At 60.5% G+C, this 57,671-nt stretch carries 42 protein-coding genes, 1 tRNA gene and 2 pseudogenes (1 of these 45 only partly in view); 24 read left to right on the top strand and 21 right to left on the bottom strand.

Annotation, left to right across the window (positions count from 1 at the left end):
* Together ACR9ZQ_RS29030 and gltB are read right to left on the bottom strand one after the other, a co-directional pair.
* Positions 1-995, bottom strand: partial view of a glutamate synthase subunit beta gene (locus ACR9ZQ_RS29030; protein WP_310383629.1) — the 5' portion only. The gene continues 460 nt to the left of window position 1, outside the view; 995 of the gene's 1,455 nt are visible here — the first part of the coding sequence; it begins with the start codon at positions 993-995; its stop codon lies off the left edge, out of view.
* A 223-nt stretch (positions 996-1,218) separates the two neighbouring features.
* Complete coding sequence (gltB, locus tag ACR9ZQ_RS29025) at positions 1,219-5,943, bottom strand: glutamate synthase large subunit (protein ID WP_113320932.1); 4,725 nt, start codon at positions 5,941-5,943, stop codon at positions 1,219-1,221.
* 544 nt (positions 5,944-6,487) lie between these two features.
* Between gltB and ACR9ZQ_RS29020 the strand changes: the two genes are divergently transcribed.
* Together ACR9ZQ_RS29020 and ACR9ZQ_RS29015 are read left to right on the top strand one after the other, a co-directional pair.
* Positions 6,488-7,540, top strand: a complete 1,053-nt coding sequence (locus tag ACR9ZQ_RS29020) for a threonine aldolase family protein (protein ID WP_481429197.1) — start codon at positions 6,488-6,490, stop codon at positions 7,538-7,540.
* Positions 7,541-7,676: 136 nt separating this feature from the next.
* Positions 7,677-8,105, top strand: coding sequence for a BA14K family protein (locus ACR9ZQ_RS29015; RefSeq protein ID WP_481429196.1), 429 nt, complete (start codon positions 7,677-7,679; stop codon positions 8,103-8,105).
* Positions 8,106-8,165: 60 nt separating this feature from the next.
* Here the strand turns inward: ACR9ZQ_RS29015 and ACR9ZQ_RS29010 are convergent, their stop codons facing one another.
* Positions 8,166-9,020 (bottom strand): LysR family transcriptional regulator, encoded by an 855-nt coding sequence (locus ACR9ZQ_RS29010; RefSeq protein ID WP_481429195.1) that lies wholly within the window; start codon positions 9,018-9,020, stop codon positions 8,166-8,168.
* Positions 9,021-9,071: 51 nt separating this feature from the next.
* On the opposite strand from ACR9ZQ_RS29010, the pseudogene ACR9ZQ_RS29005 reads away from it, so the two are divergent.
* A pseudogene (locus ACR9ZQ_RS29005) lies at positions 9,072-10,119 on the top strand (bile acid:sodium symporter family protein).
* 71 nt (positions 10,120-10,190) lie between these two features.
* Here the strand turns inward: ACR9ZQ_RS29005 and ACR9ZQ_RS29000 are convergent.
* Both ACR9ZQ_RS29000 and ACR9ZQ_RS28995 read right to left on the bottom strand, forming a co-directional pair.
* On the bottom strand, positions 10,191-10,661 hold the full coding sequence (locus tag ACR9ZQ_RS29000) for an Hsp20 family protein (RefSeq protein ID WP_007822816.1): 471 nt from the start codon (positions 10,659-10,661) through the stop codon (positions 10,191-10,193).
* 327 nt (positions 10,662-10,988) lie between these two features.
* On the bottom strand, positions 10,989-11,513 hold the full coding sequence (locus ACR9ZQ_RS28995) for a hypothetical protein (RefSeq protein WP_481429194.1): 525 nt from the start codon (positions 11,511-11,513) through the stop codon (positions 10,989-10,991).
* A 237-nt stretch (positions 11,514-11,750) separates the two neighbouring features.
* Between ACR9ZQ_RS28995 and ACR9ZQ_RS28990 the strand changes: the two genes are divergently transcribed.
* Entirely contained in the window at positions 11,751-12,722 is a 972-nt protein-coding gene (locus ACR9ZQ_RS28990; protein WP_481429193.1) for an alpha/beta fold hydrolase, read from the top strand.
* A gap of 106 nt (positions 12,723-12,828) precedes the next feature.
* Here ACR9ZQ_RS28990 and hisN read toward each other — a convergent pair whose 3' ends face one another.
* Together hisN and ACR9ZQ_RS28980 are read right to left on the bottom strand one after the other, a co-directional pair.
* On the bottom strand, positions 12,829-13,602 hold the full coding sequence (gene hisN / locus ACR9ZQ_RS28985) for a histidinol-phosphatase (RefSeq protein ID WP_481429192.1): 774 nt from the start codon (positions 13,600-13,602) through the stop codon (positions 12,829-12,831).
* Positions 13,603-13,852: 250 nt separating this feature from the next.
* Positions 13,853-14,734 carry an N-formylglutamate amidohydrolase gene (locus ACR9ZQ_RS28980; RefSeq protein WP_481429191.1) on the bottom strand — a complete coding sequence of 294 codons (882 nt, stop codon included), beginning with the start codon at positions 14,732-14,734 and terminating at the stop codon, positions 13,853-13,855.
* A gap of 190 nt (positions 14,735-14,924) precedes the next feature.
* Here ACR9ZQ_RS28980 and cpdR1 point away from each other — a divergent pair, with 190 nt between their 5' ends.
* The 3 genes from cpdR1 (at position 14,925) to ACR9ZQ_RS28965 (ending at position 16,148) form a co-directional block, all read left to right on the top strand.
* A complete protein-coding gene (gene cpdR1 / locus ACR9ZQ_RS28975) occupies positions 14,925-15,287 on the top strand; it encodes a response regulator CpdR1 (RefSeq protein ID WP_003542883.1) in 363 nt (120 codons plus the stop codon).
* 84 nt (positions 15,288-15,371) lie between these two features.
* A tRNA-Val gene (locus ACR9ZQ_RS28970) sits at positions 15,372-15,446 on the top strand.
* 225 nt (positions 15,447-15,671) lie between these two features.
* Entirely contained in the window at positions 15,672-16,148 is a 477-nt protein-coding gene (locus ACR9ZQ_RS28965; RefSeq protein ID WP_007822806.1) for a hypothetical protein, read from the top strand.
* Positions 16,149-16,182: 34 nt separating this feature from the next.
* Here ACR9ZQ_RS28965 and ACR9ZQ_RS28960 read toward each other — a convergent pair whose 3' ends face one another.
* The 3 genes from ACR9ZQ_RS28960 to ACR9ZQ_RS28950 all read right to left on the bottom strand — a co-directional run bounded on the left by ACR9ZQ_RS28960 (position 16,183) and on the right by ACR9ZQ_RS28950 (position 17,508).
* Positions 16,183-16,896, bottom strand: coding sequence for a hypothetical protein (locus tag ACR9ZQ_RS28960; protein WP_310383650.1), 714 nt, complete (start codon positions 16,894-16,896; stop codon positions 16,183-16,185).
* 157 nt (positions 16,897-17,053) lie between these two features.
* Positions 17,054-17,230, bottom strand: a complete 177-nt coding sequence (locus ACR9ZQ_RS28955) for a hypothetical protein (protein WP_310383652.1) — start codon at positions 17,228-17,230, stop codon at positions 17,054-17,056.
* Positions 17,231-17,268: 38 nt separating this feature from the next.
* The gene (locus ACR9ZQ_RS28950) at positions 17,269-17,508 is read right to left on the bottom strand and encodes a hypothetical protein (RefSeq protein WP_037103557.1); all 240 of its coding nucleotides are present in this window, start codon (positions 17,506-17,508) and stop codon (positions 17,269-17,271) included.
* Between the two features lie 372 nt (positions 17,509-17,880).
* On the opposite strand from ACR9ZQ_RS28950, the gene ACR9ZQ_RS28945 reads away from it, so the two are divergent.
* The gene (locus ACR9ZQ_RS28945) at positions 17,881-18,975 is read left to right on the top strand and encodes a DUF475 domain-containing protein (RefSeq protein ID WP_481429190.1); all 1,095 of its coding nucleotides are present in this window, start codon (positions 17,881-17,883) and stop codon (positions 18,973-18,975) included.
* 126 nt (positions 18,976-19,101) lie between these two features.
* On the opposite strand, the gene ACR9ZQ_RS28940 is transcribed toward ACR9ZQ_RS28945, so the two are convergent.
* From ACR9ZQ_RS28940 to ACR9ZQ_RS28925, 4 genes are all read right to left on the bottom strand, one after another.
* Positions 19,102-19,272, bottom strand: a complete 171-nt coding sequence (locus ACR9ZQ_RS28940) for a hypothetical protein (RefSeq protein ID WP_439016566.1) — start codon at positions 19,270-19,272, stop codon at positions 19,102-19,104.
* Between the two features lie 293 nt (positions 19,273-19,565).
* The gene (locus tag ACR9ZQ_RS28935) at positions 19,566-21,083 is read right to left on the bottom strand and encodes a tripartite tricarboxylate transporter permease (protein WP_310383657.1); all 1,518 of its coding nucleotides are present in this window, start codon (positions 21,081-21,083) and stop codon (positions 19,566-19,568) included.
* Between the two features lie 92 nt (positions 21,084-21,175).
* Complete coding sequence (locus tag ACR9ZQ_RS28930; RefSeq protein ID WP_481429189.1) at positions 21,176-21,667, bottom strand: tripartite tricarboxylate transporter TctB family protein; 492 nt, start codon at positions 21,665-21,667, stop codon at positions 21,176-21,178.
* Complete coding sequence (locus ACR9ZQ_RS28925; RefSeq protein WP_481429188.1) at positions 21,664-22,608, bottom strand: Bug family tripartite tricarboxylate transporter substrate binding protein; 945 nt, start codon at positions 22,606-22,608, stop codon at positions 21,664-21,666. The genes ACR9ZQ_RS28930 and ACR9ZQ_RS28925 overlap by 4 nt, the downstream gene beginning before the upstream one ends.
* Positions 22,609-22,936: 328 nt before the next feature.
* Here ACR9ZQ_RS28925 and ACR9ZQ_RS28920 point away from each other — a divergent pair, with 328 nt between their 5' ends.
* Positions 22,937-23,617 (top strand): winged helix-turn-helix transcriptional regulator, encoded by a 681-nt coding sequence (locus ACR9ZQ_RS28920; RefSeq protein ID WP_310383662.1) that lies wholly within the window; start codon positions 22,937-22,939, stop codon positions 23,615-23,617.
* 193 nt (positions 23,618-23,810) lie between these two features.
* The gene (locus ACR9ZQ_RS28915) at positions 23,811-24,644 is read left to right on the top strand and encodes a class I SAM-dependent methyltransferase (RefSeq protein ID WP_481429187.1); all 834 of its coding nucleotides are present in this window, start codon (positions 23,811-23,813) and stop codon (positions 24,642-24,644) included.
* 179 nt (positions 24,645-24,823) lie between these two features.
* On the opposite strand, the gene ACR9ZQ_RS28910 is transcribed toward ACR9ZQ_RS28915, so the two are convergent.
* Both ACR9ZQ_RS28910 and ACR9ZQ_RS28905 read right to left on the bottom strand, forming a co-directional pair.
* Entirely contained in the window at positions 24,824-25,888 is a 1,065-nt protein-coding gene (locus ACR9ZQ_RS28910) for an ABC transporter substrate-binding protein (RefSeq protein ID WP_481429186.1), read from the bottom strand.
* 68 nt (positions 25,889-25,956) lie between these two features.
* A complete protein-coding gene (locus tag ACR9ZQ_RS28905) occupies positions 25,957-26,469 on the bottom strand; it encodes a GNAT family N-acetyltransferase (RefSeq protein ID WP_481429185.1) in 513 nt (170 codons plus the stop codon).
* 233 nt (positions 26,470-26,702) lie between these two features.
* Between ACR9ZQ_RS28905 and ACR9ZQ_RS28900 the strand changes: the two genes are divergently transcribed.
* From ACR9ZQ_RS28900 to ACR9ZQ_RS28840, 13 genes and pseudogenes are all read left to right on the top strand, one after another.
* Complete coding sequence (locus ACR9ZQ_RS28900) at positions 26,703-27,380, top strand: response regulator (protein WP_310383669.1); 678 nt, start codon at positions 26,703-26,705, stop codon at positions 27,378-27,380.
* A pseudogene (locus ACR9ZQ_RS28895) lies at positions 27,377-28,758 on the top strand (sensor histidine kinase). Before ACR9ZQ_RS28900 ends, ACR9ZQ_RS28895 begins: the two are co-directional and overlap by 4 nt.
* A 107-nt stretch (positions 28,759-28,865) precedes the next feature.
* Positions 28,866-32,192 (top strand): transglutaminase family protein, encoded by a 3,327-nt coding sequence (locus ACR9ZQ_RS28890; RefSeq protein ID WP_481429184.1) that lies wholly within the window; start codon positions 28,866-28,868, stop codon positions 32,190-32,192.
* 14 nt (positions 32,193-32,206) lie between these two features.
* A complete protein-coding gene (locus tag ACR9ZQ_RS28885; RefSeq protein WP_481429183.1) occupies positions 32,207-34,624 on the top strand; it encodes a circularly permuted type 2 ATP-grasp protein in 2,418 nt (805 codons plus the stop codon).
* Positions 34,621-35,508, top strand: a complete 888-nt coding sequence (locus ACR9ZQ_RS28880; protein ID WP_481429182.1) for a transglutaminase family protein — start codon at positions 34,621-34,623, stop codon at positions 35,506-35,508. Before ACR9ZQ_RS28885 ends, ACR9ZQ_RS28880 begins: the two co-directional genes overlap by 4 nt.
* A 117-nt stretch (positions 35,509-35,625) precedes the next feature.
* The gene (locus tag ACR9ZQ_RS28875) at positions 35,626-36,831 is read left to right on the top strand and encodes a VWA domain-containing protein (protein ID WP_481429181.1); all 1,206 of its coding nucleotides are present in this window, start codon (positions 35,626-35,628) and stop codon (positions 36,829-36,831) included.
* Positions 36,832-37,106: 275 nt separating this feature from the next.
* The gene (locus ACR9ZQ_RS28870; RefSeq protein ID WP_113320952.1) at positions 37,107-39,566 is read left to right on the top strand and encodes a glycogen/starch/alpha-glucan phosphorylase; all 2,460 of its coding nucleotides are present in this window, start codon (positions 37,107-37,109) and stop codon (positions 39,564-39,566) included.
* A complete protein-coding gene (glgB, locus tag ACR9ZQ_RS28865; RefSeq protein WP_481429180.1) occupies positions 39,566-41,773 on the top strand; it encodes a 1,4-alpha-glucan branching protein GlgB in 2,208 nt (735 codons plus the stop codon). The genes ACR9ZQ_RS28870 and glgB overlap by 1 nt, the downstream gene beginning before the upstream one ends.
* A gap of 19 nt (positions 41,774-41,792) precedes the next feature.
* Positions 41,793-43,055, top strand: coding sequence for a glucose-1-phosphate adenylyltransferase (gene glgC / locus ACR9ZQ_RS28860; RefSeq protein WP_113320954.1), 1,263 nt, complete (start codon positions 41,793-41,795; stop codon positions 43,053-43,055).
* 3 nt (positions 43,056-43,058) lie between these two features.
* A complete protein-coding gene (gene glgA / locus ACR9ZQ_RS28855; protein ID WP_113320955.1) occupies positions 43,059-44,501 on the top strand; it encodes a glycogen synthase GlgA in 1,443 nt (480 codons plus the stop codon).
* Between the two features lie 6 nt (positions 44,502-44,507).
* On the top strand, positions 44,508-46,139 hold the full coding sequence (locus ACR9ZQ_RS28850; protein WP_481429179.1) for an alpha-D-glucose phosphate-specific phosphoglucomutase: 1,632 nt from the start codon (positions 44,508-44,510) through the stop codon (positions 46,137-46,139).
* A gap of 13 nt (positions 46,140-46,152) precedes the next feature.
* Positions 46,153-48,123 carry a glycogen debranching protein GlgX gene (glgX, locus tag ACR9ZQ_RS28845; protein WP_310383684.1) on the top strand — a complete coding sequence of 657 codons (1,971 nt, stop codon included), beginning with the start codon at positions 46,153-46,155 and terminating at the stop codon, positions 48,121-48,123.
* An 87-nt stretch (positions 48,124-48,210) separates the two neighbouring features.
* Positions 48,211-48,699, top strand: coding sequence for a MaoC family dehydratase (locus tag ACR9ZQ_RS28840; protein WP_113320958.1), 489 nt, complete (start codon positions 48,211-48,213; stop codon positions 48,697-48,699).
* A gap of 15 nt (positions 48,700-48,714) precedes the next feature.
* Here ACR9ZQ_RS28840 and ACR9ZQ_RS28835 read toward each other — a convergent pair whose 3' ends face one another.
* From ACR9ZQ_RS28835 to ACR9ZQ_RS28820, 4 genes are read right to left on the bottom strand one after another with little or no spacing between them, the layout of a single operon-like run.
* Positions 48,715-49,263: a sarcosine oxidase subunit gamma gene (locus ACR9ZQ_RS28835; protein WP_310383687.1), complete on the bottom strand. Its 549-nt coding sequence runs from the start codon at positions 49,261-49,263 to the stop codon at positions 48,715-48,717.
* Complete coding sequence (locus ACR9ZQ_RS28830) at positions 49,256-52,249, bottom strand: sarcosine oxidase subunit alpha (RefSeq protein ID WP_481429178.1); 2,994 nt, start codon at positions 52,247-52,249, stop codon at positions 49,256-49,258. Before ACR9ZQ_RS28830 ends, ACR9ZQ_RS28835 begins: the two co-directional genes overlap by 8 nt.
* On the bottom strand, positions 52,246-52,587 hold the full coding sequence (locus ACR9ZQ_RS28825) for a sarcosine oxidase subunit delta (RefSeq protein ID WP_007817381.1): 342 nt from the start codon (positions 52,585-52,587) through the stop codon (positions 52,246-52,248). Before ACR9ZQ_RS28825 ends, ACR9ZQ_RS28830 begins: the two co-directional genes overlap by 4 nt.
* A gap of 12 nt (positions 52,588-52,599) precedes the next feature.
* Complete coding sequence (locus ACR9ZQ_RS28820) at positions 52,600-53,853, bottom strand: sarcosine oxidase subunit beta family protein (RefSeq protein ID WP_113320962.1); 1,254 nt, start codon at positions 53,851-53,853, stop codon at positions 52,600-52,602.
* 241 nt (positions 53,854-54,094) lie between these two features.
* Between ACR9ZQ_RS28820 and ACR9ZQ_RS28815 the strand changes: the two genes are divergently transcribed.
* The gene (locus ACR9ZQ_RS28815) at positions 54,095-55,282 is read left to right on the top strand and encodes a FecR family protein (protein ID WP_481429177.1); all 1,188 of its coding nucleotides are present in this window, start codon (positions 54,095-54,097) and stop codon (positions 55,280-55,282) included.
* A gap of 4 nt (positions 55,283-55,286) precedes the next feature.
* Here ACR9ZQ_RS28815 and ACR9ZQ_RS28810 read toward each other — a convergent pair whose 3' ends face one another.
* Positions 55,287-57,458: a CHASE2 domain-containing protein gene (locus ACR9ZQ_RS28810; protein ID WP_310383694.1), complete on the bottom strand. Its 2,172-nt coding sequence runs from the start codon at positions 57,456-57,458 to the stop codon at positions 55,287-55,289.
* Positions 57,459-57,671: the final 213 nt, after the last annotated feature.

Here is a 57,671-nt window from a genome sequence, read left to right as displayed (position 1 = left end):
AGCTTGTCTTCCTTTTCCGGCGGCTGCGGACGAATGTCGAGCTGGGTCACCTTGACCGCACCCTGACGGAAGGCCGTGCCGACGCAGTCCGACGCCGTATCACCACCGCCGACAACGACGACATGCTTGGCGCCGGCCAGGATCGGATCGGACGGCCAACCGGTGCTGTCGATATTCTCGCGGCCGACGCGCTTGTTCTGCTGAACTAGATACGGCATTGCATCGTGAACACCGGCGAGATCGATGCCCGGAATGCCGGCAGCGCGCGGCGTCTCGGAGCCGCCGCAGTAAAGCACGGCATCATAATCCGCGAGCAGCTGCTCGACCTTGACGTCAACGCCGACATTGACGCCGCAATGGAACGTCACGCCCTCGCCTTTCATCTGCTCCACGCGGCGATCGATGAAGTTCTTCTCCATCTTGAAATCCGGAATGCCGTAACGCAGCAGGCCGCCGGGCTTCGTCTCACGCTCGTAGACATGCACGTCATGGCCGGCGCGACCGAGCTGCTGGGCGGCCGCCATGCCGGCAGGGCCGGAGCCAATGATCGCAACCTTCTTGCCGGTATGGATCGTTGCCGGCTGCGGACGGATGAAGCCGAGCTCGTAAGCCTTGTCGGCAATCGCCTGTTCGACCGTCTTGATGGCAACCGGCGTATCCTCGAGGTTCAGCGTGCAGGCCTCCTCGCAAGGCGCGGGGCAGACCCGGCCAGTGAACTCCGGGAAGTTGTTGGTTGAATGCAAGTTCTGGATCGCCGCTTCCCAGTTGTTGTTGTAGACGAGGTCGTTCCAGTCCGGAATCTGGTTATGCACGGGGCAGCCAGTCGGGCCGTGGCAATAGGGGATGCCACAGTCCATGCAGCGGGCTGCCTGTTTCTGCACTTCCGGGTCCGACATCGGGATCGTGAATTCGCGGAAATGACGGATACGATCCGACGCCGGCTGATACTTCGCTACCTGCCGGTCGATTTCCAGAAAACCTGTAACCTTACCCATATTTTCGTCCCTTACCCTCATGACCGCCTCGCCCGCGGCCAGTTGTCTGTTCAGCCTCGATCGCGGAGGCAGGTTGTTTGTCTTGACCGTCATTCGAACATATCCCCTGTCGCCATCCACGCAGTTGCACAAGCTTCAAGCTCGTGGCTCATCGTCGTGTGTCATTGAGATATTTCAGTCACCCGCCACGCGCTTTTCAGGCGTGGCGAATTGTTCGGTGCAATTACTCGGCAGCGATGCCCATCCGGCTGCGCTCCATTTCCTCAAGCGCGCGACGGTATTCAACCGGCATGACCTTGCGGAATTTCGGGCGGTAGTCAGCCCAGTGCTCAAGGATTTCCTTGGCGCGGGTGGAGCCCGTGTAGTGCAGGTGGTTTGAGATCAGCTGGTATAGGCGCTCCTCGTCGTGACGCGTCATGTCGCCGGAAACGTCGACACGTCCCTTGTGCATGAGGTCGCCGCCGTGATGGTGCAGCTTCTCCAGCATGTCATCCTCTTCCGGAACCGGCTCGAGCTCGACCATGGCCATGTTGCAGCGGCTGGCGAAATCGCCGGCCTCGTCGAGAACATAGGCCACGCCGCCCGACATGCCGGCCGCGAAGTTGCGGCCCGTTTCGCCGAGCACCACGACCACGCCGCCCGTCATATATTCGCAGCCGTGGTCGCCCACGCCTTCGACGATGGCGATCGCACCGGAGTTACGAACTGCGAAACGCTCACCCGCGACACCGCGGAAGTAGCACTCGCCCTCGGTCGCACCGTAGAGAACGGTATTGCCGACGATGATCGAGTTCTCAGCGACGATCCTCGAGTTTTCCGGCGGACGGATGATGATCTTGCCGCCTGAGAGGCCCTTGCCCACATAGTCGTTGCCGTCGCCGATCAGGTTGAAGGTCACGCCGCGTGCCAGGAAGGCGCCGAAGCTCTGGCCTGCTGTTCCTTTGAGGGTGACGTTGATCGTGTCTTCCTTCAGGCCGCGATGGTTATAACGCTTGGCCACCTCGCCCGAGAGCATCGCACCGGCCGAACGATCGACGTTCCTGATGTCGACTTCGAAGGCAACGGGCGTCTTCGATGCCAGCGCCGGCTCGGCCGCCGCAATCATCTTGCGGTCGAGAATGTCGTCGATCGGGTGCTTCTGGCGCGTCGTCCAGTAGGTCTCCTCCTTCGGTGCATCGACCTTGTGGAAGATCTTCGCGAAGTCGAGTCCCCTAGCCTTCCAGTGCGCCAGCATCTCGTCCTTCTCGAGCAGTTCCGAAGCGCCGATGATCTCATCGAGCCTGGTGAAGCCGAGGGAGGCCAGAATTTCGCGCACTTCGTTGGCGACGAAGAAGAAGTAGTTGATGACGTGCTCGGGCGTGCCCTTGAAGCGCTTGCGCAGGACGGGATCCTGCGTCGCCACGCCGACCGGACAGGTGTTGAGATGGCACTTGCGCATCATGATGCAGCCGGCAGCGATCAGCGGAGCCGTCGCGAAGCCGAATTCATCGGCACCAAGCAGCGCGCCGATGACGACGTCGCGGCCGGTCTTCAGACCACCGTCAACCTGCAGGGCAACGCGCGAGCGCAGACCGTTCAGCACCAGAGTCTGCTGGGTTTCGGCAAGGCCGATTTCCCAGGGAGAGCCGGCATGCTTCAGCGAGGTGAGCGGTGAAGCGCCCGTGCCGCCGTCGAAACCGGCAACCGTGATGTGGTCGGCGCGCGCCTTGGCAACACCGGCGGCAACCGTGCCGACGCCGACTTCCGAGACAAGCTTGACCGAGACATCCGAGGTCGGGTTGACATTCTTCAGGTCGTAGATCAGCTGCGCCAGATCTTCGATCGAATAGATGTCATGGTGCGGCGGCGGCGAAATCAGGCCGACGCCCGGCGTCGAATGACGGGTCTTGGCAACGACCGCATCGACCTTATGGCCGGGCAGCTGGCCGCCTTCGCCGGGCTTGGCGCCCTGCGCAACCTTGATCTGCAGCACGTCGGCATTGACGAGATATTCCGTCGTCACGCCGAAACGACCGGACGCGATCTGCTTGATGGCCGAGCGCTCGGGGTTCGACGAACCATTCGGCAGCGGCATGTAGCGATCGCTCTCTTCGCCGCCCTCACCGGTGTTCGACTTTCCGCCGATCCGGTTCATGGCGATCGCCAGCGTTGTATGCGCCTCGCGGCTGATCGAGCCGAAGGACATGGCGCCCGTGGAGAAGCGCTTGACGATATCGACCGCCGGCTCGACGCTGTCGACCGGCACCGGCTTGCGGCCGAGTGCCTCGGCGCTCTTGATCTTGAAGAGGCCGCGGATCGTGTTCATACGGAGCGCCGACGTGTTCACCATCTCGGCGAATTCGCGGTAGCGATCCTCGGCATTGCCGCGAACCGCATGCTGCAGGGCAGCCACGGCATCCGGCGTCCAGGCATGGCTTTCGCCACGCATGCGGTAGGCATATTCGCCGCCGATATCGAGCGTGCTGGCGAGCAGCGGATCGCGGCCGAAGGCTGACTTGTGGCGGATGACCGTCTCGCTGGCGATTTCCTCCAGGCCGACGCCTTCGATGGTCGTCGCCGTGCCGAAAAAGTACTTGTCGACGAATTCCGACTGCAGGCCGATCGCATCGAAGATCTGCGCACCACAATAGGACTGATAGGTCGAAATGCCCATCTTGGACATGACCTTCAGGATGCCCTTGCCGACAGCCTTGATGTAGCGATAGACGACTTCGCTGGCGTCGACTTCCTTCGGGAATTCGCCCTTGGCATGCATGTCAAGCAGCGTGTCGAAGGCGAGATAGGGGTTGATCGCTTCAGCACCATAACCAGCCAGCAGGCAGAAATGGTGCACTTCGCGCGGCTCGCCGGTTTCAACGACGAGACCGACCGAGGTGCGCAGCCCCTTGCGGATCAGGTGATGGTGCACGGCAGCGGTCGCAAGCAGCGCCGGGATCGCGATACGATCGGGGCCGATCTGGCGGTCGGAGAGCACGATGATGTTGTAACCGCCCTTGACGGCCGCTTCCGCCCGTTCGCAGAGGCGGTCGAGCATCTCGGGCATGCCTTCGGCGCCACGCTCCACATCATAGGTGAAATCAAGTGTCTTTGTGTCGAAACGGTCTTCCGTGTGACCGATCGAGCGGATCTTCTCGAGATCGCCATTGGTCAGGATCGGCTGGCGCACCTCGAGACGCTTGGCGTTTGCCATGCCTTCGTGGTCGAGAATGTTCGGACGCGGGCCGATGAAGGAGACGAGGCTCATGACGAGTTCTTCGCGGATCGGGTCGATCGGCGGGTTCGTCACCTGCGCAAAGTTCTGCTTGAAGTAGGTGTAGAGCAGCTTCGACTTCTCAGACATGGCCGAGATCGGCGTATCCGTGCCCATCGAGCCGATCGCTTCCTGACCCGTCGTCGCCATCGGCGACATCAGGATCTTGGTGTCCTCGGTCGTGTAGCCGAAGGCCTGCTGGCGATCGAGCAGCGAAACGTCGCGGCGAAGCGCACGCGGTTCGACCGGCTTCAGGTCTTCAAGGATAAGCTGCGTGCGGTTAAGCCAGCTGCGATAGGGATGCGCGTTCGCAAGCTGCGCCTTCACCTCGTCGTCGGAGATGATACGGCCTTCTTCCATGTCGATCAGCAGCATCTTGCCTGGCTGTAGGCGCCACTTCTGGATGATGCTCTCTTCGGCAACCGGCAGCGTGCCGGCTTCGGAGGCGAGGATAACGCGATCATCGTCTGTGACGAGATAACGAGCTGGACGCAGGCCGTTGCGGTCGAGCGTCGCGCCGATCTGCTTGCCGTCGGTGAAGGCAACGGCAGCCGGGCCATCCCAAGGTTCCATGAGAGCAGCATGATATTCGTAGAATGCCTTGCGCTCCGGCGACATGGACTGGTTACCAGCCCAGGCTTCCGGGATCAGCATCATGACCGCATGCGAAAGCGAATAGCCGCCGCGCAAGAGGAATTCGAGCGCGTTGTCGAAACAGGCCGTGTCCGACTGGCCTTCATAGGAGATCGGCCAGAGCTTGGAGATATCCTCGCCGAACAGCGGAGAGGAGACAGAGGCCTGGCGCGCCGCCATCCAGTTGACGTTGCCGCGCAGCGTGTTGATTTCGCCGTTATGGGCGACCATGCGGTACGGGTGCGCAAGCTTCCAGGACGGGAAGGTGTTGGTCGAGAACCGCTGGTGTACGAGTGCCACGGCGCTCTCGAAGCGCGGGTCCGCCAGGTCCTTATAATAGGCGCCGACCTGATAGGCCAGGAACATGCCCTTGTAGACGACGGTCGTGCTCGACAGCGACACCGGATAGAAGTGGCTCTCCTCGCCGTCGAACTCGTCATAGATGCGGTTGGAGATCACCTTGCGAAGCGTGAAGAGCCGGCGCTCGAATTCATCGTTCGTCGCGGCATCCTTGCCGGCACCGATGAAGACCTGCACGTGATGCGGCTCGGTCGCGGCAATTGCCGGCGCCTTGGAGAGCGAGGAATTGTCGACCGGAACGTCACGGAATCCGATGAGGACCTGGCCTTCTTCGGTGATGACGTCCTTGATCACCTTCTTGAAGTGCTCGATCTGCTTTTCGTCGCGCGGCATGAAGATATGGCCGACACCATATTCGCCGGCCTTCGGTAGGGTGATGCCCTGCAAGGCCATTTCCTCGCGGAAGAAGCGGTCGGGGATCTGCACGAGGATGCCCGCGCCGTCGCCCATCAGCGGATCGGCGCCGACGGCACCGCGATGCGTCAGGTTTTCAAGAATGAAGAGACCGTCTTTGACGATCTGATGCGACTTCTGGCCCTTCATATGCGCAACGAAGCCGACACCGCAGGCATCATGTTCATTGCGCGGATCGTAGAGCCCCTGTTTTTTCGGCAAGCCGGAGGCGAATTTACGCGTATTGGCCGTTGCGCGCACGTTTGCTGCTGCGAACTGGTCAATCTGCGTGGATGGCGTCTTCTTCGTCATCGTCTTCCTCCTGTCGAAGCCCGCGGGGCTGCGGGCGGCTTTTCGTCGCGCACCGCACCCTTTAAGATAGGTCCGGCGCGTGACAGCGCTGTTGCATCGTGAAGATCCGGTCGCAGACGTCTGCTTTTCAAGGAAAGCAAACCGTCGCGTTCCGCGCCTGCCATTCGCCTCCGCGCGCCGCCATGTGAAGGCTCAGCACTCGAAAGAACTATAGCGTGAAAGCCGCTCTGTTCCAGGGCTTTCGGCGCCTCTTCGGCCGGGAAGGCCAAAATAGGACAGCAACCCTGTCCTAGTTCATCAGTTCAATGACAGAAACAATTCCTCTTCGCAAGAGTGCGCTCTTAAAAAAACGTCAATTTGCGACGGAAGATTGCCAAATCAGCCAAAACCGCGACATAAAATTGCTCATCGAGAAAGTATTTTGTTTTTTGATTACGCGGTTCAATTTCTGTGATGGATCAGGACTTCCGCGCTTGATCCTGTGAAGCTTTGGCGTAATGTCCCTTTCCGAACTCCCGCCCCATCATTTTCAATGGTTTCTTCCATGTTTTTTGCTTCCGACAACTGGGCTGGCGCCCATAAATCCATTGCCGAGCGCCTGCTGGCTGAATCTGCCGATTTTGCCGCCGCCTACGGCAACAGCGACTACGATAAGAAGGTTGAAGCCCGCTTCTCCGAAATCTTCGAACGCGAGGTCTCGGTCTTCTTCGTCGCCACCGGCACCGCCGCCAACTCGCTTTCGCTCGCAAGCGTGCAACGCCCCGGCGGCATCGCCTTCTGCCATCAGGAAGCCCATGTCGCCCAGGACGAATGCGGCGCCCCCGAATTCTTCTCCGGTGCATCCCGCCTGATGCCGGTCGCCGGCGATTTCGGCAAGATCGATCCGGCAGAACTGTCCGCGAAGATTGCCGCCTTCCCTGAGGACGCGGTCCATCATGGTCGTGCAAGTGCGGTCACCATCACCCAGGCGACTGAAATCGGCACCGTCTATTCTCTACCGGAAATCGGCGAAATTTCCGCCATTGCCAAGAAGCGCAATCTGCCGCTGCATATGGACGGCGCCCGCTTCGCCAATGCGCTTGTCGCGCTCAACGCAACGCCTGCTGAAATGACCTGGAAACGCGGCGTCGACATCCTTTCCTTCGGCGGCACCAAGAATGGCTGCTGGTGCGCGGAGGCGATCATCTTCTTCAATCCTGAACAGGCGAAGGAAATGCCCTTCATCCGCAAGCGCGCCGCCCAGCTCTTCTCCAAGTCGCGCTTCATCTCCGCCCAGTTCGACGCCTATTTCGAAAATAGCCTCTGGCTCGATCTCGCCCGTCACTCCAACGGCATGGCCGAGCGTCTGCGCGCCGGCATCGGCGCCAGCAACTCGGCTCGGCTCGCCTGGCCGACCGCCTCAAACGAAGTTTTCGCAGTCATTCAGAAATCAGCGGCAAAAACGGCTGAGGGCAGAGGCGCAAAATTCTACGAGTGGCCGATCCCGGCCGGCATGCCGGACCTCGTTTCGGAGGGCGAAACGCTCGTCCGTCTCGTCACCAGCTTTGCAACGACCGAAGCCGATGTCGACGGCTTCCTGAAGTGCCTAGCTGCCTGATTTCGTAAATGCCGGAACGCCCGCTCGAAAGAGCCCCGTGTTCCGGCCATGCCGGAACCAAGTCCGCTTCTTCGGCATTTCTCCCTTAATTCATAGGCGGTCCGTGTCACCCCGTTTCCTATGAAGAGGTGAAGAAATGAAGAAGTTGGCAATCATCGTCCTGACCGTCGCGACGGCTTTTACGGGCATCGCACCGGCGCAGGCGTTTCCGACAATCGCAAAGCCTGATGTGCCGCAGGCCTCCAATGTCGAGCAGGTTCAGTATTATCGCCGGCACTGGAATCGCTATCGTTATGATGATGACAGGTGGCGCTATCGTTACGACGACGACGGATGGCGCTATCGCCGATATCACAGACACAATAACGCCGGCGCCATCATCGGCGGCCTTGCCGCAGGAGCCATCATCGGCGGCATCATAAGCTCGCAGCGCCAGCCGCGTTATTATTACTCCGGCGGCGGCTATCACACCCGCTGGTGCTATTCGCGCTACCGCTCTTATCGCGCCTACGACAACACCTATCAGCCCTATTACGGTCCGCGCCGCCAATGCGTCTCGCCGTAGAGTTCTGATTACAAAAGCGAAATCCCGCCTTCGCCGGGCGGGATTTTTGATTGAAACTATTCAAGCCGACCGCAGTCCCCTGACTTTCTTCAGAATATCATCCGAAAGTGCCGCCACGAGCGCCTGATCGGCCCCCTTTCGCGGCACCAGTACGAATTCGACATCCTCTAGCACCGGCAGCCTGGCCGGCGCGATTTCCTTCAGCCCCGAAGGCGCCATGCTGCGCGGCTGCACGAGCACCCCCATGCCGGCACGCGCCGCGGCCGTGAGCCCGCTCAAACTGCCGCAGGTGCAGACGATGCGCCAGGCCACGCCGTGCCGGCCGAGCGCTTCCAGCGCAATGGCGCGCGTCACACTCGGCGGCGGGAAAGCGATCAAGGGCAGTGGGCCTGATGCGAGCACATGCTCCGGATCCCGCGCCAGCCACACCAGCGGCTCCCGGTAGACGAGCTTTCCGTGCTCATCACCGAGCCTTCGCTTGGCAAGCACGAGATCGATCGCTCCTGCATCCTGCATTTCATAGAGCACACCGGAAAGCGCCACCGTCAGTTCCAAATCGACAGAAGGATGCGATCGCACGAAATCTTCCAGCACCGCCGGTAGCTGGCTCGTCACGAAATCCTCGGAAACGCCGAGCCGCAGGCGTCCGCGCAGGCTGCCGCTCTTGAACAGCGATTGCACGTGCCCCTCGATCGACAGCATCGCCCGCGCATGCGACAGCAAGGTCTCACCATCACCGGTCAGCACGACCTTGTGCGTATCGCGCTCCAGCAACCGGCGCCCGAGGGAAGTTTCCAGCCTTTGGATATGCTGGCTGACCGTAGATTGCCCGAGGCCCAGCCTCTCGGCGGCCAGCGTGAAGCTACCCATCTGCTCGACGGTGACGAAACTGCGTAGCTGTGAGAGGTCCAGCATGAGGAGAATCCAGATTCGCGATAACTGTTATTCCTTGCATCCTGGATCATAATGAGCGACAAAACAATGACTCATTTATCTCAGCGAGACCGCCATGCGCCGCTTCTTACCCGACACATTCACGATCCTGCTCGTCTGCACCGTCATCCTCGCCTCGATCTTCCCAGCAAGCGGCACCTTTGCCGGCTGGTTCGGTGTGGCGACTGATTTCGCCATTGCGCTGCTGTTCTTCCTGCACGGCGCGCGACTCTCTCGTGATGTTGTCATCGCTGGCCTGCTACACTGGCGGCTGCATCTCGTCATTCTGTTGACCACCTTCGGCCTCTTCCCGATCCTCGGCCTGGCGATAGGCTTCATCCCGGATTCGATCCTGCCGCAGCCGCTTTATCTTGGCATCCTCTTCCTCTGCGTGCTGCCGTCGACCGTGCAGTCCTCGATCGCCTTCACCTCAATGGCGGGTGGCAATGTGCCGGCAGCGATCTGCTCTGCTTCGGCTTCCAATATTTTCGGCATGTTCCTGACGCCGCTGCTCGTCGGCTTGCTCTTTTCGGTCGGCGGCCACGGCGGCTTCTCCTTCGACGCGCTCGAACAGATCCTGCTCCAACTCCTCGCCCCCTTCGTCGTCGGCCAGATCCTGCAGCCCTGGATCGGCGCATGGATCCGCTCCAAGAAGAAAATCCTGATGCCGGTCGACCGCGGCTCCATCCTGATGGTCGTCTACCTGGCTTTCTCCACGGCCGTCGTCGAAGGCTTGTGGCACACCTTCTCGATCGGCGACATCGCCGCCGTCATCATCGCCGACATGGTGCTACTGGCGCTCGTTCTCGTTATCACCATGTATGGCAGCCGCTGGCTGGGCTTCAACAGGGCCGATGAGATCACCATCACCTTCTGCGGGTCGAAGAAGAGCCTCGCAAGCGGCGTTCCGATGGCAAACGTCATCTTCGCCGGCCAGTCGATCGGCGCAATCGTCCTGCCGCTGATGCTCTTCCATCAGATCCAGTTGATGGTCTGCGCCGTCATCGCCCAGAAATATGCCGCCGCCGCAGCCCGCCGGGCCACCGAAAAGCAGCTTGAAGAAGCGGCAAGCCCAGCCTGATTGAACAGAATGACCGCAAACAAAAACGGCGCCCGCGAGGGCGCCGTTTCCGTCTGATCCGTCAAAGCGGATTAGTTGTTGACGACCTGTGCTTCGATCGCCTTCGGAGCCTCGACCGGCTCGGCAGCAATAGCGATCTTGCGGGGCTTAAGAGCCTCCGGGATGCTGCGCAGAAGGTCGATGTGCAGGAGGCCGTTCTTCAGCGAAGCGGCAGTCACTTCGACATGGTCGGCAAGCTGGAAGCGGCGCTCGAAGGCGCGCTTTGCGATGCCACGATATAGGAACTCGCTGCCATCAGCATTTTCTTCGCGCTTTTCACCTTTCACGATGAGCGCGTGGGCATGCGATTCGATGGAGAGTTCGGTTTCGTCGAAGCCGGCAACGGCCATGGTGATACGGTAGGTGTTCTCACCGGTCCGCTCGATGTTGTACGGCGGATAGCTCGGAACCTGCTCCGGCTGGGAGAGGCTGTCGAGCATGGTAAAGAGCCGGTCGAAACCGACGGTGGAACGATAAAGGGGAGAGAAGTCTACGTGACGCATGATGTCCTCCTAGGGAAGCGACGTGTTGCGATATCATGCCCCTGAAACCCCGTTCTTGGCGGCTTCGGGACGGTTGCGCGGACCCTTCTGGCGTCCGCAAAGTTCAGATGGGTATGGCTTTCTGAGACTTCAAGCCCCTTTTCAAAGCACCCGTAATGGCTGCGTGAACCCCGCATGAACGGCAGGTTCGGCGAAGGTTCAGGCGCCGCTGTCTAGAGATAGAGGCATCGGGTGACACTGGCCCGAAGGCTGAAGTGTATCGTCCCTTCTTCTTCAGCCTAAATTCGGCCGGCCAAGAGCTCCCTCAGCTCCGCCGGCCTTTTTTCTTCAGGCGTAAAGCTCTGCAAGCTGATCCTGCGTCGCATCCAGCCTATCAGCCGCGGCATCCTGATGGCTCAGCATGAGAGCGCTGACGATGCGCGACAGCGCAGCTAAATCACTGCTTGAAAATATCGACAAAGGACTGCTGTCCTCTTTGCCGCCGCTGTTTGAAGGCGGCACCTCGGCAACGATGGAACCGCCGCCCGGCAGCTTCGTGCTGATCGTGAAACCCTCCGCCGGAAAGGCGTCGCGATTGTCAACGATCATCTGCTCGAGCGCAAGGAACTGGCCGTTTTCCGGCGAAATGTCGGCATTCTGCGGCATTGCCATGACGGCAGCATATTCCCGCGCGAAAGCTGCCTGCGACTTCGAATTGTCGCTGAGCAGTTTCATGATCGCCGGATGCACATCCGGCGGATCGATATCGAGATAGTCCGACTGCAAATAATCGAGAATGGACTCCGGCCGCTGCGGACCGGTTGATTGGTGGACGCCGGAATTGACAGGCCCGACGGAAGAAACCGAACTCATGGCCAGCCTCCCGGCGCCCCAATCTTCAGTCATGAACGTGCGGATAACCGGCCTCATGCCGGGACAAATCTTTCGTTCGCACTAACCATAGCGTGTCTCCGCTTTCGCGAAGCTTGCCGTATAGAAAAATCTCAATGTATTATACTTCGCTTATATTAAACCACAATTTCGTCATTGATTTTCCCGGCCCCTGCGCTATCCCCTAGTATATCTCTCACGCGAAGAAACATTCTGCCTATGGAACAGGTTCTTTACTCGACCCCAGACAATCCGGCGCCAGAGAACCGGACCGAAGGTTTTTTCGAGACCTACGACGGCCATAGGTTGCGTTATGCCGTCTTCCGGTCGCAGACACCGGTCGCTCATGGAACAGTGGTCCTCCTGCACGGGCGCAGCGAATATATCGAAAAGTATTTCGAGACGATCCGCGATCTCACCGCCAAGGGCCTCTGGGTCGCGACTTTCGATCTGCGCGGCCAGGGTGGCTCGCCCCGGCTGCTCAAGAAGCGCAATCATGGCCACATCCGTCGCTTTTCCGATTACGAGCGCGATCTCGATGCCTTCCTCGAAAAGGTCGTGCTCCCGGATACCCGCCTGCCCTTCTATATGCTTGCTCATTCCACAGGCGCGCTGATTGCGCTTTCCGCCGCGCCCTATCTCTCGACGCGTATCGAGCGCATGGTGCTCTCTGCCCCTTTCCTCGGCCTCATCGGCCAGGCCGCCTCCCAAGGCGTCATCCGCACGGTGTCAGGCGCGCTCTGTGCTGTTGGCCTCGGCGGGATGCCGCTCGGCAAGATGAAGGAGCTGCAATTCCTTGATAACCCACTCACATCGGACGAAACGCGCTTCGAGCGCAATGCGGCTATAGCAAAAGCCCACCCGGAGCTTGCGCTGGGAGCGCCGACCGCGCGCTGGATGTATGAATGCATGAAGGCGATCGACCGGGTGACCCAGCCCTATCATCTCTTTTCGATCACCATTCCCTCTGTCGTCATCGCCCCGACACGCGACGGGCTGGTGCCTTATACGGTGCAGGAGAAGCTTTCGCGTTATTTCCGCGCCGGTCAACTCGTACCGATCAACGGCGCCCGCCACGAAATATTCCAGGAAAGGGATATGTATCGCACCGCCGCACTTGCCGCCTTCCACGCCTTCATTCCCGGCAGCGACGCCGAAGCGACGGATGACGTGACGGCAATCGGCGTCTGAACTTAAAAACCCGTCGCGATCTACAGGGTTCGCGCGCCACGCTTTAAGTTCTTATTTTAAGCATGTCGTTGTCGCAAAACCGCTGCACACTTTTGCACGATAGGCTCTAGCGCTGCAGGATGGCGATCGCCTCTTCGTAGACCGCCCTGCTGCCGGCAGCGATAATGGAGCCGCCGTTTTCCGGCCGTCCGCCGTCCCAGGTGGTCATGATGCCGCCGGCGCCCTCGATGACAGGAATGATCCCACCGACATCATAGGGTTTGAGGCTGTTCTCGATCACGAGATCGACATGGCCTGCCGCCAGCAGCGCATAGGCATAACAGTCACAGCCATAACGGAAGAGCCGCACCTGACTTTCGATCTCGCGATATTTCTCCATCTCCTCGCCGACGAAGAGATGCGGCGAGGTCGTGAAGAGGATGGCATTGGAAAGAGCGCCGCAGTCACGCACCTGCAGCCGGCGTTCGCCCTCAGGCCCGCTATAGGTCGAACCGTTTTCGTCGCCGAAGTAACGCTCGCCGGTGAAAGGCTGTTCGATCATGCCGGCAACCGCCCGGCCATTCTTCTGCAGGCCGATCAGCGTACCCCAGACCGGAACGCCGGAAATGAAGGCGCGCGTACCGTCGATCGGGTCGATCACCCAAACATGCTCGCGGTTGAGGCCGACATTGCCATGTTCTTCGCCCAGAATACCGTGCTCCGGGAAATGCGCTTCGATCAGCGCACGGATGGCTGTCTCCGCCGCCCTGTCGCCTTCAGTGACCGGATCGAAGCCGGACGACAGCTTGTTGGTGACATTGGTGCCCGAGCGAAAACGCGGCAGGGTTTCCGCCTTGGCAGCTTCGGCGAGACGGTTGAAGAACGAACGGTCAGGAAGCATGGAGAAATCCACATAGCTGGCGGGAAATGGCGTTTTTCATAGCGAAAAACCGGCGGAATGCAAACACAACAGGCAATTTCCGATTAGCTGCCTAAATATTTTGCATCGCAATATATTGCTTGACAATTGTGCAATGCAGCAGTAGTTTCTTACCTACAGTCTTCTGACTGTAAATACCCTCCTTGGGTGTTTCCTCCCTAGACTTAGCCGCGCTGACAAAGCGCGGTTTTTTTTGACCTGAAGGCAGAAATCACTCGGCCGCAAGCGCCCGGTCGCCGGAGAATTTCTCGACATACTCAGCCATCTGCCGCATGAACGACGTGACGGCGGTTGCAACGATGTCGAAATCGGGCCGCTTCTCCAGCGTGACCTCATCGACGTAGATCGAACGGTTGACCTCGATCTGCAGCGCATGCAGCCCGCGTGACGGGCGGCCATAATGTTCGGTGATGAAGCCACCGGCATAGGGCTTGTTGCGGATCGCTGCAAAACCCATTTCCTCGAGGATGCCGATTGCCGTACGCGAAAGCTCTGCCGAAGCGCTGGTGCCGTAACGATCGCCGATGATGAAATCGGGCCGCGCATTGCTGCCTGCAACGCGCACGTTGCCCGGCATGGAATGGCAGTCGATCAGGACGCCGAAGCCAAACTGTACATGGGTGCGTGCAATCAGCCGCCGCAACGTCGAGTGATAGGGCTTGTAGACGCTTTCGACACGTTCCAGCCCCTCCTGAACGGGCAGCCGGCGCGCATAGATTTCCATGTTCTCAGCCACGATGCGCGGAATGGTGCCAAGTCCACCGGCAACTCTCAGCGAGTTGATATTCGCATAGGGCGGCAACAGCCCGTCGAACATGCGCGGATCGAGCTCATAAGGCTCACGGTTGACGTCCAGGTAGGCGCGCGGGAAATTCGCAAGGAGGAGTGGCGCACCGAGGTCCACGGCTGCGCCGAACAGCTCATCGACATAATGGTCTTCGGACCGGCGTATCGAGATACCTTCCAGCCGCGACTGCGCGATGAATTCCGGTGGATAAATGCGACCGCTATGAGGGGAGTTGTAGACGAAAGGAATGGTCTGCGACACGGGCTCATGCACTTCAAAAAGCTCGTATTCGCGTATTTCCGGCACTTTCTGCCCTCTTTACCATGTCATCAAGTGGCTGTGACGACTATGTTGCCAGTTGCCTGCCCTTAAGTCCATACTACATAGAAGGGATGGCGGTCGTGGCTAGGGCGATTTCACCGGTTGTTTACCGGGCGAAGTTTAGTGTAGACGGCTGGTATCCTAGAAAAACATCAGTGATCAGCGGTCCGGATTAATGACTCAGAAGATACTTCTCGCCGAAGACGACAATGACATGCGCCGCTTCCTCGTGAAGGCGCTCGAAAAGGCCGGATACAAGGTCCTTTCCTACGACAACGGCGCTAGCGCTTATGACCGCCTGCGTGAGGAGCCCTTCTCCCTGCTGCTGACCGATATCGTCATGCCGGAAATGGATGGCATCGAGCTGGCGCGCCGTGCGACCGAACTCGATCCTGACCTGAAGGTCATGTTCATCACCGGCTTCGCAGCCGTTGCACTGAACCCTGATTCGAAGGCTCCGAAGGATGCAAAGGTCCTTTCCAAGCCTTTCCACCTGCGCGATCTCGTTGACGAGGTCAACAAGATGCTTGCCGCATAAGGCTTCTTGGCGGCTCGTCACAAAACTTCAAAAAAGCCTATTGACGGCTCCGGAGGTTTTGTGATCTATGCGCCGCCATCGGATGGGCGTGTAGCTCAGCGGGAGAGCACTACGTTGACATCGTAGGGGTCACAGGTTCAATCCCTGTCACGCCCACCATCCTAATTCGCTGAAAAGCAAAGGCCTTTCGAGAAATCGAAAGGCCTTTTTAGTTTCCGGTTTTAAGTTGCCGGATTCGCATTCCAGGCCAAGCCACCTGTACCGGCTCGTCTCAAATCTTATCCGAAGGGATCGAAACCAAATTCGGACACAGAGCCATGCCATGCGCGATAATAGAGCCCGAGGCGTTGATTCGCCTCGTCAGGACATGGGGTTCGAATCGAAATGAAATTATCCGCGCTTGCCATCGCCGCCTTCTCCACCCTCGCTTTTGCAGCTGCAGCGCAGGCCGACGACAATTTTCCGGGCGCGCCCGGCGTCATTGCCCTTGGTGGCAAGTGTCAGAAGCTCGTCGTTGCCAAGTTCGATGCCACGAAGGGCTGCAAGGGAGAGCTGGCAAGCGTGACGCTCGTCAACGGCACCGTGACCTTCATCTTCACCTCTGATGGCAAGCTGCTGGGCTTCCAGGGCGATGGGAAGGGCATCAAGCCCGCGTCCAATGGGAATGCCCGCCTGCCGCTCAGCCTCGTCACCACGGGCGTTGGAAATAAGATGACAGGTGAGGTGAAGGTTGCCGGCTCGTGCACCTTCGGCAATCCTTATTCCGGTAAGCCGACTGCCATCGAATGCACGGCCGAAAGCAAGGATTCGGCCTTCACCGGCAGCTTCCGCACCAGCGGCAAGGCGCCAGCACGGAAATAACACGCGAAAATAAGCGATCGTCAGACCGGGGGCCTCAAGCGCACCAGGAACCGCCGGCAGATCCCGGCTTCCTGGCCAGGCCCTCATTGATAAGCCGCGTGCCGAAAGAGCGCCCGTCGCGCGAAATGACACGCGGCGCACCCCGGTCATCAGCCTTGCCGACAGCATTCATGTTGAACGGACCGGCATTCAGCAGCGCAAGCAAACGCGATTTGGCAGCAAAGGCAATCTTCCGTTCGTCTTCGCAGCGTGCACGGTCCACGTCCGGGCTGACCATATCGGCGATGACGATCTTCTCGCCCTTATACCAGAAGGTACCTGCGTCACCGACGCAATTGATATGCTCACCCTGCCCGCAATATCCGAAAGCCGCCTTGGCGGTTTCCGACGAGGATGGGGTAGCAGGAGAAATAGAGGCCGGCACGATCTTTGCCGCCGGCACCGGAGCCGAGGGGATCGCTGCAGGTGGTACTGGATCGTTTGTCTGGCGTGGCTTGACAGCAGGAGCCGCAACGGCAACCTGCTTCGGCGCTTCCTTGGATGTCTGAGGTTTGCCTTCAGCCGCCTCACTGATGACGGCGGCAGGTGCCTTGCCAAGCATCGGGCGGATGCTCTTCCAATTGTCATAGGCGGCAATGGCGCCCACCGCCGCGATGCCTATCACCATCCAAGGCATCGCGCCGCTGGAGGACGCACTGCTCTTCCTTTTTGCCGGCGCCTTGCGGCGGCGTGTCGCTGTCTTGGCCATCGATCCGATTCCCTTGAATGGGCCGGATTATCGCTGTCCAATCCTTTCGGAAAGGTTGGCAAGATATGGCCGTGGGTCGCTTTCCCAGACCAGAACTCGTCGGAAAAGAAAACGCCCGGCGCGTGGCCGGGCGTCTCATTCAAATTCTGCCCTGTGTTCAGCAGCCTTGCGCTGCCGAGGTTGCAGCAGCGGGCCTTGCGGTTTGCCCGCTTGACTGCGCGGATGGCGTCTCACGCTTGCCTATATCGAGCCGGCGTTCGGCCGCCTCGCGCACGGCCTGCCACTCATATTCGTGCTGGATGAAGATATCCCGCGGCACAAGATTGATCGTCATTCGTATTTCACCTGTCTTATCGGTTGCGAAACTGGTTTTCAGCGCACAGGCTTTGCGACGTTGGCATCGTCGCTCTTGATATCAAGCCCGCCCTTGGAAAGGTCGCTGCCGGTCATATGCGCCGGCACATGAATGTCGTGGATCGCGCCCGGGGTCAGCGTCAGGTCCACCTGGTGCGGGGGCAGAACCTGCGCCCTCTGCATGCGATTGGGTTTCGCCCGCTTCATACGGTCCGACGCTTCCGTGCGCTTGTCGGGAACATGGGTCGAATTATGCATCGTCGCCCTCCTTCAAGAGTATCTGAGATGTTTCATCGGCTCAGCTAGGACGGAACGGGTGAGCGCCAGTATGGTTCCAAAGAAATCGATAACCTTGCCCGTCCGTGCATCTTGACTGGCGCAGCAACATGACTACCTAGTGGAGCACCCGCCGCCTCATCCAGACATCGGCTGCGGGGGAACCCTGGTGCCGGGCCCCTCTGGCGAGAGTTTTTACGGCGCTCTCGTGATGTCGGTACCGCCTGCAAATTAGCCGGCGGATTTTTCATCGATGAAAAAGCTCACCATGCCGATAGCGCATGCCCTATGTGGTATGCGTTTTTCTGTTTTCACCCCATCTTCAGAAACGGTTTGCGGCTGCGAGGTGCAGCCATGAACCAGCTTCAATCCCCCAAATCCTCGCTCGGCTATTTCCGCTGGGCCTTCATCGTCACCGCACTCGGCCTGGCACTCGGCGCATTTCTCGGCTGGCAGTCAACTGGCACGCTGGGTGGCATGGCCACTGTTTTCTTCATCTGCACGGTACTGGCTGTGCTGGAGATCTCGCTCTCCTTCGACAACGCCATTGTCAATGCCAATAAGCTGAAAGAAATGACCCCTGTCTGGCAGCATCGCTTCCTGACCTGGGGTATCGTTATTGCCGTCTTTGGCATGCGTATCGTCTTTCCGCTGGCAATCGTCGCCATCGCGGCAAAGATCGGCCCGTGGGAAGCGCTCGTGCTTGCCGCGCGTGAACCTGCCGAATATGCCCGCATCATGAATGATGCGCATCTGCCGATCGCAGCCTTCGGCGGCACCTTCCTGATGATGGTTGGCCTCAGCTACTTCTTCAACCATGAGAAGGAAGTCCACTGGATCGGCGCGCTGGAGCGGCTGATGGCGCGTTCGGCTACCATCAAGGGTATCGAGATCGCCTTCGTGCTCCTGCTGATCCTGCTGTTTTCCTATCTCCTCGAAGGCGAAGACGCGACCACCTTCGTCTACTGCGCCATCTACGGTCTTGTGACCTTCCTAGTGGTAGAAGTCATCGGCGGCCTTCTCGATGCATCGCAGCGCGCGATGAGCGAGGCGGCAAAGGGTGGCCTCGGCGCCTTCATCTATCTGGAAGTGCTGGATGCCAGCTTCTCCTTCGACGGCGTCATCGGCGCCTTCGCACTGACGCAGAACCTCTTCGTTATCGCCATCGGCCTGGGCATCGGCGCAATGTATGTGCGCTCCATGACGATCATGCTGGTAGAAAAGGGAACGCTCGCCGAATACCGCTATCTGGAACACGGCGCCTTCTATGCCATCCTGATCCTCTCGGTGATCATGTATGTGCAGACCTTGACGCACATTCCCGAGGTCATCACCGGCCTTGGCGGCGCGGCCCTGATCGGCATCTCGCTCTGGTCCTCGATCCGCTACAACAGGCAAGAACGGCAGAAAGAAGCTGATGTCCCCGAGCGGGAGCGCCTGCACGCCTGATAGTCAAAAAGCCGCGGCGGTCTGGCGCTGGGGCTCGCATATCCAAAAACAAAGCCCGCGACCAACGGTTGCGGGCTTATTCATTCAATAGATGATCTGACACTCAATCTACGCATTCGGCACGTATTACCGGATGACACGGCCAAAGCTTACCGGATCGATACCGAGTTCCTGCAGGTCACGTGCACGCGGCTTGCGGCCACCTTCGACAGCGGCGCTGACTGCGTTTGCGGCACCGAGCGCTGCAATGGCGCGGGCCAGGAAACCATTATGGATCGACTTTCTGAAAGCGGACATCTTCTTTTCCTCTCGCTCTTTGTTTGACCCTTCCTAGGTGGGGAAATCCGGATGCACCTACAACGCGCAAGAAATCACCGCTGCTATGCAAGAAGCGCATATTTCTTTCGCCGGCAAACGAAAAAGGCACCAGGAACCTTACAAGAAACTCTTATTTATCCCTTTAATTTCAATAGAATAAATAGAAGGAACCATAGGGTTTTGACTGAAAGAAATTGTCAAATGACAAGAGAAAAGGCCGGCCATGTCGCCATGGCCGGCCTGAATTAGGGGTCAGGGTCGTCTTTTTTGTTTTAGTCTTCATTTGCCGCAAGCTGAGAGAGAACCTGGCCGCGGCCACGCAATCTCAGGATCAGCGGAATGAGGAAGGCGGCAGCCGCAACGATCAGCAGGCCACAGGCGATCGGCGACATGACAAGCGTGGTCACGTCACCCTGGCTGATCGAGAGCGCTCGGCGAAGCTGCTGCTCGGCCAGCGGCCCGAGGATGAGGCCGACGACAGTAGGCGCGATCGGATAGCCGAAGATCCGCATGATATAACCGAGCACGCCGAAACCGAGCAGCATGCCGAGCTCGAAGACCGAAGGGTTGGCCCCGATAGTGCCGAGCGTGGCAAACAGCAAGATGCCAGCATAGAGCCACGGCTTTGGAACCGTCAGCAAGCGAACCCAGAGACCGATCATCGGCAGGTTCAGGACCAGGAGCATCGCATTGGCGATGAGCAGGCTGGCTATGAGACCCCAGACGAGCTGCGGGTTGGTCGCAAACAGCAGCGGACCCGGCTGCAGGCCGTATTGCTGGAAGCCGGCCAGCATGATCGCCGCTGTCGCTGACGTCGGCAGGCCAAGCGTCAGCAGCGGCACCAGCGTGCCGGCGGCCGATGCATTGTTGGCAGCCTCGGGACCGGCAACGCCTTCGATGGCGCCATGGCCGAATTCCTCGGGGTTCTTCGACAGGCGCTTTTCCGTGGCGTAGGAGAGGAACGTGCCGATTTCGGCGCCGCCCGCCGGCATCGCGCCAATGGGGAAGCCGATGATCGTGCCACGCAGCCACGGCTTCCAGGAGCGTGCCCAGTCCTGCTTGTTCATCCAGAGCGAGCCACGAACCGCTTCCACCTTGTCCTCGCCGCGCTTTCCTTGAGCGGCGATGTAGAGCGTCTCGCCAATGGCGAACATGGCAACAGCCAGCGTCGTCACCTCGATACCGTCGAGCAGGTCGGGTATGCCGAAGGAAAGGCGCGCCTGGCCCGTCTGCTGGTCGATCCCGACCATGGCGAGCGCAAAGCCGATGAAGAGCGAAGTGAGGCCACGCAACGCCGAATCCCCGAAGGCCGAAGAGACGGTCACGAATGCCAGCACCATAAGTGCGAAATATTCGCGGGGACCGAAGATCAACGCCAGTTTCACGATATAGGGGGCGACGAAAGCAAGTCCGAGCGTGGCGATGAGACCGGCGACGAACGAGCCGATGGCCGCTGTCGCCAATGCCGGTCCGCCGCGACCTGCACGCGCCATCTTGTTGCCCTCGAGCGCGGTGACGATCGAAGCGCTTTCACCCGGCGTATTCAAAAGGATCGACGTGGTCGAACCGCCATACATGCCGCCGTAGTAGATGCCGGCAAACATGATGAGCGAGCCGCCCGGATCGAGCTTGTAGGTGGCGGGCAAGAGCAGCGCGACCGTCAGTGCCGGGCCGATGCCCGGCAGTACGCCAACCGCGGTGCCAAGGGTCACGCCGATGAAGGCGTAGAGCAGGTTGATCGGCTGCGCAGCAACCAGAATGCCCTGCCATAGGAATTCGAATGTGCTCATGGTTTTATCCCAAGCGGCGGCTCCTGAGGGGGCACAGGACCGTCCGCGCAAAAACTAGAGAACTGAAAGCGCCCGGCGCGAGGCGAGCGCTATCAGAAGAACAGATGTTCGAGCGGCCCGGCTGGCAACGTGAGCTGCAGGAGCTGCGAGAAGATAGCCCAGACGATGAAGCTCATGATGATGCCGATCGGCAGCGAGAACCAGATCTGGCGCTTGCCGAAACCACGCGCGGTCAGCGCAAAGAGCACGCCCGTCGCAATCGAGAAACCGGCGATGCGCAGAAGCAGCATCTGCCCGGCAAGACCTGCGACGATCCAGATGACCGGTGCCACTTCCTGATGCTCGCGTTCCGGAAAATCGCCGCGCCAGGCTTCGATCACCGTCCAGATGCCAAGACAGAAGAGGCCGAGAGCGACGACTTTCGGCACCGTCGACGGGCCGATGCGGTCATATTGCGCAATCGTCTTCAGATGCGAGGCATCCCAGAACACCACGACAGCGACGACAATGAGGAAGACGGCAATGACCAGCGCCGCCCAATCAGGGCGGCGCTTCGTTGCCGATGAGATATCGGCTTCGCTCATTGAACGAGACCGATGTCTTTGAGAATGCCTTCGGTGGCCGAGACATCCTTTTCGAGCTGTGCCTTGAACTCGTCACCTGCGAGATAGGTGTCGGCCCAGCCCTTGGTCTTCAGGGTTTCCTGCCAGGCAGCAGACTTGTGGAGCTTGTCGAAGTCTGCTGCAATCGAGGCGACTTCTTCATCGGTCAGGCCCGGGGCGGCAGCGACCATGCGCCAGTTCTGGATGGAAACGTCGGTACCGGCTTCCTTGAAGGTCGGCGCATCGACGCCGGCGATGCGGGCATCGCTGGAAACGCCGAGCAGACGCAGCGTGCCGGCCTTGACCTGCAATTCGAACTCGCTGTAGCTCGAAATGCCGGCCGTGACCTGGCCACCGAGGATAGCGGCGAGTGCTTCGCCGCCGCCAGAGAAGGCGACATAGTTGATCTTTGTCGGATCGACACCGGAAGCCTTGGCGATCAGGCCGACGGCGATGTGGTCCGTGCCGCCGGCAGAACCGCCGCCCCAGGAAACGGCGCCGGGATCAGCCTTCAGCTTGGTGACGAGATCGGCGAGCGTCTTGATGTCGGATGCGGCCGGAACGACGATGGCTTCGTATTCGCCGGTCAGGCGGGCAATCGGGGTGACGTCCTTCAGCGTGACGACGGACTTGTTGGTCAGCAGTGCGCCGACCATGACGTAGCCGCCGACGATGAGAGCGTTCGGATTGCCGGCACTCTGGCTGCTGAACTGGGCAAGACCGATAGAGCCGCCGGCGCCCGGTACGTTCTGAACCTGGACGCTTTTGGAGATACCTTCCTGCTGCAGCACCGTCTGCAGCGAGCGGGCCGTCTGGTCCCAGCCGCCGCCGGGCGCTGCCGGAGCGATGATGGTGTAATCAGCCGCATAGGCCGGCAGCGCAATGGCCGCTGCTAAAAGGGTTGCGATGAAAGTGTGCTTCACGATGTGTCCTCCGTGCTGCGGCTGAGCGGACCGCCTGTGCTATTTTTGAAAATGAGGAGAGATCACCGATCGGTGGACGCAATTGTCCTGATAGCGAGCGGAAGTCCTCCCGGAAAAATCTTCAACTCTCCGCCTCCACGGAGAGGAAGTGGCCCAAGCCATCATATGAAGCTGTCATTTAGCTGACATCGGCGGGATATCCAGTGCGGCAAGACACTTTTTTGCCGTAATTCGACTACCTTCCCGCGAAATGCGACTGGACTAGTACATTGTCAGTACTGGACGCTCTCAGGAACTTGGCCGATACTCGGCCGCGGAGGGCGATCCGATGGCAAATGGCGGTTACAACCAGTTTTGTCCGGTTTCCAAGGCGTGCGAGCTGCTCGAGCCGCGATGGACCTTGCTGCTGCTCTGCGAAATGTGGTCCGGCTCCACACGTTTCAACGAGATCCGGCGCGGCGTACCGGGAATGTCACCGACCCTCATGGCAAAGCGGCTGCGCGAGATGGAGGCAAACGGCCTCGTCACCCGCTCGGAAAACCGCATCACGGGCGAGATCGTCTATCGGACGACCGAGATTGCCAACGAGCTTGAGCCCATCGTGCATGCGCTCGGCACCTGGGCGCATCGCAATATCGACGCCAACGTAACCCTCGAAAAACTCGATGCCCGCATTCTGATGTGGAACATGCGCCGCAAGGTCAATGCCGCCGCCCTGCCCTTGCGCAAGCGTAGCGTCATCCAGTTCACCTATCCCGAATTGCCGCGCGACGAACGGCACTACTGGCTCGTGGCGCGGCTAGGCACGCCCGTGGACCTCTGCCTCACTGATCCCGGTTACGATGTCGATCTCTTCGTCACCGCCGATTTGAAGGCGATGACCTCTGCCTGGATGGGCCATTCCAGCCTCGATACCGAGATCGCCAGGGAACGCATCTCCTTCATCGGCGACATGTCGCTCGCCACAAGCATCGGAAACTGGATGGTGCGCAGCTCCTACGCCGCCTGATCCATTTTCTGTATCGGTTCCAGTCCATTTTCTACACTAGGCCGATTGCCCATCCCGAGGCACTATCCTCCTGCAGGCGGACCCTGGGGCACTCCAAGAGACTGGTTGAACGCTGCGCTTATATCTGGATATCAAAAACCGGCGGGCGACCGCGGCTCTGGCCTTCGCTTGCCGATATGAGAGGAGACATGCCATGCAAACCATAGCGAATGCCGTGACACAGCCCACACCCGACCTCGCCGCCTTGAAATCGCGCCAGCAGGCCGCCTGGGCCTCCGGCGATTATTCCGTCATCGGCGCACGGCTACAGATCGTCGGCGAAAGCCTCTGCGAGGCGCTAGACTTACGCTCCGGCGAAAAAGTCCTCGATATCGCCGCCGGCAACGGCAATGCGACGCTTGCCGCTGCGCGGCGTTGGGCCGAGGTGACCTCGACCGACTACGTGCCGGAGCTTCTGGAGCGCGGCCGCGAACGGGCGATGGCAAACGGGCTGGCGGTGGAGTTCCAGCAGGCCGATGCCGAGGCCCTGCCCTTCAAGGACGCGAGCTTCGATGTCGTCGTTTCCACCTTCGGCGTCATGTTCACGCCGGATCAGGACAAGGCGGCAAAGGAAATGCTACGCGTCTGCCGGCCAGGCGGGCGCATCGGCATGGCGAACTGGACGCCCGAAAGTTTCATCGGCCAGGTCTTCAAGACGATAGGCCAGCATATTCCGCCCATGCCTGGCGTCAGGTCGCCGGCGTTGTGGGGCACGAAGGCAAGGCTGGAAGAAATCTTCGGCGGCCAGGACAGCATCGAGGCGACGTCGCGTATGTATAATTTCCGCTACCGCTCACCCGCCCACTGGCTGGAAGTGTTCCGCACCTGGTACGGCCCTGTCCACAAGGCCTTCGAAGCTCTGCCGGAACCGGGCAAGGCGGCTCTCGAAGAGGATTTCCTTGCGCTCATCGCCCGCTTCAACCGCGCCAAGGACGGCACCATGGTCGTGCCGGCTGAATATCTGGAAGTGGTGATACGCAAAGGCTGACCGTAGCTGCCGTCACGGCATAAATGCGAAAGGGCGAGGTTCGCTAGCAGCAACCTCGCCCTTTATATTCTTGAGTTAGAGCTCGGACCATTCCTGCCGAATGGATCAGCGCTTAGTCATCGAGAACATGTGATTTATTTTGGTCAGCCCACAGGTTTTCTATTGGGCAAGCGAAGTTTTTACTGCGTCCGCAGCACCTCATTCCAGTGCGCAATCAGCCGAGCCCGCTTCACCTGATCGAGATAGACCATCAGACCGGGGCTGACAGGCACCGGACGCAACTGTGCGCCGAGCAGTTCCTGTAACGTATTGGCGGTATTCTCGCCCGCCACTTCCGGGCTGACGGCCGGGATCTGCAACTCGCGGGCCATGATCGTCTGACCTTCCTTCGACATGAAGAAGGCAAGGTAGCGCCGCCCGAGTTCCGGCTCGGCGGCAGCCTGCGGCACCAGGCCGATGCGCGACATCACGACCGTATAGTCCTTCGGCAACACGATGCCGACGCCAGGATGACGCGAGGCCCAGTCGGCCGCATAAGAGCCGAGGATATTGTAGCCGAGCACGAAGCGCCCATCGGCCACCCGCTCGAGGATTGCCGAACTCGTGGAGTAGAGCTTCACGCCGGCTGCCCCCATCGCCCCGATCACCGACCAGATATCGCCGAACTGTTCCTGATCGCGCGCCATAAACAAAAAGCCCACGCCGGAACGTTCAATATCATAGGTCCCGATCCGCCCATAAACCTCATTGCCCTTGCGTTTCAAATAGTCGACGAATTCCGCCCGCGAGCTCGGCACCGATTCATGAACAAAGCTCGGCTTGTGATAGACGAAGACGGCAGGTTCGAAGGTCAGCGCATAGGCGGTGTTGCGCCAGTTCGCCCATTTCGGCCATTGGGCGCTCATCGGCAGGTTGCTCACCTGCGCATAGCCGTCGTTCGAAAGCTTCACCTGCAGGTCCATCGCAGAGGAGAAGGCGAAGTCCGCCGTTTTGTAACCGGCATCCGTCTCCTTGACGATGCGGTCGTAAATATCCCCCGTCAGCATGTCCTCGTATTTGACCGCCACGTCCGGATTGGCCTCCTGAAAGCCGCGGATCATCGGCTGCGCCAAGGGCTCGTCGAGCGAGGAATACACTGTCAGCACCGGCGCATCGGTATTGCCCGACTTCGCCGGATAAAAAACCTGATCCGCTGCCGCAAAGCCGGGCACCAGACACAGGAACAGAATGAAAAGGCTCCTCATAGCGCAAGAATGCCCGAGCCGCACAAGCCAGACAAGGGTCGGCTTCCAGTGGTGGCTACAGCCAGACCTCAAAGCTCGCGCTCGAAGAACATCAGGATCGGCTTCAGATCATCAGGGATCTCGTAGTAGGCGTCTCGCTCGCGAAAACCCAAGCGGCGATATAGCTTCTGGGCAGCGACCTGCCGATGGCCGGTATCGAGCCGCATCATCCGGTAGCCATCCTTCTTGGCCTGTGCGAGGGACGCTTCGCAAAGCGCCAGTGCTGCGCCACTGCCGCGTGCTTGCTCGGAAACGAAGAGCCGCTTCATCTCCGATATGCCCGGCGCGATCTCATGCTGCATCACGCAGCCGACAATCTCTCCATCCAGCCGCGCCAGGAACATTGCCCCTTGTGGCCTTGCATGGATGTTCGGCAGGTCGGCGAGCATCGCCTCGAATTTTTCCGGACTGTAGTAAAGTTCTATCTGCGCCCGCTCGTCGGGATAGTTGTCGTAAAGCCATTGTCGGAAGGCACGGCTGAGATGCCGAACGGCATCGATCTCTTCCGGGCTTTCCACAAGCCCGACCGACAGGTTCCGCATCTGCAAAGCCTCCCCAAACTCCCCTTGTCCTTACCACGACGGTCTGCGCCCCGCCATCGACATCTCGGCGCGGATCGAAACCGGCCCATGGCGTCGTGGCGATCGGGCTCATGATGCGCAGGGCCGGAAGGCGAATAAAATCCTGCTATCCTCCATTCACCAATTCCCAGAATCGCTGTGACATCGGGCTGCCATCCCTGATAAACTCCCCGAAAAATCGAGGGAAACATCCGTTGCGCATCCTGCTTACCGAAGACAATATCGCGTTGGCCGACGGCCTGTCGGCGATCTTGCGCGGCACGGGCCATGCAGTGGATGTCGTCCATGACGGGGCTTCGGCCAATGCCGTCATCGCAGCGGAAAATTTCGATCTCGTCATTCTCGATCTGAACCTTCCCGAAATGGACGGCCTTGATGTGCTGCGCGCCATGCGCGCCCGCGGGAGCCGGGCTGCCGTGCTCGTCCTGACGGCCCGCGGCTCGCCGGAAGAGCGTGTGAAAGGCCTGGATCTCGGTGCTGACGACTACCTCATCAAGCCCTTCGACATTGCTGAATTCGAAGCGCGTGTGCGCGTGCTTCTGCGCCGCCAGGCCGGGCTGCATTCCTCGACAGTCAGCTTCGGATCGATCTCGCTCGACCTGAATTCTCGCGCCTTCTCGGCCGGTGCCACGCCGCTCGACATCCCCTCCCGTGAACTCGGCCTGCTCGAAATCCTTTTCATGCGCGCCGGCAAGGTCGTCGCCAAGGAGGCGATCATGCAGTCGCTGACTGCCTTCGATGACGACATCTCCGCCAATGCCATCGAGCAATATGTCAGCCGCCTCAGAAAGAGGCTTTCGCCGCACGGCCTGACGGTCAGGACCGCCCGCGGCATCGGCTATTATCTCGACAAGCTGCCCGAGGCCTCATGACGGCGGCCTATTCGCTCCGGCGCCGACTGCTTTTCTGGCTACTTGTTTCGACTGCCGTTATCGGCACGCTGGCGCTCGCCGATACCTGGCGCGAAGCCGTCCAGACCTCGAACATCGTTTCTGACCGCGTGTTGGCCGGCTCGGCGCTGGCCATCGCCGAACGTGTCGTCGTCGCCGAAGACGGCACGCTCGAGGTCGATATTCCCTATGTCGCGCTGGAAATGCTGACATCGGCGGCACAGGACCGCGTCTTCTACCGTGTCGACGGCCCACCCGGAAATTTCATCACCGGCTACCAAGCGCTGCCGGTGCTGAAGGAAACGCAGGGCGATACGGCTGCCTTTGCCGACGACATCTTCCGCGGCGAGCCGATCCGCGTGGCGACATTGGGACGCTCCGCCTCGACCGGCATCCGCTCTGTGCCCTTCGTCGTCACCGTCGCCGAAACCACCATTGCCCGCCGTCATCTGGCGCAGGCAATCCTCGTCCGCTCGGCGCTGCGCCTCGCCGTCATGATAGCCGGTGCCGCCGTTATCGTCTGGATTTCCGTTACGGTGGCGCTACGGCCGCTCTACAAGCTCGGCGACGCTATCGGCGAGCGCAACCCGGACGACTTGCATCCGATCGCGCAATCCGTTCCGAGTGAGGTGCAGCCACTTGTCGATACGGTCAACTCCTTCATGGTGCGCTTGCAATCGGCGCTCGATGCGCTGCGCAATTTCACCGGCAATGCCAGCCACCAGCTCCGCACGCCGCTCACGATCATCCGCACACAGCTTGCTCTTTCAGCCCGCGCCGGTTCTCTCGACGAGGCGCAACATGCCGCACTCAAAGGCGATCAGGCTGTTGCCCATGCCGAGCGCATCCTTGCCCAGCTTCTGCTGATGGCCAAGATCGATGCCGCGACCGCCAAGGAAGCACTGACGGTCTCGGCCATCGATCTCACGGCCATTGCTCAGGAGATCACCGGCGAGCAGATCCCCCGCGCCGCCGAAGCCGGCATCGATCTCGGCTTCGAGGGCGAAGGGCCTGCGATGATCCGCGCCGAGCCGCTGCTGATCGGCGAGGTGCTGCGCAATCTCGCCGGCAATGCCATCGCCTATGCCGGCAAGGGCGCGGAAGTGACTGTCCGTATCATGGAGGATGCGGAAACGGTCAGACTGGAAGTCGAGGATAACGGCCCGGGGATTCCGCCGAAAAGCTGGAAGCCGTCAGAAAGCGTTTCTCCCGCGGCAATGAGTCCGGCGCACCCGGTGCCGGCCTCGGCCTGCCGATCGTCGAGGAAATCGCTAATCTTTTCAATGCGAGACTTGTATTGATACCGGGCCGCGGCGGTAGGGGTCTGAAGGCGTCAGTGACGTTCAACAGAGCCGCCTGAACGCCGTCACCGCCCTAACCTTTCCGCCTTGCATTCTTTCGCTGCATTGCACACACTGGCTTTGGGAACAGCTAAGCCGATCAACGGCAAGCAGATAAAAGAGCAATATGTCGATCAAAGCCAGCATCTATCATCTGACCCATTATCAGTATGACAAACCGGTCCGCCTCGGCCCACAGATCATCCGTCTGAAACCGGCCTCGCATTCGAAGACGCGGGTTTTGAGCCATTCTCTGAAGGTCACGCCGTCGAACCACTTCGTGAACCTGCAGCAGGATCCTTACGGCAACTACCTCGCGCGCTTCGTCTTTCCCGATCCGGTGACCGAATTCAAGATCGAGGTCGATCTCGTTGCCGACATGACGGTCTACAATCCCTTCGATTTCTTCGTCGAGGAGGAAGCGACGAAGTGGCCCTTCAACTACCCGGAATCGCTCCGTGAAGATCTCTCGATCTACATGATGCCGGAGCCGGCTGGCCCGCGCCTGAAGGCACTGCTGCCGACGCTCGACTGGTCGCCTGATCAGCCGACGGTGGACATGATCGTCGGCCTCAATGCCCGCCTGCAGCGGCAGATCGGTTACGTCATCCGTATGGAGGCCGGCGTCCAGACGCCGGAGGAGACGCTGGAAACCGCCAAGGGCTCCTGCCGCGACACCAGCTGGCTGCTCGTGCAGATTCTGCGCCATCTGGGGCTCGCCGCCCGCTTCGTCTCCGGCTATCTCATCCAGTTGGCACCGGACCTGAAAGCGCTCGACGGCCCTTCCGGTACCGAGGTCGATTTCACTGATCTGCATGCCTGGGCGGAGGTCTATCTGCCCGGCGCCGGTTGGGTCGGTCTCGATCCGACCTCCGGCCTGCTGACCGGCGAAAGCCACATTCCGCTCGCCGCGACGCCGCATTTCAGCAATGCCGCCCCGATCTCCGGCGGTTATTTCGGCGAGGCCGAAACCGAATTCGCCTTCGACATGAGGGTCTCGCGGGTCGCCGAGCACCCGCGCATCACCAAACCCTTCTCCGATGAAAGCTGGGACGAGCTCAACCAGCTCGGTGAGAAGGTCGACCGCGTTCTCGAAGCCGAGGATGTGCGCCTGACGATGGGCGGCGAGCCGACTTTCGTCTCTGTCGACGATTTCCAGTCCGAGGAATGGAACACTGCCGCGGTCGGACCGACCAAGCGCGAAAAGGCCGACAGCCTGATCCGCAGGCTGCAGGAGCGCTTCGCGCCCGGCGGCTTCCTGCATTACGGTCAGGGTAAATGGTATCCCGGCGAAAGCCTGCCGCGCTGGACCTTCTCTCTCTACTGGCGCCGTGACGGCAAACCGATCTGGCAGAACCTCGATCTGATCGCCGCTGAAGGCAAGGATACCGGCGTCAAGGCCGAGGATGCCGAAAAGCTTCTGACGGCGATCGCCAGGGAACTGGCAATCAAGCCGGATATGGTGCAGCCGGCCTATGAGGATCCTGCAGACTGGATCATCAAGGAAGGCAGCCTTCCCGAAAATGTCGATCCGTCGAATTCGAAGCTGAAGGACCCCGAGGAGCGCAACCGCATTGCCCGCGTCTTCGCCCGAGGCCTCACCGTGCCGACGGGTTATATCCTTCCCGTTCAGGTATGGAATGCCAAGGCTGCCGCAAGCCGCACCTGGGTCAGCGAAATATGGCGCACGCGCCGCGGAAAGATCTTTCTCGTACCGGGTGATAGCCCGATCGGCTATCGCCTGCCACTCGGCACGCTGCCCTATGTCCCGCCGGCGCGCTACCCTTATATCCACGCCGCAGATCCGTCGATACCGCGCCCGCCGTTGCCTGACGTCTTCGTACCCGCCGGCCGCGCCATGCCGGAAGCATCATTCCAGACGGACGAAAGCCACGCCGTCCGTGTCGAACAGACCCTTGGCGACTTAGGCGGTGCCGTGCGCACTGCCTTGTCGGTCGAACCGCGCGAAGGCAGGCTCTGCGTCTTCATGCCGCCGGTCGAGCGCGTCGAGGATTATCTCGAGCTGATCGCCGCTGCCGAAAACGCCGCTGCCGAACTCAAGCTTCCGGTTCACATCGAAGGCTATCCGCCGCCGCAGGACGAGCGCATCAACGTCATCCGCGTCGCTCCCGATCCAGGCGTCATCGAAGTCAACATCCATCCAGCTTCCAACTGGCAGGATTGCGTCGACATCACCACGGCGATCTACGAGGAAGCGCGGGCCACCCGGCTCGGCGCCGACAAGTTCATGGTCGATGGTCGCCACACCGGCACCGGCGGCGGCAACCACGTCGTCGTCGGCGCCGCCAATCCAAACAACAGCCCGTTCCTGCGCCGCCCGGACCTGCTGAAAAGCATCATTCTCCACTGGCAACGCCATCCCTCGCTCTCCTACCTCTTTTCCGGCATGTTCATCGGGCCGACCAGCCAAGCGCCGCGCATCGACGAGGCCCGCCACGACAGCCTCTATGAGCTGGAAATCGCGATGGCGCAGATCGGAGCGCCGGGTCGCGGTCAACTGCCGTTGCCCTGGCTCGTCGACCGGCTGTTCCGAAATCTTTTGACCGATGTCACCGGTAACACGCACCGTGCCGAGATCTGCATCGACAAGCTGTTCTCGCCGGATGGCCCGACTGGACGGCTCGGCCTCATCGAGTTCCGCGGCTTTGAGATGCCGCCGAACGCACGTATGTCGCTTGCCCAGCAATTACTGGTGCGCGCGCTGATCGCCCGCTTTTGGACAAACCCCGCCGATGGCAATTTCGTCCGCTGGGGTACGACCCTGCACGACCGTTTCATGCTGCCGCATTTCGTCTGGACCGATTTCCTCGACGTGCTCGCCGACCTGCGCGAAAACGGCTTCGACCTCAGCCCCGAATGGTTCAAAGCACAGCTTGAATTCCGCTTCCCATTCTGCGGCGAGGTCGAATACGAGGGCTCGAAGCTGGAACTGCGCCAGGCGCTGGAGCCATGGCACGTCATGGGCGAGGAAGGCGCGCCGGGCGGCACCGTCCGCTACGTCGACAGCTCCGTCGAGCGCCTTCAGGTTCGGCTCGAAACGAACAACGTCTCGCGCTACATCGTCACCTGCAACGGCCGAATCGTACCGCTGATGCCGACAGGCACATCGGGCGTGTCGGTCGCTGGCGTGCGTTTCAAGGCCTGGCAGCCGGCTTCCGGCCTGCACCCTGTATTGCCGGTGAATACGCCTTTGACTTTTGATATTTATGATACATGGTCGAAACGTTCGATCGGCGGCTGCATCTATCACGTTGCCCATCCGGGTGGTCGGAATTATGAAACCTTCCCGGTCAACGGCAACGAAGCGGAAGCGCGGCGGCTTGCCCGTTTCGAACCGTGGGGGCATACGGCGGGTGGTTATATCCCGCGCGCCGAAACGGTTTCGCCTGAATTCCCGCTCACGCTGGATCTGAGGCGGCCCGCTGGAATTTGAAGAAACTGGGTCTGATGGGCAAGAAGCCTGCACTGGAACTGAGGGACGAAATCGAAGAACGCGCCGGCGCGGATGCGGTCTTCGACTATGAGCCCTTGCCCGGCATCGCCGACGAGATGGTGGACAATAACGGCACCATCCGCCCGGTCTGGCAGCGCTTCCTCGCCCATCTGAACATCATGCCGGAAAAGGATCTGGCCGAGCGGTTCGCCCGCGCCGACCGCTATCTGCGCGATGCCGGCGTCTTTTACCGGGCTTACGGCGCCAAAGGCAGCGGCGAGCGTGCCTGGCCGCTCTCCCACATTCCAGTGCTGATCGACGAGCGTGAATGGCAGGCTCTTTCGGCAGGCCTCGTGCAGCGCGCCAATCTCCTCGAAGCGATGGTTGCCGATATCTACGGCGACAACGAGCTCGTCGAGGAAGGCATCGTTCCGCCCGCCCTCATCGCTGCCAATCCGGAATTCCAACGGCCTCTGGTTGGCGTAAAACCGGCAACCGGGCACTATCTGCATTTCTGCGCCTTCGAGATCGGCCGTGGCCCTGACGGTAATTGGTGGGTACTTGCCGACCGCACGCAGGCCCCCTCGGGCGCGGGCTTTGCGCTGGAAAACCGCGTGGCGACCACCCGAGCGTTCTCCGATATTTACGCCGAAACGCCGGTTCACCGCCTCGCTTCCTTCTTCGGCGCCTTCCGCGATGCACTGCAGACGATGAAACATTCGGGCGACGACCGCATCGCGGTTCTCACCCCCGGCCCGGCAAACGAAACCTACTACGAACACGCCTATATTGCCCGCTACCTCGGCTTCATGCTGCTGGAAGGCGAGGACCTGACTGTCGTCAACGGCCGCGTCATGGTGCGCACCGTCGCCGGCCTGAAGCCGATCGGCGTTCTGTGGCGGCGTCTCGATTCCGCCTATGCCGATCCGCTGGAGCTGAACCAGAACTCGCATATCGGCACCCCCGGCCTTGTGGAGTCGCTGCGCGCCGAAACCATCACCATCGTCAACGCGCTCGGCACCGGCGTTTTGGAAACGCGCGCCCTGCTCGCCTTCATGCCCGCCGTCTGTCGCCAGCTGCTGGGCGAAGATCTGCGCCTGCCGTCCATCGCCACATGGTGGTGCGGCCAGAAGGACGAGCGTGACCACGTGGCTGCCAATATCGAGAAGATGGTGATCGGCCCGGCCTATTCCCGCGCCCCCTTCTTCGATGACAGCGGCGAATCCGTCCTCGGCTCGTCGCTGCGCGCCACAGCGAAGAACTCGATTGCAGACTGGCTGACAAGCGACGGCGCAAAGCTCGTCGGTCAGGAAGTCGTCACCCTCTCGACCACGCCCGCCTGGGTCAACGGCAAGCTGGCGCCACGGCCGATGTCGCTGCGCGTCTTCGCCGCCCGTACCGCCAACGGCTGGCAGATCATGCCTGGCGGCTTTGCCCGTATCGGCTCGGGAGACGATGTCGCCGCCATCGCCATGCAATCCGGTGGCGCGGCGGCCGATGTCTGGATCGTCAGCGACAAGCCGGTCGAGCGCCACACTCTTCTGCCCGCCGAGGGCAGCTTCACCCGCAACATGCCGGGCAGCCTGCCGAGCCGCGCGGCCGATAACCTCTTCTGGCTGGGCCGCTATATTGAACGCGCTGAAGGGGCACTGCGCATTCTGCGCGCATGGCATGCACGTTACGCTGAGGCGGCCGACCCGAACCAGCCGCTGCTTGCCGACGTCACCGAATATCTTGCCGCCGTCGATATCGACACCGCCGAGCCGGTGCCGGAATCGCTGCTGCGCAATATTGAGAGCGCGGTCTATTCGGCGAGCAATATCCGCGACCGCTTCTCGCCGGATGGCTGGCTGGCGCTCAACGATCTCGCCAAGACCGCTCGCCGCTTCCACTCGACTATCACCGCCGGTGACGATGCCAGCCACGCCATGACCATCCTGCTGCGCAAACTCGCAGGCTTCGCCGGTCTCGTGCATGAAAACATGTACCGCTTCACCGGATGGCGCTTCCTCTCGCTTGGCCGATACATTGAGCGCGGCCTGCATATGACGCGGTTGCTCGGCCACATGTCCGGCCCGGAAGCGCCCGACGGCGCACTCGACATGTTGCTCGAAATCGGCGACAGCGTCATGACCCACCGCCGCCGCTACAACGTCAACACGGCGCGGCTGACGGTCACCGACCTGCTGGCGCTCGATCCTCTTAATCCGCGCTCGATCCTCTTCCAGATGAACGAGATCCATCGCGAGGTGGAGCAGCTTCCAAACGCTTTCATGAACGGCCAGATGTCGCCCTTCTACCGCGAGGCGATGCGCCTGCATTCGGGCCTAGCCGTCATGACGCCGGAAACGATGAATGGCGACGTCTATCATAGGCTGGAGCGCGAGCTGGAACACCTCTCCGACCTCCTGGCGCAGACCTATCTCGGATGACGGCGGTGCTTTACGATCTCACCCTGCATATGGGCTATGCCTACGACACGCCTGCGTCAGGCGCGCGCCATATCATGCGCCTCATGCCGCTCTCGCTGGCGAACCGCCAGCGGCTTGTCGCGGGCTCGATCAGCATTTCGCCGCAGCCGGACGAACAGTCGCATTTCGTCGATTTCTTCCAGCATCCGGCAACGTCCTTCCTGCTGCGCTCGCCGCATGAAACGCTCGATATCCGCATGCAGGCCCGCGTACAGGTCGAAAGCCAGGTCATGTCGGCGGACTTCTCGCCGCTGCTGGCTAACCTGCCGGAGGAAGTCGCCGGAATCTGGTCGCTCGATTCGGAATCGCCCCACCATTTCCTTGGCGACAGTCCGCGCCTGACGGAAACCAAGGCGATCAGCCAATATGCAACGACCTGTGTCCAGCCATCGCTGACCGTCATGCAGATCGCCTACGCGCTGTGCGCTCGCATCAACAAGGATTTTACCTACGATCCGGAAGCGACGACCGTCGACACGACGCCGCTGGAGTCCTTCAAACTGAAGCGCGGCGTCTGCCAGGATTTCACCCATGTCATGATCCTCGCGCTGCGCAGCCTCGGCATTCCCGCCGGCTATGTCTCCGGTTTCCTGCGCACCATCCCGCCGCCGGGCAAGGAGCGGCTGGAAGGGGCTGACGCCATGCATGCCTGGGTGCGCATCTGGTGCGGCGAAACGGCCGGTTGGATTGAGCTCGATCCCACCAACAATATCCCTGCCGGAACCGACCATATCGTCGTTGCATACGGCCGCGACTATGCCGATGTCGCTCCCGTCATCGGTGTGCTCAAGAGTTATGGCAGCCAGCGTTCCGTGCAGGCAGTGGACGTAATTCCGCTCAAATAATCCCGAAATTGGAAAAAACAGCCAGTTGCCTGCAATTTTAGAGACTGGCTTTAGCACCCATTAAAGTCATCTGGTCCATCAAGAGCCAAATAGGGCTCCTTCGAACCGGTGGACATGATGAACACCCTGCATTCGCTTCTTGATCGGCTGCGGCGCGACCGTGGCGGCAATTTTGGTATCATGACGGCCATCTTGCTGCCTGTGCTTATCGGCGTCGCGGGTGTCTCCATTCAGGTAACAGACATGCTGCTTTCGCAGCGACAACTGCAGGAAGCGGCCGACGCGGCCGCGCTCGCAACCGCGACTGCGCTTGCAAACAAGACTATTCAGCCCGCCGATGCCCAGGCCTTTGCCCGCGATTTCGTCGCCGGCCAGATGGCGAACTATCTTCAGGACACGGATCCTTCGACGACCGATATCAAGAACAGCACCGCGGTGAACGTCTCCACGACGACCTCCGGCAAGTCTGTCTCGTACCAAGTTACCGTAGAGCCGAGCTACACGATCAACGTAAACCCGATGATGCGCGTGATCGGCTTCAAAACGCAGAACATCGCCGCATCAGGCACGACAGTCAGCGGCCATTCGGAAACCCAGGGCTCGGTCTCCATGTATCTCGTCCTCGACCGTTCCGGCTCCATGGCTGAATACACCACGACGGTCAACGCTTCGGAGCCGACGAGGGACGAGACTGAGGATTGCAGCTATTACGACGGCAATGCCCGCAAATGGGTCAGCAAGACCTGCACAAATACAGTCACGAACTACTACACCAAGATCGAGGCGCTGAAGCTTGCTGTTGCCAGTTTGGCCGGTCAGCTCAATACTGCCGACCCCGATAGCACCTACGTTCGCACGGGCTCTGTTTCCTATAACGACAAGATGCAGACCGCACAGCCGCTCGATTGGGGCACCGCCAAGGTTGTCAGCTACGTCAACGCGCTGACCGCCTCGGGTCGCACCGATTCCAGCGCGGCTTTCAAGAAGGCCTATGATAGCTTGGTGGACCCGAAGGAGGACAAGGCGCATCAGGATAAGACCGGACAGGCGCCGACCAAATACATTGTTTTCATGACCGATGGAGACAACAACGTAGCCTCGGCAGACACCGACACGAAGAAATATTGCGACAAAGCCCGCGACCAGAAGATCCAGGTCTATACAGTCGCCCTCATGGCGCCGGCCGGCGGAAAAGCTCTGCTGAACTACTGCGCCACGACCTCCGCGCACTATTTCGCAGCGGAGAATATGACGGCGCTTCTGAATGCTTTCAAGTCGATCGGCGCCAAGGCAGCAAACCAAGTAACGCGCCTGACCAACTAAAAAGCCTATACTTCACCACAGCAAAAAGCCGCTCCGGAACAAACCGGGGCGGCTTTTCGTTTAGACTTTATTCGGCCCATCAGATCGGGAAAACCGATTGAAATCAAGTCCCTTGGGCCTGTCGAATATGAAGGTTCCGCAAATTTTTCGTTTGCCCAATTCCCTTGTTGCAAGTGCGTGATAACGGTGCATAAACTGCCCTGTCGGTATAAGCGACAAATCGATTGAATCAGGCGTAAGATACTGTAACCAAATCAAAATTGGCGAGACCTGACATGAATACTGTTTCGAAGCCGATCATCCCCTCACCAGCTCCGCGCAGTTCCCGGCCAGAAATCCTCGCTGAGGAAATCATCGAGCGTCTGACCTACCGCATTGGCAAGGATGCCAAGGTCGCCAAGCCGCATGACTGGCTGACGGCAACCATTCTCGTGGTGCGTGACCGCATCATCGACAAGTGGATGGAGTCCACCCGCAAGGTCTATGAAACAGGCGCCAAGCGCGTCTACTACATGTCTCTCGAATTCCTGATCGGCCGCCTGATGCGCGATGCCGTGTCCAATCTCAACCTGATGGAAGAGGTTCGGGATGCGCTCGCTTCGCTCGGCGTCGATATCAACGTCATTGCCGGCCTCGAACCGGATGCCGCGCTCGGCAACGGCGGTCTCGGCCGTCTTGCCGCCTGTTTCATGGAGTCGATGGCAACTGTCGATGTTCCGGCTTATGGCTACGGCATCCGCTACGTCCACGGCCTTTTCCGTCAGCAGATGGCGGACGGCTGGCAGGTCGAGCTGCCAGAAAACTGGCTTGCGCACGGCAATCCCTGGGAATTCGAGCGCCGCGAAAGCGCCTATGAAATCGGCTTCGGCGGCTCGATCGAGGTCATCAACAGCCATGACGAGCAGCCACGATATGTCTGGAAGCCGGCCGAGCGCGTCATTGCCGCCGCCTTCGACACACCTGTCGTCGGCTGGCGTGGCAAACGCGTCAATACGTTGCGCCTCTGGTCGGCACAGCCGATAGACCCGATCCTGCTCGACGCCTTCAACGCCGGCGACCATATCGGCGCGCTGCGCGAGAGCAACAGAGCTGAAAGCCTGACCCGCGTTCTCTATCCGGCAGACGCAACGCCTGCCGGCCAGGAGCTGCGCCTGCGTCAGGAATATTTCTTCTCGTCGGCCTCTCTGCAGGACATCCTGCGCCGTCACCTGCAGCAGTATGACGACTTCACCTCCTTGCCGGACAAGGTGGCGATCCAGCTCAACGACACGCACCCAGCGGTTTCCGTTGCCGAACTGACGCGCCTGCTCTGCGATGTGCACGGCATGGATTTCGAACAAGCCTGGGATATCACCCGCCGCACCTTCTCCTACACCAACCACACGCTTCTTCCCGAAGCGCTGGAAAGCTGGCCGGTTCCGCTCTTCGAGCGTCTGCTGCCGCGCCACATGCAGATCATTTATGCGATCAACGCCAAGATCCTGATCGAAGCGCGCAAGACGCGGAATTTCTCCGACACCGAAATCCGTTCGATCTCGCTGATCGATGAAAGCGGTGACCGCCGCGTGCGTATGGGCAACCTCGCCTTCGTCGGCTCGCATTCGATCAACGGCGTCTCCGCGCTGCACACCGACCTCATGAAGGTTACGGTCTTTGCGGACCTGCACAAGCTCTACCCTGATCGCATCAACAACAAGACCAACGGCATCACCCCCCGCCGCTGGCTGCAGCAGTGCAACCCCGGTCTGACCGGCTTGGTGCGCGAAGCGATCGGCGACGAATTCCTCGATGACGCCGAGAAGCTGCGCGCACTCGACAAGTTTGCAACGGACCCGAGTTTCCAGCAGAAGTTCGCGGCCGTGAAGCGCGCCAACAAAGTGGCTCTTTCCAATCTCGTCGCCAGCCGCATGGGCGTGAAGCTCGATCCGTCGGCCATGTTCGACATCCAGATCAAGCGCATCCACGAATACAAGCGCCAGCTCCTCAACATCGTCGAAGCCGTCGCGCTCTACGATCAGATCCGCTCGCATCCGGAGCTGGATTGGGTGCCGCGCGTAAAACTCTTCGCCGGCAAAGCGGCGCCGAGCTATTACAACGCCAAGCTCATCATCAAGCTCATCAATGATGTCGCCCGCACCATCAACAATGACCCGTCTGTCCGCGGCCTGCTGAAGGTCGTCTTCGTGCCGAACTATAATGTCACGCTCGCGGAAGTCATGGTACCGGCGGCAGACCTCTCCGAGCAGATTTCCACGGCCGGCATGGAAGCATCAGGCACCGGCAACATGAAGTTCGGCCTGAACGGCGCACTGACGATCGGCACGCTCGACGGCGCCAATGTCGAAATGCGCGACAATGTCGGCGAAGACAACATCGTCATCTTCGGCCTGCAGGCAGACGAAGTCGCCAAGATCCGTAGCGAGGGCCATAATCCTCGTGCGATCATCGAGGGTTCGCGTGAGCTGGCGCAGGCGCTTGCCGCCATCAGCTCGGGCGTCTTCTCTCCTGACGACCGCAACCGCTACACCGGCCTCATCGACGGCATATATTCCCATGACTGGTTCATGGTCGCTGGCGATTTCGATGCCTATGCGGCCGCCCAGCGCGAGGTCGACCAGATCTGGACCAACCAGTCCTCCTGGTATGAGAAGACGATCAACAACACGGCGCGGATGGGCTGGTTCTCTTCCGACCGCACAATCCGGCAATATGCAGACGAGATCTGGAGAGCTTGATGAAGCCGCCGAAAGCCGCCCCTGAAGTGAAGCTTCCCTGGGAAATTTCGGCTGACGAAATAGCGGCAATCCTCAGTGGCTCGCATGACAATCCCTTTGCCGTCCTGGGCGTGCATCAGGCCGGCGAGGCCTTCATCACCAGGTGTTTCCTTCCGGGCGCCGAAGCTGTCACGGCAATGGCGCTGGATGGAACGCCGATCGGCGATCTCCACCAGCTCCATCCTGACGGTATTTTCGGCGGCCAGGTCTCCATCACAAAATTCCAGCCGGTGCGCTATCGCGCCCGGCGCGCCGACGCCGAATGGGCAGTGACGGACCCATACAGCTTCGGCCCCGTACTCGGCCCGATGGACGATTATTACGCCCGGCAGGGTTCGCATCTGCGGCTCTTCGACAAGATGGGCGCCCACCGCATCAAGCATGAAGGCGCGACCGGCATCCATTTTGCCGTCTGGGCACCGAATGCCCAGCGCGTTTCCGTTGTCGGCGATTTCAATAACTGGGACGGACGGCGTCATGTGATGCGCTTCCGTTCCGACAGCGGGATCTGGGAGATCTTCGCTCCCGACGTGCCGCTCGGCGTTCCCTATAAATTCGAAATACGCGGTCATGACGGCGTTCTGCTGCCGTTGAAGGCTGATCCCTTTGCCCGCCGCAGCGAACTGCGCCCAAAGACGGCCTCCGTGACCGCAGCCGAGCTTATACAGGACTGGCAGGACGAGCCGCATCTGAAGCACTGGCGCGAGACTGACAAACGCCGTCAGCCGATCAGCATTTACGAAGTTCATGCCGGCTCCTGGCAGCGCCGCCAGGACGGCTCCATGCTGTCATGGGATGAGCTTGCTTCGAGCCTCATCCCCTATTGCGTCGACATGGGTTTCACCCACATCGAATTCCTGCCGATTACCGAACACCCTTACGACCCCTCCTGGGGCTATCAGACGACCGGTCTTTATGCCCCGACCGCCCGTTTCGGTGAGCCGGAGGGGTTCGCCCGCTTCGTCAACGGCTGTCACAAGGTCGGCATCGGCGTCATTCTCGACTGGGTACCGGCACATTTCCCAACCGACGAACATGGTCTCGGCTGGTTCGACGGTACCGCGCTTTACGAGCACGAAGACCCGCGCAAGGGTTTCCATCCGGACTGGAATACGGCGATCTACAATTTTGGCCGGACCGAAGTCGTATCTTACCTCATCAACAACGCGCTCTACTGGGCGGAGAAATTCCATCTCGACGGTCTGCGCGTCGATGCAGTCGCTTCGATGCTCTATCTCGACTATTCGCGCAAGCACGGCGAATGGATCCCGAACGAGTATGGCGGCAATGAAAACCTCGAAGCCGTCCGCTTTCTGCAAAGCCTCAATACCCGCATCTATGGTGAGCATCCCGGCGTCATGACCATCGCCGAGGAATCGACGTCCTGGCCGAAAGTCTCGCAACCAGTTCACGAAGGCGGCCTCGGCTTCGGTTTCAAGTGGAATATGGGCTTCATGCACGACACACTGAGCTACATGAGCCGCGAACCGGTGCACCGCAAGCATCACCACAATGAGTTGACCTTCGGGCTGCTCTACGCCTATTCGGAAAACTTTGTCTTGCCACTGTCCCACGACGAAGTCGTGCACGGCAAGGGCTCGCTGATCGCCAAGATGCCGGGCGACGACTGGCAGAAATTCGCCAATCTGCGCGCCTATTACGCCTTCATGTGGGGCTATCCCGGCAAGAAGCTGCTCTTCATGGGGCAGGAATTTGCCCAGTGGGCCGAATGGAGCGAAAACAAGTCGCTCGACTGGAACCTTCTCCAGTATCGCATGCACGAAGGCATGCGCCGTCTGGTGCGCGACCTCAACTTCACCTATCGCAGCAAGGCCGCCCTCCATGAGCGCGACTGCGAGGGCGACGGTTTCGAATGGCTGATCGCCGATGATTACGAGAACTCGGTCTTCGCCTGGCTGCGCAAGGCGCCCGGCCAGAAGCCGGTTGCCGTCATCACGAACTTCACGCCTGTCTATCGCGAGAACTACTCGATCCGACTGCCTTCGGCGGGGCGCTGGCGGGAAATCCTCAATACCGATGCCGACATCTATGGCGGCAGCGGAAAGGGCAATGGCGGGCGCGTGCAGGCCGTCGATGCCGGCGGCGAGATAAGCTGCTCGATAACCCTGCCGCCGTTGGCGACGATCATGCTTGAACCTGAGAATTAGTGACTGGTGGGAGGAGAAAATGGTAGAAAAGCGCATTCAGCCACTTGCCCGCGATGCAATGGCCTATGTTCTCGCCGGCGGTAGGGGAAGCCGCCTCAAGGAACTGACCGACCGACGCGCCAAACCAGCCGTCTATTTCGGCGGCAAGGCGCGCATCATCGATTTCGCATTGTCCAATGCCTTGAATTCCGGCATCCGCCGCATCGGCGTCGCCACCCAGTACAAGGCACATTCACTGATCCGCCACATGCAGCGTGGCTGGAACTTCTTCCGGCCGGAGCGCAACGAGAGCTTCGACATCCTGCCTGCCTCCCAGCGCGTTTCCGAAACGCAGTGGTACGAAGGCACCGCCGATGCCGTCTATCAGAATATCGATATCATCGAGGATTACGGCGTCGAGTACATGGTCATCCTGGCTGGCGACCATATCTACAAGATGGACTATGAATACATGCTGCAGCAGCATGTCGATACCGGCGCGGATGTGACCATCGGCTGCCTTGAAGTCCCGCGCATGGATGCGGTCGGTTTCGGTGTCATGCATGTCAACGAGAAGGACGAAATCTTCGCCTTCATCGAAAAGCCGGCCGATCCGCCAGGCATTCCCGACAAGCCGGATTTCGCGCTAGCTTCGATGGGCATCTATGTCTTCCGCACCAAGTTCCTCATCGAGGCATTGCGCCGTGATGCCGCCGATCCGACCTCCAGCCGCGATTTCGGCAAGGATATCATTCCCTACATCGTCGAGCACGGTAAGGCAGTCGCCCACCGCTTCGCCAAGTCCTGCGTGCGCTCTGATTTCGAGCATGAGCCCTATTGGCGCGACGTCGGTACGATCGACGCCTACTGGCAGGCCAATATCGATCTGACAGCGATCGTTCCGGCCCTCGATATCTATGACAAGTCCTGGCCGATCTGGACCTATGCCGAGATCACCCCGCCGGCGAAATTCGTCCATGACGACGAAGACCGCCGCGGTTCGGCGACCTCGTCGGTCGTTGCCGGCGACTGCATCATCTCAGGCGCAAGCCTCAACCGGAGCCTTCTCTTCACCGGCGTGCGGGCCAATTCCTTCTCCAAGCTGGATGGAGCGGTCATCCTGCCCAACGTGAAGATCGGCCGGCGCGCGCAGCTCAAAGATGTTGTGATCGACCATGGTGTCGTGATCCCGGAAGGTCTTGTCGTCGGCGAGGATCCGGAGCTCGACGCGCGGCGCTTCAGACGGACCGAAAGCGGCATTTGCCTGATCACGCAACCGATGATCGACAAGCTGGATATCTGACTTATGAAAGTTCTTTCGGTTTCGTCCGAAGTCTTCCCATTGATCAAGACAGGGGGCCTTGCCGACGTGTCAGGCGCCCTGCCAATAGCCCTCAAATCCTTCGGCGTCGAAACCAAGACCCTCATGCCCGGATACCCCAGCGTCATGAGGATGCTGCAGAACCCGGTCGTTCGGCTGGAGTTTCCGGATTTGCTCGGCCAGCCGGCAAGAGTGCTGGAGGTAGAGCATCAGGGTCTCGATATCCTCGTGCTCGACGCTCCCGCCTATTACGACCGCCCGGGTGGTCCCTATCTGGATACGACCGGGAAGGATCATCCGGACAACTGGCGCCGTTTCGCCGCCCTTTCGCTGGCTGGTTCCGAAATCGCGGCAGGCCTGTTGCCTGGCTGGCGGCCGGATCTCGTGCATGCCCATGACTGGCAGGCCGCCATGGTGCCGGTCTATATGCGCTATTATCCGACGCCCGAACTGCCGAGCATCCTGACGATCCACAACATCGCCTTCCAGGGCCAGTTCGGCGCCGATATTTTCCCCGGCCTGCGCCTGCCGCCCCATGCCTTTGCCACCGAAAGCATCGAATACTACGGCACCGTTGGCTTCCTGAAGGGCGGCCTGCAGACTGCCTCCGCCATCACCACGGTCAGTCCCTCCTATGCCGACGAGATCCTCACTCCCGAATTCGGCATGGGTCTCGAAGGCGTCATCGCCAGCCGCCGTGACGTGTTGCATGGCATCGTCAATGGCATCGATGCTGACATCTGGAATCCGGCGACTGATCCGGTCGTCCACACGCACTACGGCCCGACGACGCTGAAAAACCGTCTGGAGAACCGCAGGTCGATCGAGGAATTCTTCCATCTCGACCATGACGACGCGCCGATCTTCTGCGTCATCAGCCGGCTGACCTGGCAAAAAGGCATGGATCTTGTCGCAAGCACTGCAGATAAGATCGTCGCACTCGGTGGCAAGCTCGTCGTGCTCGGATCCGGCGAGGCAGCCCTCGAAGGTGCGCTGCTCGCCGCTGCCAACCGCAACCCCGGCCGCATCGGCGTTTCCATCGGTTACAACGAGCCGATGTCCCACCTCATGCAGGCCGGCTGCGACGCAATCATCATCCCGTCACGCTTCGAGCCTTGCGGTCTTACCCAGCTCTATGGTCTGCGTTATGGCTGCGTGCCGATCGTGGCGCGCACCGGCGGTCTCAACGATACCGTGATTGATGCCAATCATGCCGCACTTGCGGCAAAGGTGGCGACAGGCATACAATTCGCACCTGTAAACGAAGAAAGCATGCTACAGGCACTGCGCCGCGCCATGCACCTTTACGCGGATCAAAAAGTCTGGACCCAATTGCAAAAGCAGGGCATGAAGTCGGATGTCTCTTGGGAGAAGAGCGCCGAACGTTATGTTGCCCTGTATTCAAGCCTCGTCTCGAAAGGCATGTGAACTAAAATGATCAAGTCCGTTCCCACCACGCCCTATCAGGACCAGAAACCCGGCACCTCAGGTTTGCGCAAGAAGGTTCCCGTCTTCCAGCAGCCGAACTATGCGGAGAACTTCATCCAGTCGATCTTCAATTCGCTGGAAGGCTATCAGGGCAAGTGCCTGGTCATCGGCGGCGACGGACGCTACTACAACCGCGAAGTCATCCAGAAGGCGATCAAGATGGCCGCTGCCAATGGCTTCGGCAAGGTCATGGTGGGCAAGGGCGGCATTCTTTCGACGCCCGCAGCCTCTCACATCATCCGCAAGTACAAGGCCTTCGGCGGCATCATCCTCTCGGCCAGCCATAACCCCGGCGGCCCGACCGAAGACTTCGGCATCAAGTACAATGTCAACAATGGCGGCCCGGCCCCGGAAAAGATCACCGACGCGATCTTTGCCCGCTCCAAGGCGATCGAGAGCTACAAGATCGCCGACTTCGCCGACGTCAATATCGACCGCATCGGCAAGGAAGAGCTCCCGGGCGGCATGATCCTCTCGGTCATCGACCCGGTAGAGGACTATGCCGCGTTGATGGAAGAACTCTTCGATTTCGGCGCAATCCGCAATCTTATCAGCCTTGGCTTTCGCATCGCCTTCGATGCCATGAGTGCTGTTACCGGCCCCTATGCCAAGGAAATCTTCGAGAGCCGTCTCGGCGCGCCCTCCGGCTCCGTTCGCAATTTCATGCCGCTCCCGGATTTCGGCGGCCATCATCCGGACCCGAACCTCGTTCATGCAAAGGAACTCTATGACGAGATGATGGGTGAGGATGCGCCCGATTTCGGCGCTGCGTCCGACGGCGACGGCGACCGCAATCTCATCATCGGCCGCGGCATCTTCGTCACCCCGTCCGACAGTCTTGCAATCCTCGCTGCCAATGCCAACCTGGCGCCCGGCTATTCCGGCGGCCTCGCCGGCATTGCCCGCTCCATGCCGACATCGGGCGCGGCAGACCGTGTGGCGGAAAAGCGCGGCATCGGCATCTACGAGACCCCGACCGGCTGGAAATTCTTCGGCAACTTGCTCGACGCAGGCATGGCGACGATCTGCGGTGAAGAAAGCGCCGGTACCGGATCCAACCATGTCCGCGAAAAGGATGGCCTCTGGGCCGTTCTGCTTTGGCTGAACGTCCTGGCCGTCCGCGGCGAGAGCGTGCAGGAAATCGTCACCCAGCACTGGCAGACTTACGGCCGCAACTACTACTCCCGCCATGATTATGAAGGTGTCGACAGCGATGCCGCAAACAGTCTGGTCGACAATCTGCGCAGCCAGCTTTCCACATTGCCCGGCAAGACCTTCGGCGATCTGACAGTCGAGAAGGCTGACGATTTCGCCTATCACGATCCTGTCGACAAGTCGGTCAGCGAACATCAGGGTATTCGCGTCCTTTTCCAGGGCGGCTCCCGCGTCGTCTTCCGCCTTTCCGGCACCGGCACGTCTGGCGCAACCCTGCGCGTCTATATCGAACGCTATGAGCCGGATTCAACTCGCCATAATATCGAAACGCAGGAAGCGCTCGCCGATCTGATCGCGGCCGCCGAAAGCATCGCCAACATTCGTGATCGCACGGGACGCAACGAGCCGACCGTGATCACCTGATCCCGGGGGGCATATGGGGGGCAACAGTTCCGCACAGGGCGGTGCCATCGTCTTTAAAACTGGCGTGGAGTTCGCCGTCTGGTCGCATCATGCAGCGCAGGTTGATCTCTGCCTCTTCGACGATGACGGCAAGGAATATGCGAGGCTCCCCATGGCCCGCGACAACGACCACGTCTTCCGTCTTTTCGTCGATGGATTGAAGGAAGGCGCGCGCTACGGCTACCGCGCCGACGGCATTTACGCTCCGGATAACGGCCTGTGGTTCGACCCATCGAAACTGCTGATCGATCCCTATGCCAAGGCGGTCGATGGGCCTTTCCATTACGACCCGCGGCTCGGCATCTTCGGCGAAGATACGCAGCACCTGATCCCGAAGTCGGTCGTCACCAAAGACGCGCCCCTCAAAAGCCGCATGCCGCTCTTCAAACCGGGCGGCTTTATTTATGAGGTGGCGGTCAAGCCCTTCACCATCCTGCATCCGGACGTGCCGGAAGCTCAGCGCGGCACAGTCGCCGCTCTGGCCCATCCCTCCGTAATCACTCACCTGAAGCGCATCGGCGTCGATGCCGTCGAGCTGATGCCGATCACCGCCTGGATCGACGAGCGGCATCTGCCGCCGCTCGGTCTGACGAACGGCTGGGGCTACAATCCTGTTGCCTTCATGGCACTGGATCCGCGTATCGTGCCGGGTGGCATCGCAGAGCTCAGCGAAACAGTGGCGAAGCTGCATGAGGAAGGCATCGCCGTCATCCTCGACCTTGTTTTCAACCATACGGGCGAAAGCGACCGATACGGCGCGACGCTGTCGCTGCGCGGTATCGATAATCTCAGCTACTACCGTCACGTAGCGGACCGGCCATCCGTGCTCGTCAACGATACCGGCACCGGCAATACGGTTGCCTGCGACCATCCCTACGTCCAGCGGCTCATCATCGACAGCTTGCGCCATTTCGTCCGCAATGCCGGCATCGACGGCTTCCGTTTCGACCTCGCTCCCGTTCTCGGCCGCACAGCAAACGGCTTCGACCGCAACGGCACTCTGGCCGCGATCCTCGCCGATGACCTGCTCGCCGATCGCATCATGATCGCCGAACCTTGGGATATCGGCCCAAGCGGCTATCAGCTCGGCAATTTCCCGGCACCCTTCCTGGAGTGGAACGACCGTGCCCGCGATGACGTCAGGTGCTACTGGCGTGGCGATGGCTGGAAGACGGGTTCGCTCGCAACCGTGCTGGCCGGCTCGTCGAACATCTTCTCAGCCAATGGCGGGACAGAGACCCGCAGCGTCAATTTCCTCGCCGCCCATGACGGTTTCACGCTCATCGACCTCGTGTCCTATAGCGGCAAGCACAATGAGGCGAACGGCGAGAACAATCGCGACGGCCACAACGAGAACCATTCCTGGAACAACGGCGTCGAAGGTGAAACCGCCTATCCCGTCATCCGGGAACGCCGCAAGGCCGATGTCATGGCGCTCATCTCCACCCTCTTTGCCAGCCGCGGCAGCGTGATGCTGACGGCCGGCGACGAGGGCGGCCGCACGCAGCACGGCAACAACAACGCCTATTGCCAGGACAACGAGATCACCTGGGTCGACTGGAAGCTGCTGGACGAAGACCTGATCGCCCATACCGCCTTCGTCGCCACGCTTCGCCGCCGTTTCTCGGTCTTCTCCGACCTGGCCTTCTTTTCCGGTAACGGCGATGTGGAGTGGATTTCGCTCGCCGGCGAGCCGATGACAACAAGCGAATGGGAAACGCCCTCGCTCTCCACCCTCGGCATGGTGCTTGCAACGCACGATCGTTCCAACAGCAAAGAGACCCGCCTCGCCGTGCTCTTCAACCGCTCCGAACAGCATCAACTCTTCACGCTTCCCTCAGCCGGCGAAGCAAACTGGCGCCAGCTTCTGCCGGATGGCGCACGGAAAGTCGGTGGTCGCGCCACCGTTGAGCCGCGTTCGGTTGCCTATTTCGTGGAAAATTGATCCACGAAACCCGCGAGTACGAATCGTTATCGCAATCGTCACGAATGCGCGATAAGGCTTGCGGCTGCGGCTTTTTACGAGGAATGCATGGTCATGGAAATTTCGCTCTCGGATGTCCGGGGGCTGGTTGGCACGGAAACAGGATTGTCTGACTGGATCCTCGTCGATCAGAAGATGATTGATGCCTTTGCCGAGGCAACCGGCGACCATCAGTTCATTCACGTCGATCCTGTTCGCGCAGCAGCCGAAAGTCCCTTCGGCGGAACCATCGCTCACGGCTTCCTGACACTCTCGCTGCTGTCGACGATGAATTACAATTGCCTGCCCAAGGTGCGTGAGCAGACGATGGGCATCAATTACGGCTTCGACAAAGTCCGCTTCATGTCGCCGGTCAAAAGCGGCACCCGCATCCGCGGCCACTTCGTGCTCTCGGACGCCCGCTTCCGCGGCGCCGGCATGCTGATGACGACCTATGATGTCTCGATCGAAATCGAGAACGAAAAGAAGCCGGCGCTCACCACCCGCTGGATCACCATCATCCAGTTTGACCCGAAAGACCGGCCGGAAGACGTTTAAGGTCCTTTGCGGGCCTTAATGGCTTGCGTCCTCGGCGCCTTCGGCGAGCAGCCCGAAGACATAATCCGAAAATGACCGCCAGCATTCCACTCGGAACGTATCCTCCTCGCTGCGGAAGAGCACGATCTCGACTTTGCCGAAGATCGTCCGCGAGCAAGCGCCCACCGGGAAAATTTCCAGAGAGAGGTCCTGCGGGCAGCCGGCGGACAGCGTCGCCTCCGCACCCGGTCCGGAAACAATGATTCCGACATTGCGGTGAGAGACATCGACCGCCGAATGCAGGACATCAGCGCCGGAAAGAAGCGCCGGAAGATCCGAACCAGCCTCGTCAATTACGAGCCATTCGTCCGGACCGAGCCAGAGCGCCGAACGCCCCCCGGCACGGCCGGAGGTCTTGGGTGATGCCGGCAAAGTCAGTCCCAATGCGGAAGAGAGCGCCGATACGGATTCAGCCGGCGCACGCAGCGAAAGGCGGCTTGCGACCGGTGCCACCGTCAGGCGCACCGTCGCCGAACCAGCAAGGAGACCAGAGAGAGCCGGTTTGCGAATTGCGACCTCAGCCATGGATACGGCCTCCTTCCTTGTCAAAGAACACCAGATCCGTCACCTCGACCGGAATGGTCCGGTCCGGCATCGGCACATAGAGCGTTTCGCCCACGAGATTGCGGCCACCTTCAACCAGTGCAAAGGCGATCGAGCGACCACAATTCTCAGACCAGTAGGCCGATGTCACGTGACCGAGCATCGTCATCGGCTTAGGCTGGTTCGGGTTGGCGACGATCTGCGCGCCCTCTTCGAGCACCAGCTTCGCGTCCTTCGTCGCAAGACCGACGAGTTGCTTGCGGCCGTCCTTGACAAGATCGGGCCGCTTCAGCCCGCGAATACCAACGAAATCCGCCTTCTTCTTCGAGACAGCCCAGGAGAGCCCGGCGTCATCAGGCGTCACCGTACCATCCGTATCCTGGCCGACGATGATATAGCCCTTTTCGGCGCGCAGCACATGCATGGTCTCGGTGCCGTAGACACAAGCGCCGAGTGGCTCGGCATTGGCCCAGACTGCCTCCAGTACCGACTGGCCATAGTCGGCGGGCACATTGATTTCAAAGCCCGTCTCGCCGGTAAAGGAGACACGGAAGAGACGTGCCGGAATACCTGCCACCTTACACTCGGCGACACTCATGTGCGGGAAGGCTTCGTTGGATATATCAAGCCCTTCGACCAGCGGCGCCACGATATCGCGCGCCTTTGGCCCCTGCACGGCGATTACAGCCCACTGCTCGGTCACCGAGGTCAGCCACACCTTCAGATGCGGGAATTCCGTCTGCAAGTAGTCTTCCATGTGGTTGAGAACACGCGGCGCCCCGCCGGTCGTGGTCGTCACATGGAAACGGTCATCGGAGAGACGGCCGACGACGCCGTCGTCATAAACGAAGCCGTCTTCGCGCAGCATGATGCCGTAGCGGCATTTGCCTGGTTTCAGCGTGTCCCAGGCATTGGTGTACATGAGGTTCATGAATTCGGCGGCATCGGGTCCGACGATCTCGATCTTGCCGAGCGTCGAGGCGTCGAAGATACCGGCAACGTCGCGCGCCGTGCGGCATTCGCGGGCAACGGCCTGATGCATCGTTTCGCCGGCGCGCGGATAAAACCAGGCGCGCTTCCAGTTGCCGACATCTTCGAAGACTGCTCCCTGGCCCTCTTCCCAGGCATGCAGCGGCGTCTTGCGCGTCGGGTCGAACAAGGGCCCACGCGAATGTGCGATCAGCGCTCCGTAAGTCACCGGCGTGTAAGGCGCGCGGAAAGTGGTAAGACCGACCTGCGGAATATCCTTGCCAAGCATTTCGGCAGCGATCGCCAGGCCATGCATGTTGGAAAGCTTGCCCTGGTCGGAAGCCATGCCGTTCGTCGTGAAGCGCTTGATATGCTCGATCGAATGCATGCCCTCGCGCACCGCAAGGCGGATGTCCTTGGCGCAGACATCGTGCTGGAAGTCGATGAATGCCTTGGCATTCGTCTCCGGCCCCGCACCTTCGGCAGCACCAATCATGCCACCCGTCCAGTCGAAGGCCTGCTCGACAGAAATGCCGATCTTGCTGCCCGCCTGTCTGCCGACGGCCTGCGCCATCAGCTCGCCGGCGGCAAGCGATTCCTCGACGGTCTGCTGCAGACCATCAGTGCCATTGCAGGCGCCGACGGAAAGGCAGTCCTGCGCATAGGTGCCGGGCAGGAAACGCTGCGTCTCGGCATCGAAGGCAACCTTGCCCCGCGACTGGGAGAAGAGATGCACGGAGGGTGTCCATCCAGCGCAGACCAGCAACGCATCGACGGCGATCTTGCGTGGTGATCCGCCGCCGTTGCGCGCAACCGTCATCGACGAGATGCGCAGTGCACCCGACGTATTGACGACCGACTGGCCAGTCAGCACATCGATGCCGAGCGTACGGGCTTCGGCCAATACTGCTGCACCCGGCGCCTGTCTACTATCGACGATCGCAGCGATCGAAACACCCGCCCTCTTCAGGTCAAAGGCCACCTCGTAGGCTGAATCATGCGCGGTATAGATACCGACCTTCTGGCCGACCGCAACGCCATAATGATTGAGATACATCCGCCCGGCCGAAGCGAGCATGATGCCCGGCCGGTCATTGTTCGGAAACACCATGTGCCGTTCGATGGCGCCGGTCGCCAGGATGACGCGCTTGGCGCGGACCTGCCACAGCCGTTCGCGCGGCAGATCGCGGCCGGGGCGGGCGATATGATCCGTGACGCGTTCGACGAGGCCGATGAAATTATGGTTGTAGTAGCCGAAGGCCGTGGTTCGGGTCAGGACCTCCACGTTCTCCATCGCCTTCAGGCGTGCAAGGGTCTTCTGCACCCAGGCGTAACCATCAAGCTCATCCACTTTCACGCCGGCATCGAAGCGCAATGCGCCACCGGCTTCCGCCTGCTCGTCGCAGAGGATGATTTTTGCTCCGGCTTCCGCAGCAGCCAACGCTGCCGAAAGGCCGGCAATGCCGGCACCGACGACAAGCACGTCGCAATGGGCATAACGGCTGGCATAGTGGTCGGGATCGTCTTCCGTGGGCGCGACGCCAAGGCCGGCAGCACGGCGGATCATCGGCTCGTATACGCGCTTCCACGCGGCCCGTGGCCACATGAATGTCTTGTAGTAGAAGCCCGCTGCGAAGAAGGGCGAGAACAAGTTGTTGACCGCGCCGACATCGAAGGAAAGCGAAGGCCAACGGTTCTGCGACTTCACGATCATGCCGTCGAAGACTTCCTGCACGGTTGCCCGCACATTCGGCTGCTTACGGGCGCTGTCGCGCGCAACATCAATCAGCGCATTCGGCTCCTCGGCTCCGGCCGAAAGAATCCCGCGCGGGCGATGATATTTGAACGAACGGCCGACAAGATGCACACCATGGGCAATCAAGGCCGAAGCAACAGTATCGCCTTCGAGCGCTGTATAGCTCTTGCCGTCGAAGGTGAAACGCGCGGTTTTGGCGGGCGTCAGCCGGCCCTTGCCGGCAATACGGTTCGCGCCGCTCATTGGGCCTCTCCTTCAACTGCTTCGTAGGTCTCGACCGGCGCATGCGGCTCGGCCGCAGTCCCGATAGCAGGCTTCGGTTCGCCTGCCTTATAGGTCATGATGAACTTGTCGCTGATAGTATCGCGCGCCGCGTTGAAGAAGCGCCCGCAGCCGTGCATGTGCCGCCAGCGCTCGAAGATCAGGCCTTTCGGATTGTCGCGCAGGAAGAAATATTCTTCGAACTGCTCGTCAGAGATTGAGGCGATATTGGCCGGCCGAACGATGTGAGCGTCACCGGCACCACGGAACTCGAGCTCGGAGCGCTCTTCCTGACAGTAAGGGCAATAGATCAGCAGCATGTCGTCCTCCTGTCAGTGCGCGACGGCGGCAGCCGCCGCCTCGTCAATCAGCCGACCAGAGCGGAACCGCTCTAGCGTCAACCCGGCATTGAACTTGTGCACCTCGTCGCGGGCGATCAGATGGGCGAAGAGATTGGCCGAACCCGGTGTCGCCTTGAAGCCACCGGTACCCCAGCCGCAATTGACGTAGAGCCCGGGAACAGGCGTCTTCGACTGGATGGCCGAACGGTCCGGCGTATTGTCGACGATACCGCCCCACTGCCGCATCATCTTGACGCGGCGGAACATGGGGAAAAGCTCGCAAATGGCGTCGAGCGTATGCGTGATGATCTGCAGGCCACCAGTCTGGGAGTAGGAGTTATACTGATCCGTACCCGCACCGATGACGAGTTCACCCTTGTCGGACTGCGAGATATAGGCATGTACCGTGTTCGACATGACGACGCAGGGAAAGATCGGCTTCAGCGGCTCGGAAACCAGTGCCTGCAGCGGGCTCGATTGCAGCGGCACGCGCACGTCCGCCATCTTCATGATTGTTGTCGTATGGCCGGCAGCCGACACGCCAATCTTCTTCGCGCCGATGAAGCCTCTGTTGGTCTCGACGCCGGTGACCCGACCGTCCGGGCCACGGCGAATGCCGGTGACTTCGCAATTCTGGATGATGTGCACACCGCGGTCTGACGCCGCACGTGCATAACCCCAGGCAACCGCATCGTGACGCGCCGTGCCGCCGCGGCGCTGCAAGGCGGCGCCATTGATCGGGTAGCGGGCCGTCGCCGAAATATCGAGCGGCGGACAGTAGGCCTTGGCCTGCTCGGGTGTCAGCCATTCATTGTCGATGCCGTAGAGCCGGTTGGCATGGATATGCCGCTTGAAGCTCTGCATGTCATGCACATTGTGCGACAGCATCATCACGCCGCGCGGCGAATACATGACATTGTAATTGAGCTCCTGCGACAGCCCTTCCCAGAGCTTCATCGAATGCTCGTAAATGTGCATGCTCTCTTCATAGAGATAGTTGGAGCGGATGATCGTGGTGTTGCGGCCGGTATTGCCGCCGCCTAGCCAGCCCTTTTCCAGCACCGCCACATTGGTGATGCCGTGCTCCTTGGCAAGGTAATAAGCTGCGCCCAGCCCATGACCGCCACCGCCGATGATGATCACGTCATATTCGGGTCGCGGCTCCGGCGAAGTCCACTGCTTTTCCCAGCCCCTGTGCCCGCGCAGAGCCTCCCGCGCTACGGCAAAAACCGAATATTTCCGCATCCGCCATCATCTCCTTCAGGCAAAGGCATTTTCGTCGTGGCCATACAAATCGCAAATCGAATTGCGGCACAACGGTTCTTTTGCGACGTGAAAGAGCTTTTGTTTTGACACGGCGACGGCTGCATCGCGCCGCTTGGCGGCGATCGGCCTTCGCAAATGCGACATAACCCTTTTCTCACCCAACAGGGCAGGCAGAACGGGCCCGCTGGAAATGTTAGTATCCCCTTATGTGGGGTGTACGATGTTGGGTTGGCGTAGCATATGGATCGCGGGCATCTGCTTCGCGCTGTCAGGCGCGTGGCCGGCGTTCGCCGCTGAACCCGTCGGCCAGGCAACTCTCATCAAAACCGAAGTGACGGGACAGGGCGGGCCGATCATCGTCAATGACGAAGTCCACCGCAACGAGCGTATCCGCACCTCCCAATCGGGGCTCGGCCAGTTCATCTTCCGCGACGGCACCAAGCTTGCCGTCGGCTGGGGCTCGTCCGTTGTCATCGATAAATATGTCTACGACGATACCGATTCAGTCAAACGCCTCTCCATCAAGGCGGCCAAGGGTACGTTTCGCTGGGTCAGCGGCAATTCGAAATCCTCGGCTTACCAAATCCAGACGCCGGCGGGCACGATCGGCGTGCGCGGCACTGCTTTCGATTTCTACGTCGGCCCCGACGGTACGACTGCCGTGGTGCTGCTGAATGGCGCGGCGACCTTTTGCGGTCCTGGCGGCTGCCGGCAATTGCAGCAGCGTTGCGATTGCGTCATTGCGCGGCCGAACGGCACCATGACGGATGCTCAGCCTGTCAACCGCAGCGTGCTGCAGAGGCTGGGCAACCAGCGCGCCCTTCCCTTCCTCTCTGGCAATCAGAGTTTAACGGGCGGCCTCGGTCTACTTGGCGGCTGCCGGATGGCCTCGGTCGACCCTGAGCGCAAAGACCGGCTTCGCCAGACACCCCGACCGCGAGATCCGGATCCACAGCCCCAGCAGCAACCACAGAAGCAGGATGCTCCGCCGACGCAGCGGCCAGAAAAACCGCATTACGACAAGCCGCATCATGACAGGCCCCACCATGATAAGCCGGAGCGCGACTGGCATGACAAACACGACGGGCATGGCTGGAGGGACAAGCACGATAGAGACGACCACCATGGCGATCATGGAAGGCCGGACCGGCACGAAGGGTTCGGTCGCCCCGACCGGCACGACGCACCTGACAGGCCGAGCCGCACGGAAAGGGCAGACAACCACCAGGACCGCAGCCATCAGGACAGACCGAGCACGCAGGAAAGAAGCGGAGGCGAAAACCAGACTGCCGGCAACGACCAGAGCGCGGGAAGAGATCGGGATCGTGACCGTAGCCACGATCGGGATCAGAACCGAAATCGAGGCTGGGGCGGAAACGGAAACCGGGACTGGAACCGCAACCGCTGACTGACTATTCGACGGCCTGCTGTTCCGGCAGGCCGATATCCTCCCGAAAATGATCGTTCCTGGCCGATATCCGCTGATAGAATTCCGTGAGGCCGGCCAGAACCTGTACCCCGGCGAGTTTTGCCGCACCGATCAGCTTGCGGCTGTTCCTCGAACGCTCGCGCAAGGCGCCCATTACCTCCTCATGGACGAGATGCAGCGCGCCGAATTCCGGCGAGGCAGCGACCTTCTCATCGCCGACCACGGCAAAGATCTGCGTTCGGCTGCTCTTTCCTTTGAGCGGAATGGCTCCTGCCTCCAAGAGCGCCGCCCCGCTTTGCGCCCGTGCCGTGGTGTCGGAGATCAGGATATCGAAGCCGACGTCCTTGCAGCAGGATTCGATGCGCGCCGCGACATTCACCGCGTCGCCCACCGCCGAATAGTTGAAGCGTGTTTTCGCGCCCATGTTGCCGACACAGGCGAGACCGGTATGGATGCCGATGCCGATCCTCACCTGCTGAGCGCTGCCGAAACCGAAGGCGTCATGGGCATTGAGCTCAGCTAGGGTCTCCCGCATGGCGAGCGCCGCCCGCAGCGCCTTTGCCGCATGATCCGAAACATCGACCGGCGCATTCCAGAATGCCATGATGGAATCGCCGATGAATTTGTCGAGCGTTCCCTCGTTCCCGACAACATGACGGCTCAGCGCATCGAGCAGCGTATTGAGAAACTGGACGACGGCGGTCGGCGTCAGCCTTTCGCTGATCTCGGTGAAATTGCGCACATCGACGAACATCATGGTGAGCTCGCGCTCGTCCCCGCCAAGCTTCAGCGCATCGGGCGTATGCTCGATCCTGTGGAGCAGCGAAGGCGAGAGGTAATGGCCGAAGGCGCGCCGCACCTCCCGCCGCTCCCTGTCGATGACGAGGATGCGGAACGATGTCGCCGCGAAATGCGTGATGGAGCCGCTGATAATAGGCGCCAGCGGATCGAACAGCAGACCGGCATAAAGAAAGCACAGCCACGAAGCGGCAAGCGCCATCGCGGTGATCGCCAGGCCACAGACCAGCGCCACTGCCGGACTGACGAAGGTCGTTATGATGACGAGCAGGAAGCCAACTACGGCGATAGACAGGATCTCCAGCCCGTCGGCCCAGTCCGGCCGTGACAAGTAGCGGCCCGAAAGGATCTGCTCGACAGTCTGTGCCTGCAGCGAAACACCCGGCACATTTTCTCCGAGAGCGGTGGCGCGAATGTCCTGCAGCCCGACAGCCGAGGTGCCGATGAAGATGATGCTACCTTCGACTTGGGCAGCGACATCAGGGGCCACGCCACCGGCAGCAAGGACTTTTCCGGCCGAGATATAGCGCTCTGCCCGGTTCGGCGTCACATAAAGCCAGATCTCTCCGGCAGCCGTCAGCGGAACGATGAAATCGCCGATCTTCGCAGAGGTGATGATCCCTGCCCGGTCGGGTGCGCCGGCCAGCACATAGGTCGAGGCACCCTGCGCGACCCGCAACGCTTCGATCGCAAGATTGGGATAAAACTGCTCTCCGTCGCTAAGGAACAGTGGCACTGCGCGGACCACCGATGACGAGCTGCGGGGATTGAGACTGACATGGCCAAGCCCTGCGGCATTCGCCTCCAGCCCCGGCCGGAGCGGTGTCGAAGCACCAAGATGCGGAGGTGCCGACAGCGGACTCTCGCCGATAAAGGCAAAGCCGGCTTTTACCGGCGGCTTGTAATTGCCTTCGTTGGAAAGCCCGAAGCCGAGAACGACTGGCTTTCCTTCGATCGATTGCGCGAATATCTCGTCATTGTCAGGCAATTGCGCCGCAAGCGATGGATCGACGCCCTCCACCTCCTGGATGACATTACGCGGCGACATCCGGTCGGGCTCGGCAAAGATGACGTCGAAGGCGATGGCCGCCGCTCCCATATCCGAGAGACGCCGGACCAGCATTGCCAGCCTGTCGCGGGGCCAAGGCCACTGGCCGAACTCCCGCAGGGAAGCCTCGTCGATATCGACAACTCTGACGGGCATGGCCTCAAAGCTGCGCGGCACAAGGCGCTGATATTCGTCGAAGGTAACGTCGCGAACCTGCCTGAGCACCGGCGGATCGCTTGCCCGGAACATCGTGAGCGCAGCCACGATGACGAGGCCGATCAGGACACCGATCTGCTGCAAACGCGTCATGCTTCCGTCGAAGTCCCTTACAAGCGCACCAAAGCCTTCCTGTCCGCCGGCAGGCTACGCTTGTTTGATGCCAAAGACTATTCGTTCATGCTCAGAAGCTGAAAAACCGTGTGAAATATGGCTGTCGGTTCCGCCCAAGCATTTTCGCTCCGGTGTAACAGCAACACAATAAGCAATTACTTCCAGATTTGGCCAACCGTTGCGGCCAGACTT

This window comes from Rhizobium sp. KNZ14-9A (assembly GCF_056755015.1).
This window is presented reverse-complemented; position numbering and strand designations above follow the sequence as displayed.

Bases quoted from the DNA above. Each gene is read 5' to 3' on its own strand.
- ACR9ZQ_RS28990 (WP_481429193.1), top strand. From the start codon at position 11,751: ATGGAACAGGTTCTTTACTCGACCCCAGACAATCCGGCGCCAGAGAAC.
- ACR9ZQ_RS29000 (WP_007822816.1), bottom strand. From the start codon at position 10,661: ATGCGTCACGTAGACTTCTCTCCCCTTTATCGTTCCACCGTCGGTTTC.
- ACR9ZQ_RS28955 (WP_310383652.1), bottom strand. From the start codon at position 17,230: ATGACGATCAATCTTGTGCCGCGGGATATCTTCATCCAGCACGAATAT.
- ACR9ZQ_RS28910 (WP_481429186.1), bottom strand. From the start codon at position 25,888: ATGAGGAGCCTTTTCATTCTGTTCCTGTGTCTGGTGCCCGGCTTTGCG.
- ACR9ZQ_RS28830 (WP_481429178.1), bottom strand. From the start codon at position 52,249: ATGAGCGGCGCGAACCGTATTGCCGGCAAGGGCCGGCTGACGCCCGCC.
- ACR9ZQ_RS28880 (WP_481429182.1), top strand. From the start codon at position 34,621: ATGACGGCGGTGCTTTACGATCTCACCCTGCATATGGGCTATGCCTAC.
- ACR9ZQ_RS28815 (WP_481429177.1), top strand. From the start codon at position 54,095: ATGTTGGGTTGGCGTAGCATATGGATCGCGGGCATCTGCTTCGCGCTG.
- hisN (WP_481429192.1), bottom strand. From the start codon at position 13,602: ATGCTTCCTGACCGTTCGTTCTTCAACCGTCTCGCCGAAGCTGCCAAG.
- ACR9ZQ_RS28875 (WP_481429181.1), top strand. From the start codon at position 35,626: ATGAACACCCTGCATTCGCTTCTTGATCGGCTGCGGCGCGACCGTGGC.
- ACR9ZQ_RS28810 (WP_310383694.1), bottom strand. From the start codon at position 57,458: ATGACGCGTTTGCAGCAGATCGGTGTCCTGATCGGCCTCGTCATCGTG.
- ACR9ZQ_RS29010 (WP_481429195.1), bottom strand. From the start codon at position 9,020: ATGCTGGACCTCTCACAGCTACGCAGTTTCGTCACCGTCGAGCAGATG.
- ACR9ZQ_RS28930 (WP_481429189.1), bottom strand. From the start codon at position 21,667: ATGAGCGAAGCCGATATCTCATCGGCAACGAAGCGCCGCCCTGATTGG.
- ACR9ZQ_RS28940 (WP_439016566.1), bottom strand. From the start codon at position 19,272: ATGTCCGCTTTCAGAAAGTCGATCCATAATGGTTTCCTGGCCCGCGCC.
- glgB (WP_481429180.1), top strand. From the start codon at position 39,566: ATGAAGCCGCCGAAAGCCGCCCCTGAAGTGAAGCTTCCCTGGGAAATT.
- ACR9ZQ_RS28950 (WP_037103557.1), bottom strand. From the start codon at position 17,508: ATGCATAATTCGACCCATGTTCCCGACAAGCGCACGGAAGCGTCGGAC.
- ACR9ZQ_RS28870 (WP_113320952.1), top strand. From the start codon at position 37,107: ATGAATACTGTTTCGAAGCCGATCATCCCCTCACCAGCTCCGCGCAGT.
- ACR9ZQ_RS28960 (WP_310383650.1), bottom strand. From the start codon at position 16,896: ATGGCCAAGACAGCGACACGCCGCCGCAAGGCGCCGGCAAAAAGGAAG.
- ACR9ZQ_RS28825 (WP_007817381.1), bottom strand. From the start codon at position 52,587: ATGCTGCTGATCTATTGCCCTTACTGTCAGGAAGAGCGCTCCGAGCTC.
- ACR9ZQ_RS28915 (WP_481429187.1), top strand. From the start codon at position 23,811: ATGCAAACCATAGCGAATGCCGTGACACAGCCCACACCCGACCTCGCC.
- ACR9ZQ_RS28835 (WP_310383687.1), bottom strand. From the start codon at position 49,263: ATGGCTGAGGTCGCAATTCGCAAACCGGCTCTCTCTGGTCTCCTTGCT.
- ACR9ZQ_RS28840 (WP_113320958.1), top strand. From the start codon at position 48,211: ATGGTCATGGAAATTTCGCTCTCGGATGTCCGGGGGCTGGTTGGCACG.
- ACR9ZQ_RS28890 (WP_481429184.1), top strand. From the start codon at position 28,866: ATGTCGATCAAAGCCAGCATCTATCATCTGACCCATTATCAGTATGAC.
- ACR9ZQ_RS29020 (WP_481429197.1), top strand. From the start codon at position 6,488: ATGTTTTTTGCTTCCGACAACTGGGCTGGCGCCCATAAATCCATTGCC.
- ACR9ZQ_RS28945 (WP_481429190.1), top strand. From the start codon at position 17,881: ATGAACCAGCTTCAATCCCCCAAATCCTCGCTCGGCTATTTCCGCTGG.
- ACR9ZQ_RS28965 (WP_007822806.1), top strand. From the start codon at position 15,672: ATGAAATTATCCGCGCTTGCCATCGCCGCCTTCTCCACCCTCGCTTTT.
- glgA (WP_113320955.1), top strand. From the start codon at position 43,059: ATGAAAGTTCTTTCGGTTTCGTCCGAAGTCTTCCCATTGATCAAGACA.
- ACR9ZQ_RS28850 (WP_481429179.1), top strand. From the start codon at position 44,508: ATGATCAAGTCCGTTCCCACCACGCCCTATCAGGACCAGAAACCCGGC.
- ACR9ZQ_RS28820 (WP_113320962.1), bottom strand. From the start codon at position 53,853: ATGCGGAAATATTCGGTTTTTGCCGTAGCGCGGGAGGCTCTGCGCGGG.
- gltB (WP_113320932.1), bottom strand. From the start codon at position 5,943: ATGACGAAGAAGACGCCATCCACGCAGATTGACCAGTTCGCAGCAGCA.
- ACR9ZQ_RS28995 (WP_481429194.1), bottom strand. From the start codon at position 11,513: ATGAGTTCGGTTTCTTCCGTCGGGCCTGTCAATTCCGGCGTCCACCAA.
- glgX (WP_310383684.1), top strand. From the start codon at position 46,153: ATGGGGGGCAACAGTTCCGCACAGGGCGGTGCCATCGTCTTTAAAACT.
- ACR9ZQ_RS29015 (WP_481429196.1), top strand. From the start codon at position 7,677: ATGAAGAAGTTGGCAATCATCGTCCTGACCGTCGCGACGGCTTTTACG.
- ACR9ZQ_RS28885 (WP_481429183.1), top strand. From the start codon at position 32,207: ATGGGCAAGAAGCCTGCACTGGAACTGAGGGACGAAATCGAAGAACGC.
- cpdR1 (WP_003542883.1), top strand. From the start codon at position 14,925: ATGACTCAGAAGATACTTCTCGCCGAAGACGACAATGACATGCGCCGC.
- glgC (WP_113320954.1), top strand. From the start codon at position 41,793: ATGGTAGAAAAGCGCATTCAGCCACTTGCCCGCGATGCAATGGCCTAT.
- ACR9ZQ_RS28935 (WP_310383657.1), bottom strand. From the start codon at position 21,083: ATGAGCACATTCGAATTCCTATGGCAGGGCATTCTGGTTGCTGCGCAG.
- ACR9ZQ_RS28920 (WP_310383662.1), top strand. From the start codon at position 22,937: ATGGCAAATGGCGGTTACAACCAGTTTTGTCCGGTTTCCAAGGCGTGC.
- ACR9ZQ_RS28905 (WP_481429185.1), bottom strand. From the start codon at position 26,469: ATGCGGAACCTGTCGGTCGGGCTTGTGGAAAGCCCGGAAGAGATCGAT.